This window comes from Brevibacillus sp. M2.1A (genome assembly GCF_013284355.2).
Taxonomy (GTDB): Bacteria; Bacillota; Bacilli; order Brevibacillales; family Brevibacillaceae; genus Brevibacillus.
In genome coordinates this window covers 3,765,245-3,822,915 of sequence record NZ_JABSUY020000001.1, presented here as the reverse complement: position 1 = coordinate 3,822,915, position 57,671 = coordinate 3,765,245, and the positions used below count along the sequence as shown (strand labels likewise).

Annotated in this window: 56 protein-coding genes and 1 pseudogene (2 of these 57 running past the window's edge); 23 read left to right on the top strand and 34 right to left on the bottom strand. The window is 46.0% G+C overall.

Features of this window, described 5'->3' with window-relative positions; all coding sequences use genetic code 11:
- On the top strand, positions 1 to 254 hold the 3' portion of the coding sequence (locus tag HP567_RS18340) for an L-lactate permease (protein WP_173607693.1). The gene continues 1,444 nt to the left of window position 1, outside the view; only the last 254 of its 1,698 coding nucleotides appear in the window; its start codon lies beyond the left edge, outside the window; its stop codon occupies positions 252 to 254.
- Positions 255 to 490: 236 nt separating this feature from the next.
- Here the strand turns inward: HP567_RS18340 and HP567_RS18335 are convergent, their stop codons facing one another.
- On the bottom strand, positions 491 to 1,408 hold the full coding sequence (locus HP567_RS18335; protein ID WP_173607692.1) for an acetamidase/formamidase family protein: 918 nt from the start codon (positions 1,406 to 1,408) through the stop codon (positions 491 to 493).
- 466 nt (positions 1,409 to 1,874) lie between these two features.
- Between HP567_RS18335 and HP567_RS18330 the strand changes: the two genes are divergently transcribed.
- The 4 genes from HP567_RS18330 to HP567_RS18315 all read left to right on the top strand — a co-directional run bounded on the left by HP567_RS18330 (position 1,875) and on the right by HP567_RS18315 (position 5,322).
- On the top strand, positions 1,875 to 2,336 hold the full coding sequence (locus tag HP567_RS18330; protein WP_173607691.1) for an EVE domain-containing protein: 462 nt from the start codon (positions 1,875 to 1,877) through the stop codon (positions 2,334 to 2,336).
- A gap of 450 nt (positions 2,337 to 2,786) precedes the next feature.
- The gene (locus HP567_RS18325) at positions 2,787 to 3,647 is read left to right on the top strand and encodes an MBL fold metallo-hydrolase (RefSeq protein WP_173607690.1); all 861 of its coding nucleotides are present in this window, start codon (positions 2,787 to 2,789) and stop codon (positions 3,645 to 3,647) included.
- A 52-nt stretch (positions 3,648 to 3,699) separates the two neighbouring features.
- Positions 3,700 to 4,341: a hypothetical protein gene (locus HP567_RS18320; RefSeq protein ID WP_173607689.1), complete on the top strand. Its 642-nt coding sequence runs from the start codon at positions 3,700 to 3,702 to the stop codon at positions 4,339 to 4,341.
- A gap of 45 nt (positions 4,342 to 4,386) precedes the next feature.
- Positions 4,387 to 5,322, top strand: coding sequence for a DUF4261 domain-containing protein (locus tag HP567_RS18315; RefSeq protein ID WP_173607688.1), 936 nt, complete (start codon positions 4,387 to 4,389; stop codon positions 5,320 to 5,322).
- 122 nt (positions 5,323 to 5,444) lie between these two features.
- On the opposite strand, the gene HP567_RS18310 is transcribed toward HP567_RS18315, so the two are convergent.
- The 3 genes from HP567_RS18310 to HP567_RS18300 form a co-directional block, all read right to left on the bottom strand.
- The gene (locus HP567_RS18310) at positions 5,445 to 6,284 is read right to left on the bottom strand and encodes a hypothetical protein (protein WP_229088069.1); all 840 of its coding nucleotides are present in this window, start codon (positions 6,282 to 6,284) and stop codon (positions 5,445 to 5,447) included.
- 759 nt (positions 6,285 to 7,043) lie between these two features.
- Complete coding sequence (locus tag HP567_RS18305) at positions 7,044 to 8,075, bottom strand: YkvI family membrane protein (protein WP_173607687.1); 1,032 nt, start codon at positions 8,073 to 8,075, stop codon at positions 7,044 to 7,046.
- A 156-nt stretch (positions 8,076 to 8,231) separates the two neighbouring features.
- Positions 8,232 to 9,626 (bottom strand): hypothetical protein, encoded by a 1,395-nt coding sequence (locus HP567_RS18300; RefSeq protein ID WP_173607686.1) that lies wholly within the window; start codon positions 9,624 to 9,626, stop codon positions 8,232 to 8,234.
- 234 nt (positions 9,627 to 9,860) lie between these two features.
- Here HP567_RS18300 and HP567_RS18295 point away from each other — a divergent pair, with 234 nt between their 5' ends.
- The 3 genes from HP567_RS18295 to HP567_RS18285 all read left to right on the top strand — a co-directional run bounded on the left by HP567_RS18295 (position 9,861) and on the right by HP567_RS18285 (position 13,362).
- Positions 9,861 to 11,162, top strand: coding sequence for an AAA family ATPase (locus tag HP567_RS18295; RefSeq protein ID WP_173607685.1), 1,302 nt, complete (start codon positions 9,861 to 9,863; stop codon positions 11,160 to 11,162).
- A 12-nt stretch (positions 11,163 to 11,174) separates the two neighbouring features.
- Positions 11,175 to 12,893, top strand: a complete 1,719-nt coding sequence (locus tag HP567_RS18290; RefSeq protein WP_173607684.1) for a hypothetical protein — start codon at positions 11,175 to 11,177, stop codon at positions 12,891 to 12,893.
- 169 nt (positions 12,894 to 13,062) lie between these two features.
- Positions 13,063 to 13,362, top strand: a complete 300-nt coding sequence (locus tag HP567_RS18285) for a MarR family winged helix-turn-helix transcriptional regulator (RefSeq protein ID WP_173607683.1) — start codon at positions 13,063 to 13,065, stop codon at positions 13,360 to 13,362.
- A 60-nt stretch (positions 13,363 to 13,422) separates the two neighbouring features.
- Here the strand turns inward: HP567_RS18285 and HP567_RS18280 are convergent, their stop codons facing one another.
- Positions 13,423 to 14,301 carry a 5'-3' exonuclease gene (locus HP567_RS18280; protein WP_173607682.1) on the bottom strand — a complete coding sequence of 293 codons (879 nt, stop codon included), beginning with the start codon at positions 14,299 to 14,301 and terminating at the stop codon, positions 13,423 to 13,425.
- Positions 14,302 to 14,553: 252 nt separating this feature from the next.
- Here HP567_RS18280 and HP567_RS18275 point away from each other — a divergent pair, with 252 nt between their 5' ends.
- From HP567_RS18275 to HP567_RS18225, 11 genes are all read left to right on the top strand, one after another.
- A complete protein-coding gene (locus tag HP567_RS18275) occupies positions 14,554 to 14,760 on the top strand; it encodes an alpha/beta-type small acid-soluble spore protein (protein WP_047067213.1) in 207 nt (68 codons plus the stop codon).
- A gap of 186 nt (positions 14,761 to 14,946) precedes the next feature.
- Positions 14,947 to 15,204 carry a hypothetical protein gene (locus tag HP567_RS18270; protein WP_173607681.1) on the top strand — a complete coding sequence of 86 codons (258 nt, stop codon included), beginning with the start codon at positions 14,947 to 14,949 and terminating at the stop codon, positions 15,202 to 15,204.
- Positions 15,205 to 15,308: 104 nt separating this feature from the next.
- A complete protein-coding gene (locus HP567_RS18265) occupies positions 15,309 to 16,184 on the top strand; it encodes a M23 family metallopeptidase (RefSeq protein WP_173607680.1) in 876 nt (291 codons plus the stop codon).
- Between the two features lie 15 nt (positions 16,185 to 16,199).
- Complete coding sequence (locus HP567_RS18260) at positions 16,200 to 17,015, top strand: GTP pyrophosphokinase (protein ID WP_173607679.1); 816 nt, start codon at positions 16,200 to 16,202, stop codon at positions 17,013 to 17,015.
- 71 nt (positions 17,016 to 17,086) lie between these two features.
- On the top strand, positions 17,087 to 18,307 hold the full coding sequence (locus tag HP567_RS18255; RefSeq protein ID WP_173607678.1) for a D-alanyl-D-alanine carboxypeptidase family protein: 1,221 nt from the start codon (positions 17,087 to 17,089) through the stop codon (positions 18,305 to 18,307).
- 162 nt (positions 18,308 to 18,469) lie between these two features.
- Complete coding sequence (locus HP567_RS18250; protein ID WP_173607677.1) at positions 18,470 to 19,345, top strand: glycosyltransferase; 876 nt, start codon at positions 18,470 to 18,472, stop codon at positions 19,343 to 19,345.
- On the top strand, positions 19,305 to 20,057 hold the full coding sequence (locus HP567_RS18245; RefSeq protein WP_173608355.1) for a glycosyltransferase: 753 nt from the start codon (positions 19,305 to 19,307) through the stop codon (positions 20,055 to 20,057). The genes HP567_RS18250 and HP567_RS18245 overlap by 41 nt, the downstream gene beginning before the upstream one ends.
- A gap of 193 nt (positions 20,058 to 20,250) precedes the next feature.
- Positions 20,251 to 20,958, top strand: a complete 708-nt coding sequence (gene deoD, locus HP567_RS18240; RefSeq protein WP_173607676.1) for a purine-nucleoside phosphorylase — start codon at positions 20,251 to 20,253, stop codon at positions 20,956 to 20,958.
- 80 nt (positions 20,959 to 21,038) lie between these two features.
- Positions 21,039 to 21,728, top strand: a complete 690-nt coding sequence (locus HP567_RS18235) for a DUF4241 domain-containing protein (RefSeq protein WP_173607675.1) — start codon at positions 21,039 to 21,041, stop codon at positions 21,726 to 21,728.
- A gap of 820 nt (positions 21,729 to 22,548) precedes the next feature.
- Positions 22,549 to 22,791 (top strand): site-specific integrase, encoded by a 243-nt coding sequence (locus HP567_RS18230; RefSeq protein WP_229088227.1) that lies wholly within the window; start codon positions 22,549 to 22,551, stop codon positions 22,789 to 22,791.
- Between the two features lie 125 nt (positions 22,792 to 22,916).
- Positions 22,917 to 23,111, top strand: coding sequence for a tyrosine-type recombinase/integrase (locus HP567_RS18225; protein ID WP_370648071.1), 195 nt, complete (start codon positions 22,917 to 22,919; stop codon positions 23,109 to 23,111).
- 543 nt (positions 23,112 to 23,654) lie between these two features.
- Here HP567_RS18225 and mmuM read toward each other — a convergent pair.
- From mmuM to HP567_RS18110, 24 genes and pseudogenes are all read right to left on the bottom strand, one after another.
- Positions 23,655 to 24,590 carry a homocysteine S-methyltransferase gene (mmuM, locus tag HP567_RS18220; RefSeq protein WP_173607674.1) on the bottom strand — a complete coding sequence of 312 codons (936 nt, stop codon included), beginning with the start codon at positions 24,588 to 24,590 and terminating at the stop codon, positions 23,655 to 23,657.
- A gap of 39 nt (positions 24,591 to 24,629) precedes the next feature.
- Complete coding sequence (locus tag HP567_RS18215) at positions 24,630 to 26,045, bottom strand: amino acid permease (RefSeq protein ID WP_229088064.1); 1,416 nt, start codon at positions 26,043 to 26,045, stop codon at positions 24,630 to 24,632.
- Positions 26,046 to 26,097: 52 nt separating this feature from the next.
- Positions 26,098 to 27,540 carry an aldehyde dehydrogenase family protein gene (locus tag HP567_RS18210; protein WP_173607673.1) on the bottom strand — a complete coding sequence of 481 codons (1,443 nt, stop codon included), beginning with the start codon at positions 27,538 to 27,540 and terminating at the stop codon, positions 26,098 to 26,100.
- Between the two features lie 33 nt (positions 27,541 to 27,573).
- A complete protein-coding gene (locus HP567_RS18205) occupies positions 27,574 to 28,614 on the bottom strand; it encodes a homoserine dehydrogenase (protein ID WP_015891314.1) in 1,041 nt (346 codons plus the stop codon).
- 15 nt (positions 28,615 to 28,629) lie between these two features.
- Entirely contained in the window at positions 28,630 to 29,847 is a 1,218-nt protein-coding gene (locus tag HP567_RS18200) for a cystathionine gamma-synthase family protein (protein WP_173607672.1), read from the bottom strand.
- Between the two features lie 247 nt (positions 29,848 to 30,094).
- Positions 30,095 to 30,742 (bottom strand): GntR family transcriptional regulator, encoded by a 648-nt coding sequence (locus HP567_RS18195; RefSeq protein ID WP_015891312.1) that lies wholly within the window; start codon positions 30,740 to 30,742, stop codon positions 30,095 to 30,097.
- A gap of 390 nt (positions 30,743 to 31,132) precedes the next feature.
- The gene (locus HP567_RS18190) at positions 31,133 to 31,282 is read right to left on the bottom strand and encodes a hypothetical protein (RefSeq protein ID WP_229088061.1); all 150 of its coding nucleotides are present in this window, start codon (positions 31,280 to 31,282) and stop codon (positions 31,133 to 31,135) included.
- Positions 31,283 to 31,318: 36 nt separating this feature from the next.
- Positions 31,319 to 31,444 (bottom strand): annotated as a pseudogene (locus HP567_RS30030) (hypothetical protein); the annotation flags it as partial.
- 320 nt (positions 31,445 to 31,764) lie between these two features.
- Positions 31,765 to 32,079, bottom strand: a complete 315-nt coding sequence (locus HP567_RS18185) for a terminase small subunit (protein ID WP_173608352.1) — start codon at positions 32,077 to 32,079, stop codon at positions 31,765 to 31,767.
- A 72-nt stretch (positions 32,080 to 32,151) separates the two neighbouring features.
- Positions 32,152 to 33,519, bottom strand: coding sequence for a M14 family zinc carboxypeptidase (locus HP567_RS18180; RefSeq protein WP_229088060.1), 1,368 nt, complete (start codon positions 33,517 to 33,519; stop codon positions 32,152 to 32,154).
- A gap of 118 nt (positions 33,520 to 33,637) precedes the next feature.
- A complete protein-coding gene (locus tag HP567_RS18175) occupies positions 33,638 to 35,275 on the bottom strand; it encodes an ABC transporter substrate-binding protein (RefSeq protein ID WP_173607670.1) in 1,638 nt (545 codons plus the stop codon).
- Positions 35,276 to 35,675: 400 nt separating this feature from the next.
- Positions 35,676 to 37,238, bottom strand: coding sequence for an FMN-binding glutamate synthase family protein (locus HP567_RS18170; protein ID WP_173607669.1), 1,563 nt, complete (start codon positions 37,236 to 37,238; stop codon positions 35,676 to 35,678).
- A gap of 478 nt (positions 37,239 to 37,716) precedes the next feature.
- Positions 37,717 to 38,283: a DUF1273 domain-containing protein gene (locus tag HP567_RS18165; protein WP_173607668.1), complete on the bottom strand. Its 567-nt coding sequence runs from the start codon at positions 38,281 to 38,283 to the stop codon at positions 37,717 to 37,719.
- A 221-nt stretch (positions 38,284 to 38,504) separates the two neighbouring features.
- Positions 38,505 to 39,173, bottom strand: coding sequence for a YqeB family protein (locus HP567_RS18160; protein ID WP_173607667.1), 669 nt, complete (start codon positions 39,171 to 39,173; stop codon positions 38,505 to 38,507).
- Positions 39,170 to 39,781 (bottom strand): TetR/AcrR family transcriptional regulator, encoded by a 612-nt coding sequence (locus tag HP567_RS18155; RefSeq protein ID WP_173607666.1) that lies wholly within the window; start codon positions 39,779 to 39,781, stop codon positions 39,170 to 39,172. Before HP567_RS18155 ends, HP567_RS18160 begins: the two co-directional genes overlap by 4 nt.
- A 155-nt stretch (positions 39,782 to 39,936) precedes the next feature.
- Positions 39,937 to 40,725 carry a 2-keto-4-pentenoate hydratase gene (locus HP567_RS18150; protein ID WP_173607665.1) on the bottom strand — a complete coding sequence of 263 codons (789 nt, stop codon included), beginning with the start codon at positions 40,723 to 40,725 and terminating at the stop codon, positions 39,937 to 39,939.
- An 11-nt stretch (positions 40,726 to 40,736) separates the two neighbouring features.
- Complete coding sequence (gene dmpG, locus HP567_RS18145; RefSeq protein WP_173607664.1) at positions 40,737 to 41,759, bottom strand: 4-hydroxy-2-oxovalerate aldolase; 1,023 nt, start codon at positions 41,757 to 41,759, stop codon at positions 40,737 to 40,739.
- Between the two features lie 25 nt (positions 41,760 to 41,784).
- The gene (locus HP567_RS18140; protein ID WP_173607663.1) at positions 41,785 to 42,672 is read right to left on the bottom strand and encodes an acetaldehyde dehydrogenase (acetylating); all 888 of its coding nucleotides are present in this window, start codon (positions 42,670 to 42,672) and stop codon (positions 41,785 to 41,787) included.
- Positions 42,673 to 42,694: 22 nt separating this feature from the next.
- Entirely contained in the window at positions 42,695 to 43,480 is a 786-nt protein-coding gene (locus HP567_RS18135) for a 2-keto-4-pentenoate hydratase (RefSeq protein ID WP_173607662.1), read from the bottom strand.
- A gap of 32 nt (positions 43,481 to 43,512) precedes the next feature.
- A complete protein-coding gene (locus tag HP567_RS18130; protein WP_173607661.1) occupies positions 43,513 to 44,979 on the bottom strand; it encodes an aldehyde dehydrogenase in 1,467 nt (488 codons plus the stop codon).
- A gap of 10 nt (positions 44,980 to 44,989) precedes the next feature.
- Positions 44,990 to 45,451: a RidA family protein gene (locus HP567_RS18125; RefSeq protein WP_173607660.1), complete on the bottom strand. Its 462-nt coding sequence runs from the start codon at positions 45,449 to 45,451 to the stop codon at positions 44,990 to 44,992.
- Entirely contained in the window at positions 45,448 to 46,452 is a 1,005-nt protein-coding gene (locus HP567_RS18120) for an amidohydrolase family protein (RefSeq protein WP_173608351.1), read from the bottom strand. Before HP567_RS18120 ends, HP567_RS18125 begins: the two co-directional genes overlap by 4 nt.
- Positions 46,443 to 46,979, bottom strand: a complete 537-nt coding sequence (locus HP567_RS18115) for a 3-hydroxyanthranilate 3,4-dioxygenase (RefSeq protein WP_173607659.1) — start codon at positions 46,977 to 46,979, stop codon at positions 46,443 to 46,445. Before HP567_RS18115 ends, HP567_RS18120 begins: the two co-directional genes overlap by 10 nt.
- Before the next feature lie 28 nt (positions 46,980 to 47,007).
- Positions 47,008 to 48,495: a 4-hydroxyphenylacetate 3-hydroxylase family protein gene (locus HP567_RS18110; protein WP_173607658.1), complete on the bottom strand. Its 1,488-nt coding sequence runs from the start codon at positions 48,493 to 48,495 to the stop codon at positions 47,008 to 47,010.
- A 353-nt stretch (positions 48,496 to 48,848) separates the two neighbouring features.
- Here HP567_RS18110 and HP567_RS18105 point away from each other — a divergent pair, with 353 nt between their 5' ends.
- Together HP567_RS18105 and HP567_RS18100 are read left to right on the top strand one after the other, a co-directional pair.
- Complete coding sequence (locus HP567_RS18105) at positions 48,849 to 49,496, top strand: Crp/Fnr family transcriptional regulator (protein WP_173608350.1); 648 nt, start codon at positions 48,849 to 48,851, stop codon at positions 49,494 to 49,496.
- Positions 49,497 to 49,521: 25 nt separating this feature from the next.
- Complete coding sequence (locus tag HP567_RS18100) at positions 49,522 to 50,154, top strand: Crp/Fnr family transcriptional regulator (protein ID WP_173607657.1); 633 nt, start codon at positions 49,522 to 49,524, stop codon at positions 50,152 to 50,154.
- A 65-nt stretch (positions 50,155 to 50,219) separates the two neighbouring features.
- Here the strand turns inward: HP567_RS18100 and HP567_RS18095 are convergent, their stop codons facing one another.
- On the bottom strand, positions 50,220 to 52,175 hold the full coding sequence (locus tag HP567_RS18095) for an elongation factor G (RefSeq protein ID WP_173607656.1): 1,956 nt from the start codon (positions 52,173 to 52,175) through the stop codon (positions 50,220 to 50,222).
- 509 nt (positions 52,176 to 52,684) lie between these two features.
- On the opposite strand from HP567_RS18095, the gene HP567_RS18090 reads away from it, so the two are divergent.
- Together HP567_RS18090 and HP567_RS18085 are read left to right on the top strand one after the other, a co-directional pair.
- Complete coding sequence (locus HP567_RS18090; protein ID WP_173607655.1) at positions 52,685 to 52,882, top strand: hypothetical protein; 198 nt, start codon at positions 52,685 to 52,687, stop codon at positions 52,880 to 52,882.
- Positions 52,879 to 54,072: a winged helix-turn-helix domain-containing protein gene (locus HP567_RS18085; protein WP_173607654.1), complete on the top strand. Its 1,194-nt coding sequence runs from the start codon at positions 52,879 to 52,881 to the stop codon at positions 54,070 to 54,072. The genes HP567_RS18090 and HP567_RS18085 overlap by 4 nt, the downstream gene beginning before the upstream one ends.
- A 206-nt stretch (positions 54,073 to 54,278) precedes the next feature.
- On the opposite strand, the gene HP567_RS18080 is transcribed toward HP567_RS18085, so the two are convergent.
- The 4 genes in view from HP567_RS18080 to HP567_RS18065 are tightly spaced (at most 21 nt apart) and all read right to left on the bottom strand, a layout consistent with a single transcriptional unit that may run on beyond the window.
- Positions 54,279 to 54,752, bottom strand: a complete 474-nt coding sequence (locus HP567_RS18080; RefSeq protein ID WP_173607653.1) for a DUF4358 domain-containing protein — start codon at positions 54,750 to 54,752, stop codon at positions 54,279 to 54,281.
- 5 nt (positions 54,753 to 54,757) lie between these two features.
- Entirely contained in the window at positions 54,758 to 55,897 is a 1,140-nt protein-coding gene (locus HP567_RS18075) for a DHHW family protein (RefSeq protein WP_173607652.1), read from the bottom strand.
- Positions 55,898 to 55,912: 15 nt separating this feature from the next.
- Entirely contained in the window at positions 55,913 to 57,319 is a 1,407-nt protein-coding gene (locus tag HP567_RS18070; RefSeq protein ID WP_173607651.1) for an MBOAT family O-acyltransferase, read from the bottom strand.
- A 21-nt stretch (positions 57,320 to 57,340) separates the two neighbouring features.
- Positions 57,341 to 57,671, bottom strand: the 3' end of a protein-coding gene (locus tag HP567_RS18065) for a GDSL-type esterase/lipase family protein (protein WP_173607650.1). Its footprint extends 356 nt past the window's final position; the window shows 331 of its 687 coding nt (coding positions 357-687); its start codon lies beyond the right edge, outside the window; it ends in the stop codon at positions 57,341 to 57,343.

The window sequence follows — 57,671 nt, the reverse complement described above, 5'->3', positions numbered from 1 at the left end:
GAAACCTGCAAAAAGTCACAGCAACATCAGTGGGAATGGAACCTGTGTTGGCCCTAGCAGCTAATACGAGCGGTGGGGTAGCGGGTAAAATGATTTCGCCGCAGTCGATTGCCGTTGCCTGTGCTGCGGTAGGACTCGCCGGAAAAGAATCTGATTTATTCCGCTTTACGGTGAAACACAGTTTATTCTTGGTTGTAATAATCGGTATCATCACGTATTTACAGTCCAATTTACTGTCATGGATGGTTCCATAAAAAATAGCGGGTGCTGAAACAGCGCTCGCTGTTTTTTGATCCGTTCCAATTTAAGTTTAACCAGCCACGCGTTATTGGAATAGATTCAATTACTTTCCATTCGAAAAAATGATAGAGGCTCTAATTAAGTCTTCCAATATCAATTCCTCTGTCAATGACTACCGCCGTATGTGGACTGCATATATGGTGGTATGGGAAGAAGGGGGCTATCCGTCCTCTCTTAATCCTTGAGCGGGCTAGGATTTGCGAACAGGTAAATAGGCTTTTGGAATTTTACAGACGACACTGTAAGCGGGATTGAACACGTTGGCCACCTCATATTCGACGACTTGGCCGAGCAGCAGGCTTGCTTCATTTACCGAGAGTCCATAGTCTTCGACTAGCAAGGAGAGCATTTCAGTAGTTGCGTGCTGGAGCGCTTGTTCGAGCGGTCTGGCGTTGCCGATGCAAGACAAGTGAGTGTCGGACTCCACCCTCGGCCATTTTATCGTCTTGCCCTTATGCACACGGACGGAAAAACGGACGTCTAACGATATTTCTATACCCGTGCCAACAATTTCGCCGCATCCCTGTGCCACATGTCCATCGCCAAGATGAAAAAGCGCGCCTTCCGCAAACACTGGAAAGTAGACAGAGACACCGGCAACTAACGCTTTGTAGTCCATATTCCCGCCGTAATTGCCGCTTGTCGCCGATGATATGGCCTGATCTCGGGAAGGGGCTACACCGAAACAGCCGAGAAACGGACGAATCGGCAGGTTCAGGTATTCTAAACCGGGTGTCGGCTCCTCTAACCTCGCTATACCCTGCGCAGCATCCACCTGCCAGCGGACGATTTCCAGAGTGGGCAATGTTGTAGCTGTCAGCGGATCGACTACGTTAGGCGCAAGCACATTGGCTGTCCATCCCCAGTCCCGGTTTGGCGTCATCGATTCCAGCTTAACCTCCAACACATCACCTGGTTGTGCGCCTTCCACGTAGAAGGGACCCGTCATCGGATTTCCTCTGGGGGCAACGCTTTCTCCCATGTGATCCCATCCTCTTGCATCGATGGTAGAGGTGATAACCGTGTCGCCGTCGTTTATAACCAGCGCCGGTTCATAAGAGCCGAAATTGATGTAATACCGTTGCGGTTGAAACGTATGTATGGCCATTTCATTCACTGCCTTTCCTGGAATGTTTGAAGTTAAATATCCGAATATTTGTTTATACTAATTCCTAGTATGGAGGATAAAATCCTTTTCGGTATCTTATCCAAGTTTTCTCGATGTAATATTGACTAGTGTCTGATACTTTATTTTCTTTTGACAGTAGCTATCTTGAAACACATTATCGGTTGCTCATTCCTCTCCCATTTACAAGGTGATCGTAATAATCTTTAATAAATTCGGTTTTGTATTTGGAGAGAGTAGAACTAAAACCATTGGAAAAATGATAAAACGTTACTGACATACTGTTGTCAGTAACGTTTTTATATAGTCACGTTGAGATGATATATGAAGGAACATTTATGCCAAATACTATACGTTCTTGAAATGCACAATCGTCATCTATTCTGAAGACGAAACGTTGTAATTAGCAAGAAACGTATAAATTTTAAAGAAGGAAGGGATAGGAACGATGCCGATCAAGGTAACAATCCAGAAAAGTCGCTACTGGATTGGAGTTGTATCTGCTTCACATGTAAAACGGGGGGTGCTGGGTGGATTCGCCCAGCTCTGTCATGGCAAGTCGGCACCGTTGCGTCGGATGTCTCCCGGTGATTGGTTGATATACTATTCTCCACGAACAGACTTGTCTAAGGGGGAAGTGCTTCAAGCATTTACCGCTATTGGACAAGTTGCAGATGACAAAATCTACGAATATCCGATGTCCGAATCCTTTGTGCCATATCGTCGGAATATCCGCTATATTCCGTGTCGCGAAGTGAAGATTGCCTCTCTATTGGATCAGCTTACCTTCACGCGCGGGAATCGAAATTGGGGATATCACTTCCGCTATGGTCACTTTGAAGTCGGTTTCGAAGATTTTCTGACGATTGCTGGCGCAATGCTTGGCGATGTGGAAGGTATCCACGAGTAGATAAGTGAATGGCAGCCGTTTTTTAGCGGCTGCCTCTTTCACCTCATTCCCAATCCCGAAACACTATATTTTAACAGGAACGTATAGATACGCCTTCGCGAGGATTTTATCTTCGATCCCTGTGACATTGGACTCCAAATGAAGTAAAACAGGACGGGGCTATCGTCAACAAAGCTGCCAATACAGACTCGTAAGCTTATTTATTATTTATGATTTTCTATCCTTGGAAAAGTTATGCAACAGATCCTTTGCCTACTATCGGTAAACACAAGGTGTTTTCTTCTCCAGCTTCTAGAGGGTGCTCGAATGCCGTGAATGGGCAAAATCGTATCTCAGGGGTATCTACAAAAACACATGGTAACACTGGCGTTTTTGTTTGTGCGAGAAGGTAGTGGTGTGTGATAACATGGAAAATATTTCTGTTGGCGTATTTGGAAGGGGGAGAAGGAAATGTCCACGATCGAACAGATTACCGAACATATCTTGATTATGCATGCAAGTCATGACACAGATCGCCCGATCCTAGCAGCCATTACGGGGGCAAGAAAAACCCTCTTGATCGATGCTGGAAATTCACCGGCGCATGCCGCGTTGTTTCGTCAGGAGTTGCAAAGGCTAGGTGTTCGTCTTCCAGATCTGCTCATATTGACTCATTGGCACTGGGATCATACATTTGGAATGTCAACATGGGATCTACCTACCATCGCGCAGGCAAAAACCGCACATTCATTGAGTAAGCTGATGGGGCTGGAATGGTCGGATGAAGTCATGGAACAGCTTTGTAAGGAGAAGATCATCAATGCCAGCACGATGGCGAACATCAGAAAAGAGTACGGAATGAACCGGGACTTGATCCGAATAGTCGAGCCGGATATCCTATTCGATGAATCGATCACGATCGACCTTGGTGGCGTGACATGTCAGGTGAACCATGTCGGAGGTGATCATTCGGAAGATTCGTGCTATGTGTACGTAAAAGAAGATCAAACGCTGTTCCTAGGAGATGCCTTGGGTCCCTCTGTCTATGGAGGACCGCGCAGTTATACAGCCTCCTGTTTTCTGCGCCTGTTGAAGCAAGCGTACCAGTCTGAAGCAATCCTTTTCGTGGAATCGCATGGTCGGCCATTGGACCGAGCTGCCTTTCAAAAGGAGCTCAGTGATTGGGAGCAGCTAGCTCGACTTACAGAGCAATACGGGCAAAACAGAGAACGGATCGTAAGCGAGATGTGTACCTTTCTCCAGGTATCAGAGCTTCCACATGAATTTTCAGAAGCTCTCGAATGGTTCATGGTAGGGGCTACCTACCAATGATGTATTTAGACGGGTTATTGACAGTATCTTGGGAATGAAAGGAGAATCTAACATGAGCATTTGGCCTAAGCCTTTCTTGGAGCCCGAAGTATTAAAACAGCGTCTGCTTATCCTGAGCGCACTGGATATTGTATTGTGTGAAGAGGAGTGGCTGCGCAGATATCAGTTCGATCCGCAATGGGATGAAAACACGACATTCGCGAGCGTTAGCAACGGTTCAGGCGACGATCTTTACATCCTGTTCACCCCTGAGGGTGTTATTGTAAAAGGATTCGATCATGAATCGGAAATGAGTCCACATACCAGGGAAGAATACGAAGTCTGGCCTGGTATCTATGAGCAAATCCCTCCTGCTTTGCTTCATCGACTCGATGACGAAGCGTTAACCAAGGAGGAAGTTACATTTTGCCTTTGGCGAGAATCTACCGATCACGTATGGAAAACGGGAGACGTACATAATCCGCAAGGGCTGGATGACGGATCAAATTTTTTGCTTGGGATGATATATGATCATCCAGAAGACTATGTAGAGTGGGCGGAGGCCTACTACGAGGTGAAGGTCCCACTTGATGTAGTTGGTCATGTATTTACGAATACTTCCATCACTAAAGAAATGATGATGGGGCTGAATCCAGAAGTTGATCTGGAAATGGCGATGAAGGAGCTTCAAGCAATCGGTTTTACCGTTACATAAAGGACGCCATGACTCATAAAACCACATTGGAAAGAAGATGACGATATGCCAAAAGGTATGTATTCTCAAGGAGTTGCCGTCTTGCTGTCAACGGCGGTTCCGATTCACAAAATAGCAGATATGCTCAAAAATCAATTCGAAATTGCGAACATCATGGAAACGTTCGACCAATGGGTGTTTAGCGGCCCTAGCTTGCTTATTCCGTATCGTCCAGAAGTAAACGGATATATTCAGGTCGATGTCGTCGATAAGCCTTGGCCGGATGCAATGGGAGACCCAGCAGAAGATACGATGCTGTTTGGCGCTTGGTCGATGGGCTTTTTCGGACCGTTTACGTTCTCGAATAGCCTGGAGCGGGCAGCTCAGCAGTCGTGGGGATATCCCGAAGGGCGGCAAGCCGCATCTGAGCACGGAGCGTTTATCCGTATTCGCTCTTCTTTCGTGCTAGGGGAGTCGGACGATCAGGCTCCTGTGCTGCCTGAAGATTATGAAGCGCTCCCGGAGTTGATGACGGTCACTGCCATCGCTGAGTCGCTGTTGAAAATGCCAGAAGCCCTTTGCTTTTTTAATCCGAATGGGGAGTGCGTCGCGTCTGCCGAGCTGATGCAAGAGCTGAATCAACGTTATGAGCAAATCCAGCTCCTTCCGCTGGAGCTATGGTCCAATGTCCGGTTGTTCAATCTTTCAGAGGGATGGCTCTTGATGGATACCGTCGGCATGCAGCAGTTGGATGTGATCGATCATGAGGCGGTATTTAATGGGGATGCCTACGATCCGAATGAGGTCGCGAGTTTCTTGCGCAATATATCGAACTATGTATACGAGAATGGTCCTGTTATCAATGACGGCGATACAACCGATGGGCCGGGGGATGAAATTTGGAAGTGTGTCTTGTTGGAGGAAGGGTTGGCAAGCCCTCCGCGTGATGTGCTTCGCTGGTATCCGTTAGATGGAAGGGAAAAGCCTGCTGGATTGGAATAATCACTTAGGAGTACTAGGAACTTAATAGGAAAAAGCACGACCATCCCCCTGTTTCAGGAGATTGTCGTGCTTTTATTTGTTAGTATGAGAATTTAAGAGAAGTCAGGCTCACTGGTACCTACTTATTTGATAATCTCCTCATAGATCAGCTTGCCGTCATGCGTATACACGCCAATCTTTTTGGTTCCCGAGATGGTGTACTCGATGGCGACTGTCTCATTCGTAGGAGTGATCAGCAATTGATGTGGAAAGTTGAAGCTTTGATTGTTAGCTGTGTTCGCAATGACCTGGGTATCCGTATGGAATAATTGTCCCGTCTGCTTGAGCTCTTTTATTTGTTCTGGCTTATTTAGCACATATTGTTGAGGGGAGACGACTTTATCTGCTGCATTTATTTTAGTAAAGGTATATTGCTTGTTGGTTTTCGTCACAGCCAGAAAATGGCCATCGGATGTCGGGTGGATAAACGCATACTTTTTGGAAACTATGAGTCCCTTTTTATTCATCAGCACATAAAATTCTTCGTTCCCCAGCTTGCCTGAGACAATAAATGCTCCACTGTGCATATTCGATTCAACTTTATAGTTACGAGAAGACTTCAGCATAATTTTGCCTTCATTGCTGATAAAATGCGTCTGTCCATTTATTTTTACTCGATGCCAGCCTTCACCATACCCGAAATATTCATCGAAAAATGGCTTGCTCAGTATTTTTCCGTGAATAGTTCGCATGCCCATCTTGTAGTATTCGTTCCCTTTTGCGTCTTTTACCATTTCACCATAGGGCAAGTAGTACGGATCAAACGTTTTCGTAGTCCGTTCGGCTAAGTAGAATGGATGATCCGCGTCGGGAAACTTCTTGGTAATTTTCCCTGTTTTGGCATTGTACAGATACGGCAGGTTTCCCGGATAGTCCGTGCCCGTAAACCATTCTCCATGTATCTGCTTGAGAAGAGCCAACATCGCAACAGGTAATCATTTTCTTAACATTGCCCTGCTTATCGTAGAAGTAATAGTCCATATGCTTAAAAAAACCAGTATCAAACAAATAACCGTACCCATTTTGGAGTGGGTACACCTCACTTTTATAGGGGGGCACAATGCTTTTTAATACTTTTCCAGACGTTGAAACCAAAGACATGGTGTACTGCGTTGGGGGTGAATCGCGCTTGTAAAGTGGTTGCTTCGTGAAAAGAAAGAATGGCTCTGTCAAATGAGACGGTATTTGCAGGTTTTGATACACCACTGGCAATTCCGGTAATCTTGATGAGTCTTGCTGCTCTTCGGCCTTGATTGGAGAAGTTGAGAAGAAGGTGAGTAACAGAACGAGCATGGTTTTTAATAAGGTAAAAAATTTCACGATAGGAATTCCTTTCTAGTAGGTTGATGAGTTGGTCCTTAATCTATGCCGGTTCCATGGTTACAAATGTTACCATACGTTTGTAAAAAAATGAAAGAGTTATTAATGTGGCTACGAATTTTATTCAACTCAGGGAACAAAGAATCCATCAGAAGTATATATTACGAGAAACAAATCAGCGAAAATGTAAATTCCGTATTTTATATCTAATTATTACATTATTGTTCGGTTTTAAAGCGACCTCTTTGTGCCTTGTTAAAAAAATTACGGGGGTAATACTTTTATGTGGGCCCTTCATTCACTTTAAATCCGAACATTATCGGCATGGAAGAAGGGGCGGAAATGTTTTAATGGTTCTGCAATCAAAAACGCTTTCTGATTACATTCCCTGGAACCGAAATCCGACAGAGCGTAGACAACCCCAAATACCCAAACAACGGATACAAAAACATGAGCAACTGACTATACCCAATCAGGCACAATACGAAAGCAGTAGAGAACAAATACAAATATAGCCGCGATTCCGGAACGTCCAGTAATTCACGCAACTGCTGACCAATTCCGAATACATTAGAAATCAATGTAGTAAAAATCTCGGAATAGAGCACGAAAACAAAGAACAATTGAAGCCACTCGTTCCATTGGTCTGTTACAAAAAGGATCGGGATATTCATGAGACGGACGTCGTCCCAGTTGGCCAACATGGCCGTATGGACGACGAGGAGCATGAATCCAAGCACGACTCCGCCAATGACGGCTGCCCGAAACAAAACAACCTTGTCGCGGATCGCATAGCCGATCGGGATGAGAACGGATTGGGCCATGGCCAGATTAAACGACACGTATAAGACTGTTTTCCATAAGAAGGAGTAATCGGATGGGGGTGAGAGAGGCATGGGAGATTCTGCGGTGCCATCCAGCAAAATGAGCAAAGCGAACAATACCATGGACGGAACGACAATCGCATTCACGACGAGTAGCTGCTCCAACCCTTTTCGCAGAATCAACAGGGCGAGCAAAACAGTGGCTGTGGTCCCGATCAAATACGGGATGTCAAACTGCTCCTCCAAGACTGAGCCCGCTCCTGCCAACATGACAGTCGTTACGCCAAAAAGGGTGAGAAAGACCAAAATATTCATCGTACGACCAATCATCGGTCCAAACAGTTTTTGATTAAAGGATTCATAGGAGGGTGTGCGCAATTGATGAGCGATTAGCATCATCTTGTAGCCCAGCCAGACAAAAAGAGATGTGGCGAGCAGGATGCCGATTGTTCCGGCATGGCCGTAGGCGGTGAAAAACGCGAGTATTTCTTGACCGCTCGCAAACCCGGCGCCCACGACGGTCCCAATGTACGTCGCTGCGACTTGGATACTTTTTCCCCACAACTTCATACTGGTTTTTTCCTTTCCTATCCAAATAGAGGCTAGTACAAGTGTATGAGTCTCGGAGAAAAACAGAATGAGAAAACTCGTCTATCTCATAACCTAACCAAGGAAAAAAAGCGAATGGCTCGTGACCATTCGCTTTTTCGTATAAATACCGACATTTTACAGAAGAAACATCGCCACGATTGTCGTCACCAAAAGCCCAATCGCCACGGGATACAAATTTCGTCTTGCCAGCTCAAAAGGATCTACTCCACAAATGGCTGCAGCAGGTATCAATGCCCAAGGAATGATCGTTCCACCGCCGACCCAGATGGCGGCAATTTGTCCGAGCGCTGTTAACGTTGCGGCACCGGCACCCAGAGCAGTTGCAAACAGTTGGGCCAAAGAGCCAGCCAGTGTAATCCCGGAGAAGCCTGAGCCATCCAGCCCTGTAATGACACCCACTGCGGATACTGTGAGGGCAGCTACTTCCTTGCTAATGGGAATCGTATGTGCAAGCGCCACACCGAGGTCATTTACGATTCCGTGTGATCCCTGTGGCAGCACCTCCCCAAACACCTTGATAAACCCACTGTCCCCCATATAAAAGAAAGCAGCAATCGGGATGACCGGACCAAATACTTTAAAGCCGAACTGAAAGCCTTGAATGAGATGTGTGGTTACCTGCTCGAGACCACTTTGCTTGTGCGCCAGCATCGTTGCGATGATGAGGATGAGCAAGGCGGTTCCGCCCACAAGCGCCGTTGCATCACCTCCGCGTAAATCAAAAGCAAACATGGCCACGACATCAAGGACAAATAATACTGGTACGAGCCCAGCCAACGTACGCCGCACGCCATCTGACAACGGGACTCGTGCGGAAGTAAAAACAGCATCGGGGACGACTGTCTCTTTGGGAGATGCAAGCACGCCGAGCTTCATGTCTTTTTTCAAATACCAGAATGCAATTGCAGTAGTCACCACGCCCATAATAATAACGAGAGGGACGCTAGCCGAAATCACGTCCGAAACAGGAATTCCTGCGGCTTTGGCCGTTAAAGTGGGAGCGCCTTGAATAATATAATCGCCGGACAGTGCAATCCCATGTCCAAACAAGTTCATCGAAACGGCGACACCCATCGCAGGCAAGCCAGCGCGCAATGCCACAGGTAACATGACAGCTCCGATCAGTGCGACAGCTGGAGAAGGCCAGAAAAACCAGGAAATGACCATCATGACGATCCCGATGACCCAATAAGCCCATGCAGGATTTCGAACCAAATGGGTCATCGGCCGAATCATCGTTTCATTTACGCCCGTATCGGTCAAAACGTGACTCATCGCAACAATGATGCAGATGACTAAAATCGTCGGCAATAGCTCGGTAATCGCGTAGATGAAGCTGCCGAATATTCCGCCGACGGCTGTTGTCACAGAGCCTGTCGCGACGAACCCGATGATCGCTATACCCACGATACTGATCAAACTCGTATCTTTTCGCAAAACCATCACAAGAATAATGCCGATTACGAACAAGACATACACACCATGTATCCACAAAAGCTCGATTCCCATGTCGCACCCTCCTTTTTCGTTACTCCGATGAAAGTACCTTGATGTCACAACATATGCGAAAAATAGGCCATGGGTGAACGCACATCCTAGAGCAGACGGGTGAAGCATCTGCAAAACTGGCATTTTTGTCCACGATATGCCACTATTAATGAATGACGTATATTTGGGTTCCAAGCAAGAGAGGGGGATCGGCATATCGACGTACGTAACCAGTCCGTCGTGAAGCCAACTACGATGAATTCGACTACACCCATCCAACGTAAAATGGACCAGGCAATTGAGCTATTGGAGCGCCGTTTCCTGGAAAGAAGTGAACTGATTCGCCTTTTAATGCTCGGCATCATGAGCGGAGAAAATGCTTTGTTAATCGGTCCGCCGGGTACAGCCAAGTCTCAGCTAGCACGATCAGTCTCTCAGCTTTTTGGATCAGAACATTGGTTCGAGTATTTGCTTACCCGTTTTACGACACCTGATGAGATATTCGGTCCAGTCTCCCTTCAGCAATTGAAACTGGATCAATACGTACGAAAAACAACGGGCTATTTGCCCAACGCCCAGTTTGCGTTTTTGGACGAAATTTTCAAAGCGAACAGCGCGATTCTGAATGCGCTGCTATCTATATTGAACGAACGAATTTATTTCAATGGCAGAGAAAAAGAGGAGGTTCCCTTGCAGTTTTTAATCGCTGCATCGAATGAACTTCCTGATGACGATGACCAATTGACTGCTCTTTATGACCGCTTCCTGTTCCGTTACGAGGTTCACTATTTGAAGCACGCATCCAGCTATGAGCGCATGTTTTCTTTGCCACCAACGCCTCTTCCCGTTGTGTTCTCGCTGTATGACGTGAAGGATATTCAAGCGGCAGCGAAGCAAGTGGTCATTCCAGAAACCATCATTTATTTCTTGTACCGCCTAAAACAAGACCTGGAAGAAAAAGAGTATGTGCTCTCCGACCGTCGCTGGAGCAAAATCGCGCATGTATGGCGTACTTCTGCCGCCTTGCATGGACGTGAGCAAGTGACGATCTGGGACACGGTTTTCACTCCGCATATGCTGTGGAATGTCCCTGAGGACTTAACCGTTATGCAGGAAGTGTTTGAACAACAATTTACGGAAATGTTGAAGAGTGATATGGAGAATGAATTGCCACTCCAGCGTTTCGGACAAATTGCGGATAAATGGAAGGAAAAAGAATCGGAGCTGCATGCCTTTCAGTTTAAAAAGGAAGTGGGCGCAAAGCTGGGCAAGGAAGCGACGGAGCGCAATGTCCGTTTGTTGGAGGAGAGTCGCGATGAGGTGGAAGACACGGCGCGAGACTTGCGTAATCGGCTCATTCAGTGGGAGAAGCGGGAGCACGATCTGCATGCCTATGTCCTGGAAAAAAACCGCTTGATTCCCCATGTAGAAAAATACGCGGTCAAATATTCGTATCTGCGCATTGAAGGCGAACGGATTTTGCAGCAGCTCCAGCGCACGTATCGGACGATTTTTGACAAGGAAATCCCCGGGGCGGATTATGATTTTACGTTGTAGGGGGTAGATCGTATGATCATTCGCGCTAGCGGTGTTGATCGCTATGTATTTGAAACATACCTCGCCTCTTCGCGCACCGCTCAGGAATGGGTTCATGAGGCGCGAGCACGAGCAGCATGGTTTGACTTGGAGCTCTTGGCTGACTTTTTCCTCGTTTTTTATTTGGAAAAGCCGGAGATCGATCTGACGCAAGAATCCACTCCTTTTCATCATTGGATGATTCGTACGCTCATGAAGCAGTATTTTACTCGCATGATTCATCCTCGTACGGTCGGGCAGGAAAGTGCGTCGTTCAAAACCGCAATCAAGGCTTTGCTGTGGCTGACCGAGACGTTTTCCGAGGAAGTGAAGCAGCGGGAGAAGGATCAACGGCCCTCTCCACTCTTAACTGGTTTGAAAGAACAGCAAGGTCAGGAAGGAAGCCAACAAGCACATCTTTCCGAGCTACTAACCGAAAAACAAAAGGCCAAGCTCGAGTTGGTCGGTTATACTCTCCAGCAGGGGAAGCGGGTCGTGGAGGACAAGCAGGAGGCCATGGACACCAAGCCGTTAGTGCGGGCAGAGGTATTGTCTTTGCAAAATCGCATTACCGAGCTGCAAGAAGAAATGAAAGTGCAGTTCACGAAACGGACCAAGCTTCTACAAAAGGTGAAAAAATTGGAGGGGGAGCTCGTCCAACGTGAAAAGCAGCTAGATCGACTGCAAAAGCAAGAGAAGGAAGCGATCGCCGCTTTTGAAAAAGAGCTGGGACAATGGCTGGAGCAATCGTTAAAGGCGACGCTATCTACTGAAGAACTCGATACGCTTTTTGTCGAAGAGGTATTTACGGCCAGTCAGCGTTTTGCGAACCGAAGCTGGGGGCATGAGCTAGGAAAGCTGCGGAGGCAAAGCTTTGAGCAGTATTTGAAGTGGATTGAGAAATTAAAGCGCCATCCTGATCTGGTCGCTTTTCTAAACGAGGTAGGCAGGCAAGTCCATCGCTTCCGAGTAAAGCGCAAAGAAATTCGCTCCAGACATTTTCCAGAGGAATACTATGATTTGCGACAATCGGGCGATATTGCACACATGCTGCCTGGTGAAGCAGTGCTTCTCGCTGATCCGGACTTCGAGGACTACTTCATGCTCAAATGGCTGGAGCAAAAGCTCATGACCTACGATACCTCGGGATGGGCAGAAGAACCGCCAAAAGGTCCGGTGATCTGCATGTTGGACACATCCCATTCGATGCGCGGAAGTAAGCTGCGGCTTGCGCAAATTTTTATCATGACGTTTGCTGCCCTTTCGATGCTGGAAAAGCGTGATTTTATCCTCCTCTTGTTCGGGGCTAAAGGTGAGATTAGAGAGCAACCGCTCTATCACAAAAAGCCGGATTGGCCTGCTTTTTACGGCCTGGCGCAAATGGCGTTTGGCGGCGGGACGCACTTCGACGCCCCGATGAAGCGAGCCATCGAGCTGGTAGAAAAGGAACAAGCGTGGCAAGGTGCGGATTTTGTCATGGTAACGGATGGAATTGGGGGCATTTCTCCTTATGTCCAAGAAAAACTCATCTCTTTGGGTCAGCAGAAACAAGTTCGCTTGCACAGCTTGATTGTGGGTTCTGCGAGGCAGCATCTTGTACAAACGTATGATCTGCTGGGTGTTTCTCACCGTGTCAAATTTGCGACGAGCTGGGAAGCGGATGGGGAGGAGAATACAGGATTGCTCCTGGATGTATTTCAAATAGCCAAATAAGTCGTTCGACGCTACTTCCAAATCTCGTCTCCTCTCGTGGGACGGGATTTTTTAGTGAAGCTTAAGAAAAAATTTATCTCTTACCCACTTTTTTCTTTATTTGTTTCGCCTATGCTGAGCGTAGCCAGGCAACCTGTTCAAATGATGGATGCTGCAAAAGGAGGACACTATGGAGGAACTGATTAAGCTGGCCAAGCTTATAAGGGGAGTCAATGTCTTGTTTTCAAATATTGCGCAAAAAGAGTTAGAGACAAATGAAATCAATTGGCAACAAGTATTGATTCTCGAAATTCTTGAAAACGGGCCAAGAACGATGGGAGACATTAGCAAGGCTGTTAATTTGTCAAACAGTACAACTTCGGGCTTAATTAGCAGGTTGGAAGAGGAAAACTTGGTACGGAGATACCGAGACCAAACGGATCGCCGAATCGTCTGGGTTTCACTGACGGAGCGACTATACAGTGCATAAAGAAATCGGCTGAAAAAAGCGGATAGACCGCTTCTTCTCAGCCGTTGATTAGGACCCTTATTAGCCAACTCTCGCTGCCATCGTACGTCCGAATTCAAGCTCGTCGAATTTGTTCTGAACGACTTGACGATCGTATTCCCATTGGGCATCCTCCAGCGCATACTCTACTGGAACATCCCGAATAATCGTAGCCAGCTTTTTGCTCAAGTACACCTGATCGCGATTTTCTTCCAGCTTGCTGCGCATTTTAGGCGTACAGCTTGCCAGATTTACATATAGGTTATCCAGATCACCATGCTCGGTAATCAGTTTTGTCGCTGTTTTTTCACCAATTCCTGGGCAGCCTGGAATACAGTCAGAGGCATCTCCCATTAAAGCTTTGACATCAACGACCTGTTCAGGTGTAATTCCCCGCAATGCCAAGAGGCTCGCTGGATTATAATGCTCGTGTTTGCCACCATTTTTCAGGATTTTAACGCTTACTCGCTCAGATACGAGTTGCAAGCTATCGTAATCACCTGTCGCAATGATCACCTCGTGTCCTTCTTCGGAAAGGCGTGTGGAGAGCGTACCTAATACATCATCGCCTTCATAGCCTGGGCAACCCAAGTTCGGAACCGAGAATGCATCCGTTACTTCTTTTACCAAATCGAATTGTGGAATGAGCTCATCCGGTGCCGCTTGACGATTTGATTTATATCCGTCATACCATTGACTGCGCACCAAAGACTCGCGCGAAGCGACATCCCAGCCCACCACGAGATGAGTAGGACGTGTCAACTCTGCGTAATCGAGCATCATTTTTGTAAATCCATAAACCGCATTTGTGTACACACCTGTTGAAGTCTGGCGATAGGCTCCACCCCAAGCAGAACCATAAAAGGCGCGAAATAAAAAGCTCATGCCATCGATGAGCAGTACTTTTCCTGAATCACTCACAAAACCTTGCCCCTCTCACTACCAAACTATACGCACCATTATAGCATAAAGGAGCGGGACAACCTTGTCAGATTTTACAACAGAAATATCAAGTGAAAACGTGCATGTACTTTTTTTACGGTGGGATGATAGTACCACAAGAGGTCAACAACCACTCTTGAATATCAACTTCCGGTCTCAAGGTGAGAAGCAAAAAACGCTAGGCGGTTCAACTCCGTCCCGGGAGAAAAAAAGCGTTGGGAGGAATCAATCATGGCAAACAACGGTGGAAGCTCCAACAACCTGCTAGTTCCTCAAGCGAACCAAGCTTTGGATCAACTCAAGTATGAGATTGCATCTGAATTCGGTGTAAATCTCGGACCAGACACTACTTCTCGTCAAAACGGTTCTGTTGGTGGCGAAATTACCAAGCGTCTGGTGAGCTTTGCTGAGCAACAAATGGCTGGCCGTCAAGTCTAACGTACTGACAAGTAAATAGCTGGATGATGAGAGGTCCCTTCAATAAGGGGCCTTTCTATTTTTCCAAACGCCGCCCTTTTCTGCCACTTGTGTGCAAACACACAAGCACAATCGCGGACTAGTCATATGGTGTAACGAACAGTTAACTATCCTCGTTTGTCCAGTGGAAAGGAGCGACGTCCGGCTATGAAGAAAAAAGAATTCAAGCAGCTTTTAAAAAAGCATCCCGAATTTGAAGCGTGGGTCCTCGAAGATTCCATGCGGATTAGAGCGGTCCGTAGCAACCCCGGTATGGCCGAAGAATTGTTTAAAAGATGGAACGACCGAAAAAAAGGGGTACTTGATTTTGAGGGCATCTCACAAAAAACCAAACGTGCAAGCGAAATGCTGACAGGCGTGCAATCCATCATGGAAATGATGTCGGATTATTCGAAGAAACAGTAAGATTACATTTGGAATGATTGGAGAAGGCTAGCTCATTAGCCTTCTTTTTCTTTTTCCTTTCAGGGTGTGTTTTGTTATACTAGAAAATGGGAGGGAGCATGTCTATGTTCAAATCAATGGTTAGTCTCATGTTGGTCACAGCATTGACGCTCGTCTCTGGGACAAGCATATTTAGCCAGACAGTAGAAGGGGTTTACGCCCAAACAACGAAGCAACAGCCAGCGATTAGCGTAACTCCAGCCAAAACATATCCTGGGGACGTTATTTTTGTACGCAGTAAGGAGCCACAAACCGTAACGTTATTCTCTCAGAACTATCGTTTGCAAAAGACACAGGATGAGTACGCCCGGTTTATCCCGATTCCTTTTAACACGAAAGCAGGGACCTATAAAGTTACCTCTGCGGACAAAAAACTTTCCGTAACAGTGACAATCGCACCGAAAAAATTCGAAGTAGACAAGCTCACGGTAAGTAAACAGCTTAACAAAATGCGACAGGATACAAATCGAATCAATGCAGATCAAAAAAAGATCAATGCAGCCAGATCAAATTCGCGAGCGATTCCATATTTCACGGAGCCGTTTCAACAGCCAGCAGTCGGAAAATTAACGACTCCATTCGGCTACCAACGTGTAGTAAATGGTGTACCAGCCAACCGGCACGCGGCGATTGACATCGCAAACAAAACAGGAACACCAATCTGGGCGAGCAACCATGGGAAAGTGGTTCTGGCCGACTCTTTGTACTTAACAGGCAATACCATCATCATCGATCACGGGTTAAATATTTTTTCCATTTATGCTCACTTGTCCAAGCTAGAAGTAAAGACAGGGCAAGAAGTGAAACAGGGACAGGTGATTGGACAAATGGGTAGCACCGGTTTTTCTACAGGTCCTCACCTTCATTACGGCATGTTAGTGGGTAATACGTATGTGAATCCGCAGCCGTTTTTTGACGCATCACCTTTCCTCTGGAAGTAATTTGGAGGTGTCTTCATGAGAGTCACAAATGTGCCAAGCAAAGTGCTCAACAACATGGTTCATTTCTTGGCGCCGTATGAACAGGCAGTTGAAGAGCTGAAGTTAAAACTAAAAGGAATTAAATACGGCTTTCAAAAAAGCGGCCGTTATTCTCCTATTGAATTTGTTGTCGGACGAGTGAAAAAAGTCGACAGTTTAATAAAGAAGGCGAACGAAAAAGGAATCGACTTTTTGGGAGATCATTGGCAAAGTGACGTCGCCAAGGAAGTCCAGGATATCGCGGGCCTTCGAGTCGTATGCCGCTATGTAGACGATGTGCGTGAGGTGCAGCAGTTGTTGCAGGAGCGGGAGGATATTGTCATTCACGATGTCAAAGACTATATAGCAGCCCCGAAGGAATCCGGCTATAGAAGTATCCACATGATCGTCTCGTATACGGTCTACCACGGTAGCGAAAAGAAAACACTTTTTTGTGAGATCCAAATTCGTACATTGGGAATGAACTTTTGGGCGACAAATGAACACGAACTGCGCTACAAATATGCGGGCAACATTCCGTCAAACGTTTTGCAGCAGCTTCATGAAGCGTCCGTGATCACCCATCAGCTGGACGTGTTGATGAACAATTTGCGTCAAGAAATTCTCACACCGGCAGAAGTTGATACGACACTGGAAGAAAAATTGGAAGAAATATTTTCTTTGTACGTCAAGCAAGATCTTGATTCCGCTGCTGCCTTGTACAGGGAACATGTCAGTGGTTTCGAAGAGGCTTTTGCGGACAATCCTAAGTTTAAAATGATCCACGATTTGTTGGGAATCCGGTTGAAATAACGTCTTTTGTTGTCTACAGACCAAATGTAACCTGAAAATACGCGACAAAGTAGGAAAGGATATAGACTCACATGCGCTTTTTACTAACGAACCTACTCGTTGTGGTGATGGTTTTGTTCAACCTGGGCATGCCTTCCGCTTATGCCGAGGAGTCATCAAGCCTGGAGCCTAACACTCTCACTGGACAATCAGCCATTCTGATTGATGCTACAACGGGACAAGTCTTGTTTGAAAAGAACCCTCATGAGAAGTTGTACCCTGCTAGTATTACAAAAATCGCAACAGGTATTTACGCGATAGAAAAAGGGAATCTGGATGACACTGTCACCGTCTCCAAAAAAGCACGCCGTGAAGAAGGAACACGTGTTTATTTGGAGGAGGGAGAACAGATTTCCCTGCGCAATTTGTTATACGGACTGCTCATGAATTCAGGTAACGACGCTGGTACAGCGATTGCTGAGCATATGGGCCAGACGACGGAGCGTTTTGCAGTGGATTTGAACGCCTTTTTGAAAGAAAAAGTAGGTGTCAGCGAAACGAATTTTACCAATCCACACGGACTGCATGATCCGAATCATTACACGACTGTTGCCGACATGGCCAAAATTTCGCAGTACGCGATGAAAAACCCCGTATTCAGGGAAATTGTTGGCACGAAGCGGCTGCCTTGGCATGGACAAACGTGGGAAACAGTTCTAGTGAATCACAACAAGCTCCTGCGCGATTACGAAGGGGCAACTGGCATCAAAAACGGTTTCACAGATCAGGCGATGCATACGCTGGTAGGCTCCGCCAAGCGTGGAGAAACGGAGCTCATCGCGGTCACGATGAAGGCCTCTACCAGTGCAAATGCTTACAAAGATGTAAAAAAGCTACTGGACTTTGGCTTTCAAGGATTTGAGACGAAACCAATCGCCAAAAAAGGAGATTCTTTTTCAGAAGCTGCTGTCCCTGGCAACAACTCGGTTGTGACTTTTACAGCCAAGGAGGATTTGTATGCGACGGTTCCCAAAGGTTTAGAGCCTTTAGTAGAGCTAAAAGCAGATGGGAAACTGTCTGTACAAGCTGGTAAACTAGCCGTCTCTTATCCGTTGCTTCGTCATGATCCGCCTGCTCCAGCTTCTACTACTGTGTTTGGGGATTCAGAAGGTGGCAACCCACATCCACTGGCCCGCTATAGCGTATTAATCGTCTGGTTAGGAATGAACCTTTTCTTAATCGTGTATACGTTTTCCCGTGCACAGAGGAATAAACGAATTCGCGAGCGCAGTCTTCAACGGCGGTTCTACTAATACAAAAATGAGAATCCAAACAGGACGTGTCACTGTGCGCGTCCTGTTTTTTTGTTAGGTCATCTCATCTCTTGTTGAGTCGTGAGGGATAGATGCCGTGTCCAATTGTGGAAAACGAGCGTACATTAGAGTAAGAACTTTTCTCTGGTGAGGGGGAGTGAGATGGACAACCGAATCTATCATCGCCCTGCCGTGTCCGTCATCATCCCATTGAGTGACAGCGCCAGGAATATGAAGAAACTGCTTTCTGTTGTCAAAAGAATAGATCCACACACGGAGGTAATCGTCGTGTGCAACGGTGTGGGCTCCCAAGAAACTAGCCTGTCCAATGAATGGGGAGCACAAGTTATTTCAACCGGTTTGGAAGTAGACAGCTATGAGGCAAGAGCGATCGGTTCTGCTCATGCGAGGGGAGACGTTGTACTTTTTATCGACGAGTGCCTCGCCATGCCTCTCTTATACTTGAAGAAATATGTCACGCTGGTCAAAAAGGGATCGGATGCCATTATCACGACATGCTCTGACCATTGGGGATCCAAAAGAGGAAACCGTTCAGCAGGGAGTGCCTATTGCCTGTTGAATCATCTTCTTGGTCAAAAAAGTATGGGCTCCGCTTCCTTTGAGAATATTCCCTTTGCCTTAAGCAGAAAAGCGCTGGAGGCAATTGGTTCCGAGACTTTATGCAATCCGGCAGTTGCTTTGGTTCAAGCGACTGTCTTGGGGCTCAAAATGACGACAATCGCCCCGTTTGCTGTGGAAAAACAACCAACCGGCACTTGTGATATTGTGCGAAAAGACATCCGTACGATTTACCGTGAGCATGCGAAGGCAATCCAGTTACTTACGGGTGGAACGAAGCTGCGACGCGCAGAGCAGGATGGACAAAGACACCGCGACTTGGTGCAGTCATCGGACGTTTTACATTTGCGCTCGGTCATTCAACTAGAATCACGCGTTAAGGAGGGCGGTGTATGGGGTGGCAAACGCAAAGCGAAATATGCGAGATCCCACAAAAAAACGCGAAGAAGAGCACATTAATGGCAAAGAGAAATGCCAGAATGTAAATCGATTAAGTGTCATCCTCTCTGTTCACCACGAGCGGACGATCAAAAAAGTGCTCAAACAAATTGAGAAACTCCGACCCATGGAGATTGTACTCGTTGTGGATGGCTGTCCGGATCAATCGGTAAAAAAAATGCTCGCTTACTCCTCCTGTCCACTCACAGCGTTTGTGTACCCGTTTCCTTTAGGAAATGATGTATGGCGAGCAATTGGTGCCAAGGAGGCCACAGGAGATGTGTGGCTGTTTCTCGATTCAGATCACGTCGTAGCTGCAAATGATATGCAGGCCTTTGTCAGATCGTGTTACCAAGGAGCAGACATTGCGTTGAGAAAATGCATGACACCCCTCCGCCAAACATCCATGGAAGCGGACACCATTTTGCTAGCGAAGACATTTCTCAATGCCCTGGTTTCACGTCATGAACTAGGAACTTCCTCGATGTATGAATTACCTTTTGCTATGACGCGACAAGCTGCCGCTATCATCGGCGTTCAACATTTGGTCGTACCTGCAGTTGCGCACGCTATTGCTCTACAGAATCAATTGCGTGTCGTGTCATCTCCTTACATTGCATCAGCAAAACTTACGAGAAAAAGAACGACACCAAGAAAGAATAAACCGAGCGATAACCGGACGATCCTGGGAGATCACCTGGAAGCAATGGATTACGTGATGTCCCATAAATGAATGAAACCGATGTCGAGGCGATGCCATTTGTGGGCATCGCTTATTGGCTATGTGCTGAAGTCACGCGTAAATGCGCCATAATAAGCCATCATAAGCCGCTGGAATCATTTGATCTCTTGACTTTGCATTGTTCGGTTTTTGTAGTACGATAGGCAAGTAGGTCATTTTTTCTTGATAAAGGAGCAAACAGATTATGAGTATCCATATTGGAGCACAGCAAGGTCAAATTGCTGAAACCATCCTGCTGCCGGGCGATCCGCTACGGGCCAAATACATTGCTGAAACTTTCCTCGAAGGAGCAGAGTGCTACAACAACGTGCGTGGCATGCTTGGCTTCACAGGTACATACAAAGGTAAGCGCGTTTCTGTACAAGGAACGGGCATGGGTGTTCCTTCTATCTCGATCTACGTCAATGAGCTCATGGAATCTTATGGTGTTCAAAACCTGATCCGTGTAGGCACTTGCGGGGCGATCCAGGAAGACATCAAAGTACGTGACGTGATTATCGCCATGAGCGCATCCTCTGAATCCCAAACAAATCGTCTCCTGTTCAACCAGATTGATTTTGCTCCTACTGCTAACTTTGAATTGCTGCACAAAGCGTATCAAGTAGCGACTGAGCGCAATCTACCTGTCAAAGTAGGGAATATCTTTACGAGCGACAGCTTCTATCGTGAGAGCTTGGATTTGTACAAAAAATTGGCATCCTATCAAGTGCTTGCAATTGAAATGGAATCTTCCGCGCTGTACACATTGGCTGCAAAATACAAACGCAACGCATTATCTATTCTCACCGTGAGTGATCATATTCTAACTGGTGAAGAAACTTCCGCTGACGAGCGCCAAACGACTTTCAATGAAATGATTGAAGTGGCGCTGGACGCAGCTCTGATCAAGTAAATTAGCATGCAGACGACATCCCACTGGCAAACTATCGTCAGTGGGATTTTATGTAGAGGATGGAAAAGGGGGAAGGAATCATGAATGATAAATGCCCAGCATTTTTTGAAACGGCATTTAACGAAGGGTATACGAAAGAGCAGAATGGCTATTTATACAGGTTGTTCCGTCAAGATGTAGGCAAACTTCAGATAAAAACTGGAAAAATCGTGGCGAACGATCCGTTTGTCATGTTTGAGACGGAACCATTTGTGGAGGTTTTTCCAAAGGGGAGCTTCTCCGTACAGCTCGCTATCGCGCAAGTTCAATCCCTGTCAAAGGATGGGCAAACGGATGACGCTCTGGAGCCTGATGAACGGGTAGCATTGGCACGGATTGTCTTCTCTAATAAACCTGTCGTGTCTTGGAAAATGGCTGTTTGGCCGGAGTCAGATGTATCGCAGCTTGGCGAAGGTGAATTTTTTGGCTATGGTGTGGATGCGGGGACAGGCTCGTTCATGGATGCAGAATCTTGCACGCTTTTGGAACGAGAAATGGAGAAGGACGAGATGTTCTATGAGACGTTGACAAAGAAAATGGATCAAACGTATAAACACACGCGGAGTTGGGGGCTAATTGATTTAGCGGAAGGCTGTAATGTTGCCATATTTTCAACAGGTTGGGGAGACGGCAGCTACGCGAGCTATATCGGTTATGATGCTGAAGGACAGATTGTACGTTTGGTAACAGATTTTTACTTGTTGGAATGGATGGGAACCGCAGAAGAATAGAAGGTGGGTAAATAGGGGAAAGAGAGAAGAAAAGCGAATAGACGCCAAAGTAGAGTGCCTCCAGTGGCACTCTTTTTATTGGTTATTTTTTCTTATTTCGTTCGAGATATTGCGCCAGGTTATTTAAGGTATTTTCGTACGATCTTTTTTTCGTCGTAGTGGTGATCGTTTTGGATTTTGGGATGACTTTGGTCATTTGGGGACCTCCGGGCGTTTTTAGTTATAGTGATCTTAATTATAATATATATGAATTTACAATAAATGTAAATACTGTTTTTTATTTAAAATGAATTTTTTTATTTTGATGAAATTTAAGCGATTTAAGCAGATCGTTGATAAATGTCTGAGTAAGCCTTATTCGATGATGGATGGTTCACAACAGTTCTGTTGCTGCCTGTTAATGTCTTGCACTGAAACTGACAAATTAGGTTTTTAAGAGCAAGTTTGGGTGCATCTATGTATGTCATATGGCAGTAATAGATGAGAAAAAGAAAAGCTATATATTTTACAGCATCATTCAGTTAGATCCATGTTCGACCAAGTTTGTGACACAAAACTAATAAACAGGTGAGTGCCCCTCTCAGAAATTATGCATTTCATTTTGAGTCCGATAATATATATTATGTAAACTGATAAAAAGAGCAAGTGGGACAATAACTAAAGGTTCTTGGTTCCAGGAATCTGGTTGGCAAAGGTTCCGGATAATCATCAGTTGCGTCCAGCTAAGTTTCGGAACCGTTCCAATAAGATTCGTGGACGGTCCATAATAATCGGTTGCGTCCTTATAATCGATTTACTAGGAGGACGATTAAGTTTGCAAATGAAACAAGCAATGGATGAATTTTTGTTTTATACGGAGGTTGAACGAAATGTATCTGTGAATACGATACGTAGTTATGCGTACGATTTACATGTATTTGAGGCTTTTCTAACGAGGGTCCAAGGAAAACTGGATATCGAACGATTTTATGGTGGGCATTCATGCGCCGAAAACAGACAAAAAAGTACCGGTTTATATGAAGTTAATCGAATTACAGATGCTATTTCGGTTTTTAGAGAATGATCAGCATAAGTTATCGTTACGGAATCATTTGAAGTTTAAGCTATTGGCGACAACTGATCAAGCAATACCAGGAACACTTGGAAACGTTTCAATTACATACTTCCGAGCCGGTTTTTACGAATTACATGGGTCAACGGATAGATCCTCGGGGCTTACATTGGATATTTAAGGAAGTCCTTCAAAATGCGGGCTTACCCCCTCACCGGTTTACACTGCATCATTTGCGGCATACCTTCGCGACTCTGCTCTTGCGTTCCAATGACGGTCCTTCAAAGGTAGATATTCGTACGTTGCAGGAGCGCTTGGCCATGAAAGTTTAGCGACAACGTCTATTTATACTCATGTAGATCTAGAGCAAAAGAAACAAGCTATTGAGACCTTAAGATTCGAAAGTTAGTTAATCGTATAAAACCTCCTCTCTGCTATGATAATTACTAGAGAGGAGGTTTTATAAAATGCTGTTTCAGTTCATGAAAACGCTATTTCATGAACTGTTAAATATACGCACTGAAAATCGATTAATTACGTGCTTCGCTTCTAAACGAAATCAAACATTTAAATGATTCCTCTTACTCTGATCATTTCTCCATTTTTCCCAATCCTTCTTTCACTCTCAGTTCATTTGTTATCTTCTTCACTATCAAGTTTTGATTTAACTTAACACACTTCTATCCTCTTTCCACTTGTGTTCATTCTAATGGCTTTTTGATTCGTACTGATAATTTTTTCGAATGCCCCTACTCTATGCGTTTGGAGCAATTGTATCAAAGTTTCTTTCTGAATGATCGATTCGAATACGAGGATGATTTACACGATCTACAAAAGAAAAAGCCTCATCGTCGTCCGATGAGGTCCTATCATCATTACTTCCTCGCCCAATCAGCGATGGCCTTTATGTCTTCCGGTTTTGTTCTGCAGCAGCCGCCGATTAATCGGGCGCCAGATTCATACCATTCAAGGGCATTGTTGCCATAGCCATCTCTAGAAGATGCTCCGTACCACGTCTTGGTTGTCGGGTCATACCGCTCCCCTGCATTCGGATATACGACGATCGGCTTCATTGTGCAACTGCGTATTTCCTGAACAAGCCTAGGAATATTCCTGGGCGACGTGCAGTTAATGCCTAAAGCGGCTATTTGCTCTTTTTTATCTAGCCATATTGCACATTCCGTGATCGGTGTGCCGTCTGATATATGCAGTTCGTCTTTTGCACTGAAGCTGATCCACGCATAAACTCCAGGAAATTCTTCCAGAAGTCTGACAAGTGCTCTGGCTTCGCTCAAGCATGGTATCGTTTCGCAGGCAAGTATATCGGCGCCTGCATCAATCAGTGCTTTCATCCTAGGCCTGTGGAAATCGATCAGTTCCTCTTCGCTCAGTTCATAAGCTCCTCGGTATTCGGAGCCATCAGCCAAATAAGCACCATACGGACCGACTGAAGCAGCTACAATAGGCTTTGGCCGATCCAGGCGGCCATCTGAGTTTTTCCAAAATTCATCCCGTGCTTGTACGGCTATTTGAACGGACGCCTGAATGAGAAGAAGCGCATCCCTCTGGCTCATTCCCCGCCGGACAAATCCTTCCACCGAAGCCTGATAGCTGGCCGTGATTGCGCAGTCAGCCCCCGCCAAAAAATACTCCGTATGCACACGTTTAATTAACTCGGGATTTTCCATCAGCACTTTTGCTGACCATAGGCTATCGTTCAGATTGCATCCGTGACGCTCAAGCTCAGTGGCCATGGCGCCATCGAGGATCATCATCGGAAATTTCTCTAAAATCGTTGCAATCGGATTCATCGTTCGCCGAACCTACTCTCGTTCTATTTTTTATTTCCATTACATCACAATAGAGTCGCTGGTTTTGGTGATTTGCTTTTTGCGATTTTTGATATAGTAAAATAAATAGCAACCAGCCATAAATGCTATACCGCAATAGATCGCAATCCGTTGACTTGGGTCAAAAGCAAGTCCGACACAAGATGCGAGGCATAAACCAAAAGCGGCAATCGGTACAAGCGGGTACAGAGGCGTGCGGTATTTCAAATCGTTGATATCATTGTTTTCCTCAAGAAAACGCTTACGAAACATAAATTGGGACGCTGCAATTGCCATCCAGACAACAACTACGGCAAAACCAGAAATCGAAACAAGAACGAGATATACGGTGTCAGCAGCAAACACACTGGACAGAAGCGATAAACACGCAATCAACATGCTAATGATCAAAGCATTCATCGGTACACCTTTGGAATTTACTCTCCCCAGTCGATGGCTGATCATATTTTCTTTCGAAAGAGCCCACAGCATGCGGGTTGAGGCATACAAGCCCGAGTTAGCTACGGAAAGCAATGCCGTAATAATGACAAAATTCATAATATCGGCCGCGTAAGGCACCCCGATGTTGTCAAAGACCAAGACAAACGGGCTTTCAATAACGCCAGCTTCTCTCCACGGAATTAAACCAGCTAGTACAAAAATGGCACCGATAAAGAATATCATCGTTCGCCAAATAATGTTCGTCATCGTACGGGGGATACTCTTCTCCGGGTTTTCGCTTTCCCCAGCAGTGATCCCGATTAGCTCCGTTCCCGAGAAGGCAAAGTTGACGGAGATCATCGTCATCACTACAGGGAGAAATCCGTTCGGGATAAGACCGCCCTCTCCAAAAAAATTAGACAACATGGGAGCGGGTGATCCTGTTTTCAATGGAAGAAATCCGAACATCGCAGCGCCGCCCAAAATGATGAACAAAATAATCGCAATGACCTTCACACCTGCGAACCAAAATTCAGTTTCTGCAAAAAACTTGACGGAAAGCGCGTTTGCTATAAAGATCACTCCACCAAAAATAGCGCTCCACATCCACACAGAGGTGTCCGGAAACCATCGCTGCATCAAAAGACCAGACGCTGTAAATTCAGAGCCTACTGTAACCACCCACGTCAGCCAATACATCCATCCTACTGTAAATCCGGTTGCTGGCCCGATATATTTAGTGGCGTAGGTTTGAAAAGAGCCGGTTACAGGCATGGCAACTGATAACTCCCCTAGGCACAACATGACAAGATACATGATTAAGCCACCCACCAGATAAGCAAGAAGCGCTCCCCCAGGACCTGCCTGATTCAGGGTATAGCCAGAGCTTAAAAACAGCCCTGTGCCAATTACCCCTCCCAGGGAGATCATAAACAAATGTCTGCTTTTCATCGTACGACGTAGTTCGGTCTGACCTTTTTCATTCATGTGCCCCATGTTGTTCCACCCCTTAGTGAAATGAATGTTTTTCAGGCATGGTGGTTCCCTGTTACTTTAAAAGTCTGAAGCATACTACTTTCGGTTCGGTCATTTCTTGCAGGGCAAAGGCAATTCCCTCACGACCGATTCCCGATCCTTTCACGCCCCCGAACGGCATCGCATCGATACGGTAATCAGAACTATCGTTAATCATAACACCTCCCACTTCTAGCTTGTAAATAGCAGAAAATGCCTTGTCCACTTCACGTGTGAAAATGCCAGCTTGAAGTCCGAAAGGTACTTGGTTCGCTTCACGTATAGCAGTATCCAAATCCGCGACCTTGAAAATAGAAACGACCGGACCAAATACTTCATCCTTCGCAATCTTGCAATTTGCCGGCACATTGATTAATACGGTCGGTTCGTAATAGGCACCGTTACGTATCCCCCCGCAAAGCAGCGTCGCACCTTTCTGCACCGCTTCAGTCACCCAATTCTCAACTCGTTTCGCTTCGTTTTCCGAGATCATGGGACCCATATCGGTTTCTTCCGATAATTTGTCTCCGACTCGGTATTGTTTCGTAAGCGTGACGAACCGATCAACGAATTCATCATAAATTTCTTCCTGTGCATAAATGCGCTGTACTCCTAGACAATTTTGACCAGCTGCCCAAAACGCACCCGACACAGACGACTCTACCGCTAGTTCCAAATCAGCATCTTTCAAGACGATGACGGGTGAGTTTGAGCCTAGCTCCATGCTCATCTTTTTTAGCCCGGCTTTTTTCATGATCGCTTCTCCAGTAGCTAGCCCACCTGTAAACGAAATCATTCGAATTGCCGGATGAGTGATTAATGCCTCCCCCATGTCATTCGTAAAGCCAGTAATAATGGAGAGCACCTTCGGAGGAAGTCCCGCTCTATCAAATGCTTCTGCAAGCAGCAAGGCACTCAAAGGTGTCGTTGGCGCAGGTTTGACAATAATGGCATTTCCAGCAGCAATCGCGGGTCCGATTTTGTGTGCGACGAGGTTTAACGGATCGTTAAACGGTGTGATGGCAGTAATGATGCCAATCGGAAAACGGTAGTAATAGCCGACGCGATTTTCGCTGCCTGGCATTTGGTCAAATTGTATCGTTTCTCCGTAAATTCGTCTCGCTTCTTCCGCACTGATCCGCAATGTCTCTACACAACGCCTTACTTCCTTTCTTGCTTCCCGGATCGTTTTACTTCCCTCAAGAGCAATGACCTTCGCATATAGTTCTTTGTTCTCGGAAATCCAATCAGCGGCACGATGGATGATAGCCATCCGCTCATGCACTGGAATGGCCGCCGCTATCGTTTGTCCATCTTTTGCCTCTTCAATGGCGAACAGTACGTCGTCCTCATTAGCAGCCGGCACCGTTGCAATGATGCTATTATCATGCGGATTATGAACGTTCATTTCTTTATCGCGGGATACCCACTTCCCAGCTAGAAACATCTTTTTTTTAATGAAAGTTTCCGTCATCATCAAGTATAGACCTCCAGTCGAATTTCTTTTGCCCTACAATTGGCCACGGCTAATGTTGATCAAATCAATGAGAATAGAGAAGCCAGTCTCTGTGCGTCCAGCTCCTGCACCGATAAGCGTAATCGGACCTGCCAAATCGCAGTAATAGGTGATCGCGTTTTGCGCCCCTAATACGCCTGCCAACGGGTCGGTTAACGGGATTGCTTCGGGACCAACCTTTGCCATTACATGCTCCCCTTCTTTAACAACTCGTGCGATCAGCTTCCATCTTTTCTTATTTTCTTTTGCCCATTGAATGTCTTGTGGGGTAAGTTTCGAAATTCCTTCACGCGCGATCTCGTCTCTTTGAATATGAGCGTTCATGATCGTGTTTGCCAAAATCGTTACTTTATATTGAGCATCAAAGCCTTCGACATCGTTTCGCGGATCTGCCTCTGCATACCCGAGAGATTGCGCTTCTGCCAAGGCGTCCTCATAGGTCAATCCTTCCTCCATCCTAGTGAGGATATAGTTTGTTGTTCCATTGAGAATTCCGCGAATTTCGGAGATGTCGTTACCTACCAATGAAACGAGTGGCATACGGATGGATGGCGTTCCACTCATAACTGTTCCTTCATAGCACCAGCGAACCCCGTTTTGTTTTGCTACTGTCTCCAACTCTCGGAATGCCAGAGAAACGGGTCCTTTGTTGCTCATCACGATATTTTTCTTACTTTCAAAGGCAGCCTTACAATGATCGATCGCTGGCTGACCTGTTTTAATATCCGTGAACGTCATTTCTACGATCGTATCCGCATTGCTTTCCCTAATCGTTTGAAAGCTGTCCCAGCCTTTGATTAAGCCAGGGGTATCAGGGTAGCCCTGCAAACTGCCCGTTTCGCCCACAATACGTAAAGCCAAAGAGAGATCCAGACCGTCTGGATGATAGAGGGAGCCTTTCATCAGATCAGAAATCGCTACTACTTTCGCCTCGAAACCTACATTTGCGTATAAAGCGTCCGCTTTCGTTTCCAAAATTTCCGCCAATCCTTGTCCTACCACTCCAAAACCGAGTAATGCTACTTTGTGTGTCATTCTGATTCGATCCTCCTACAATGCTGTTTTGTTCATCTGTGAAGCCAAATAGTTCAATGCCTGTTCGAGATCCGAAATCAAATCTTCCGTATCTTCAATCCCAACCGACATACGAACCAATCCTTCAGAAATCCCCAAGGCCATCCTCTCCTCAAGCGTGCATTCCACATGGCTGGTCGTCCTAGCTGGGCCATAAATCGTCTCGACAGCACCCAAATTTCCCGCCCGGTTTCCTAACCGCAAATGAGGCAAAAAAACTTTAATCGCCTCCATTTCACCTTTCAGAACAAAACTAAGAATACCCCCGAATCCACTCATCTGCCGTTTGGCGACCTCATGATTTTTGTGGCTTTCTAATCCCGGATAATAGACAGCTTCCACGCACTCTTGTTTTTGCAGGAATCGGGCAACTTCCATCGCGCTTTTCGCTTGCTGCTCTACCCTGAGCTTTAATGTTTTCATCCCCCGCAAAATGAGGTAGGCGGACCAAGGATCCATCGTTGCTCCATTTATTTCTCTGTAGTGATACACTTTTTCCATCAACTGCTGAGAACCGCAAACGACTCCGCCCAATGCGTCCGCATGCCCGCTTAAAAATTTGGTGGCGCTGTGAATAACGAGATCAACACCGAGTAGAAGCGGATTTTGATTTATAGGGGTCGCAATCGTATTGTCGATAACAACCAATGCCCCGACTGATTTTGCTAGCTTGGCCAAATGCTCGATGTCCACAATTTTCAATGTCGGATTCGTTGGTGATTCCAAATAAAGTAACTGGCAGCCCTTTTGAATTTCTGTTTCAATTTCTTCTTGATTGCCGGTGTTGCACAAAACAACATCAACATTAATATTGGGCAAAAATTCAGTGAAAATTTTGTTCGTACCTCCGTACGTATCTTTTATGGAGACCACCCTGTCACCTGGTCGTAAAAATGTATACAAAGTACTGCTGATCGCAGCCATGCCGGATGAAAACGCTATAGCTCGCTCGGCCCCTTCCAGCGTTCTCAGTTTTTCTTCAAAGGCCTGAACAGTTGGGTTGGTCATGCGATTGTATATATGGCCTGGTTTATTCCCGATCGCTACGTCATACCATTCATCCACATCATCATATCCATAAGCTACACTTAACACGACAGGGACTTGTGTAGAACCAAAAACACTAAACTCCTTTTCGCCAGCCCAAACCGTTTTTGTACCCATTAGACTGTTGGAATTATCGATTTTTTTCATTTTTGCCTCCACTTTTGTAGAAATAACTTAACTCATGTAAAGAATATACAATATACAATATATAATATAATCATTGGTAAACACCTCCTATTCAATGATGAACATTCGTGATGTTTTTTGTGTTTAGTATATTGTATATTTTGTATTGTATTATTCGTTTCTAGAAAACACAATAGTCTTAATTTTTTTATTTATAAAAACGACAAGAGTTGTTACTACTCTTGTCGACCAGTCAAACTTATTTCTATTAAATCATCTCAGGATGCTCAATCTTCCAGTGATGGAATTGGATCAAGTTCGCCAAAGCATCTGAATCTCGTTCTTTAAAATAACGCAAGATCTGTTTATGTTGGTCGTTCATTTGTTTTAAGATGACATACAGTTTTTCCGAGTCGTTGCTCAAATAGGACTGCCGAATAAAACTGTTTTGCAATGATTCCATCATCGTAATCAGTGTATGGTTGTTGCACTTGTCGATGTACACCTTATGGAAAGCGGTTTGATATTTTTGATAATCATCGTAATTGTTCTCTTGGATCGACACATCAATTTTCCGTATATACTCCTCCATCATGGACATATCACTGTCCGTGATAAACTCCATTGACAACCGTGCAGCCAAGGCATCCAATGAACCAATGACGGCGAATACATCCAACTTTTCTTTCGTATTTAGTTCCTTTACGAGAAAGCCGCGTCTCGGAATATACTCCAGGAGATTATCCGAGGACAACTGGATGAGTGCTTCCCGAACGGGAGTCCTGCTGACCTCCAGCTTTTCACAGATCTCTGCTTCATTAATCTTGTGATTTGGCAGCAATGTTCCATTCTGGATTCGCGAAGCAATATATTTGTATACGTGGTCTTTTAATGAGTCGTATTTGCGAGTAATCATCGTTCACCTCAATCAAAATAATATTTTGTATTTAATATTATGGTAGCATTGCACAATCTTTTGTTCAAGGTGTACCCCCCCTGCTACAAGAACCTCGAAATGTAAATGTATCCCGGTTGTTTGTCCAGTTGTACGAATGTTTCCAATTGGTTGGTCTGGCTGGTCCGCCACCAATTCTTCCGATCATTTTTAATTCCTTTCTTGAACACTTTTCTCAGGAGTGGCATTTTGATTTGGATTTTGAAGTGCAGTTTTGTTTAATTTAATAACACCTTGCGACCAAATGGTTACACGTGCTTTTCGATACAGATTATTTCTTATGCCTTGGGTAAGTTGTATATATTTTCTATGCCTTATACTCTCATGATGATTTCTATTCATCAATCCGATTCAAACCGCTGCTTCTTCTTTGGTCAAAAGTCGAATGGGATCAATCGTCACTCCCTTAAGAATTCCTACCTTGTTTGCCTTTTCATAAATGTCTTTCTCCCAGTGACCTGGAGGTAATTGGGCCAGAGGTGCCTTTTCTTTCAATTGCATGACGGTAACCAGAGTAGTTAGGAGCTGACTTTGTGTCATTTGAGTTGTAGGTCTAAATGTTCCATCAGGGTACTTCCACATCACTCTCTTTTCAATAACGTATTCAATGTCAGATTTATACTGATCAGTATCAAAATCGGATCGAACTGAGCCTTTTTGGATCTGAGTAGTTCCAATAGCATGGAGAGCTGAAGGGAAAGATATTGTAACCCTAACATTAATGATGTAACAAAGAATGAGTTAAGTAATCTCTTCATAACGTTAACCCTCACATATTCTCAGTGATTCAATTGCCTCTAGCAGTATCTCAACATAAATAACTGGAGCCTTCCTTATGAAGCACATTGATATGGAATAAAATCCTAATTCATTTTGGTGCAGTCGTGGTGTTTAGAAACAATTTAATCCTCCTAGATCATCCATCTGGCATTACTTACTTTTTGGATAAAATTTACTTGCTAGAATGAATGTTCTACGCCCCATTATCTGCTTATTAACAGCTTGTCATGCAGTTTGATTCTTATGCCGTCCTTCCCCAGTTTTACCTCTCCTACAACTGTGCCGTCTATCAATAGACAACACATATGATTGCTGGTTACAGGATCGATGTCTGGTCTACCTTCTCCATCAAACAACGGTTCATCCATTTGAGCAAATTCTATCAGGTCTGTAATGTCCGCGAATACAATCTTCATGTATTCTGCGATAACCCCAAGTCCCTGGTTATCAGCCGTTGCTTCCTTTTGACGCTTGATCTCGGCTTTAATTTGAGGTTTTCGCGGGTTTTCCCAGCCAATTGCTTAAGCTTTCAACGATTAATAGCAAATAGGAGGGGTATGCCCCCTCCTATTTGCTATTAATCAGCAAGACTACCGATTCTTGCTGATGTGATTGGAGACTAGTAAACCGGATTCCAACTGAATACGTACCAATTTCTGAATGGGAATAACTGTATAGTTTAGTTCTCGTTCCAGCTTATCCGTATACTGTCGCAATTGGCGAAGCCCTTCTTGCAGCACTGCTTTCAATTTTGTAATTGCCTCTTGGTCGGTTGAACCTTCCTTTGCTAGCCGCTCTAGCTCATATTCGCAAGTGCGTACCGCTAGTCCCAAGCTCAATCCTCGATAAAACTTCGATACCACGAAACTGCTGAAAACTTGGGAACCCTTTGCCGGCTTTTCAAATTCAGGATCGCTCATTGCCCATTTTCTCTGTGCTTCGTTCCTTTCTTTGCGTGCCGGGGAAGATGGGTCCATCAACTTGAAAAACGGGTTATCCTTTGAAATATAGGACCGTATGCCACCCAAAAGTCCCTCCAGCATTTCAAAAAAAGCCTCACTTTGATCTGCTTCGGTCAGAAGTGCCTCTCTGCGGGAGATATCTGAGTCACTCTGATCCTCTATTCGTGGATCGAAAAAATATGGCAGCTCGGTGATTAATGTTACACAATCCGCTTTCGAAGAGGCGTATGTGTGGCTGTCTGCCCCCACATCAAGTGTCGGGGCTTTTCCTGTATGTTTCTCCATATAATCATAGTATTCGTCTTGCCCGTTTAAACTGAAGATGGCCGGAGCAAACTCTGTCGCAAATGGCGTCTCTGGTTCTCCTAGATCTAAAGGCACGTCTTCTTTCCTTGCTGAATTGTGAAATCCTTCGTATAATTCTGGCAAATCGTGTGAAATATACCAATAGGCACCGCATAACCCCCCATTGTGTAATGAATACATAAACACAGGTCTAGTCTCGTCTATGATTTTCATAAGCACTTGCGTTTCAGGCAATGGTTTGTCAAAGCGATATTCTTTATATTCAAAAGGAAAAGTCCATTCCACCTGCTCGTAGCCGACAGGTCTATAGTAATTTCTAATGTAGTTAAAAATATTGTATGGTCCTTTAAACCAATTTTCATTTAGTCGCGTACCATCAGGGTCAACACATTTGATGATGTACCACGTGAAGCCCAGCTCGTCGCGCAAGGCCTTGTCCTCTGCCAATGCCCGGGAGAGATATTCCATCGTCATCGCGCCAATTGGCTCGTTAGGATGCGGGCAGGCAAAGCATAACGCATTTTTGGGCCCGTCTCCGATTTTGATACATGGAATGGGGTGTCCATCGCGGGACTTTCCCGCCTCAAATACGGTTACAGCATCAGGAAACTCTTCGGCCAGCCTTCTGGTGCTTTCATCCATTTCATCTACTGTTAGAAAAACCTTGTAGTCTGGCACCTTATCAATCACATGTTGAAAATTCATCGATTATTCCCCCTCGTCTGATGCAATCTTCCAAGTCATTCTAAAAAGATGCTATTCCTGTAACGTATCGATTAGGTTCTTGACGTAGACGGAAAGACTCCGTTTATTTTTCTACCCAGCTATCTTGGAAATTGGGAGTATAGGACGACCATTTCACGCCTTTTACTCGCGAGCTTACTACCACAAAGATCTTGTCACTATAGATGGGAACAGCATATGCTTGCCCAAGGAGATGTTGTTGGGCATCTACATATACCTGTTTTCTGGCTTTCGTTTCAGCGGTTGCACGTCCTTTTGTTAATAAGGCATCCAGCTTGCCGTCTTTTAGACCACTTATGTTAAAGCCAGCACCAATTTGGCTAGAGTGGAAACTTTGATATAAAGCATCAGGGTCATCGTAACTATAAGTAACCAGCGTTACATCAAAATTTCCTTTCATTAGTCCATCACTATACGCTGACTCCTCTAAATTTTGAATGGTAGCTTTGATACCCACCTCGCCCAGCATAGCTTGCAGCAACTGAGCTTGCATCTCAAACCTAGCCGAAATCATAAAGGAAAGGGTAAATACTTTTCCATCCTTTTCTCTCAGGCCTTCTCCGTTTACCTTCCATCCAGCAGCGTCAAGGAGCTTCTTTGCTTCTTCCACATTGTATTGGTACCCGTATTTTTCCAATGACTTATCATACCCCAATGTTGAAGGGGATAACAACGATTGGGCAACCTCTCCTTCACCCATCAAAACCGCCTGGACCATCGCTTGTTTATTAACCAGCATATTGAATGCTTTTCGAACTTGGATATCCTGGAACTCCGGTTTTGTCAAGTTCATATATAAACTAAGAGGTATCCCAGCCCGTAAAAGTTCCAGAACCTGATATTTTGGGTTATTTCGATACTTCTTGATATCTTTTGCGGGTACATCGAATGCAATATCGATGGTACCATTTTCCAAAGCGGCCAACATAACACTTTTATCTGGAATTGTTTTGATCACCAGTTTATCAGCTCTTGGCGGTCCTTGATTTTCATAGAGCGGCATGGCCCACTTAAAGGCTTCATTGCGAACCAATGTAACCCCCTCGCCAGCCTTCCAGCTCTCAAACTTCCATGGACCCATTCCCACAGGATTTCGTCCATATTCCTCACCATATTTTTCAATGGCCTTCATGGATAGCGGTTGAGTTATACCGGTGCCTAAATCTTCAAGAATCGACACATTGGGTTCATGTAATTCAAGGATGAGGGTTTTATCATCAGGGGCACTGACGCTCTTCACCGGCATCATAACTATTCCCGCCAGTTTTGCTTTTGTTTTCGGATCCTTAATGCGTTCAAAGGTATCCTTAAAACTTTTGGCAGTTAGAGGTGTTCCATCGTGAAACGTAACATCAGAACGAATGGTAAAGGTGTACGTTTTTCCATCCTCTGAAATCTTAAATTCACTTGCGAGATTAGGTTTGAATTCTTTTGTAACAGGATCCTTGTAGACCAGCGATCCACCCATATTCCAAGTAACACCCATATCGTTACCAACTGACTTGTGAACATCTAGGGTATCTGCTTCACTTGCGTAAGCCACAGTGATGGATCCGCCTGTCTTTGGTTTGTCAGCCTCTGGCTGTTGATTTGGTTCAGATGTGGTTGATTGTGTGCTGCATGCAATCACCAACGACGTACATATCATAATTAGTAATCCTAAAATAATGCCATGAAATCTCTGTTTCTTCTTCTTTACCATGTTACAGCTCCCTTGTTCTGTATTTTTTAAAAAATCTACATGACGACATAATTTTGAAAATATATCTGACCTCCTTTACGTTTAAAGCGCCGGCATTAGCCCCCTGGTCCCGATTATAAAACCTCCAGCAAGAGGAGATTCAATCGTTAGTTTTCGACAATATGTTTCTTCAAAAGAATAGGGAGCTTGTTTAAGAAGCTCCCTGCGCGTGCTGAAATTTCAGCTCAGTCTTATTTTATTATCGTATTGTTAGAGTGATCGGAGCGTTGGAGAGAAGGGAATGGAATCAAGAGAATGCGGCCATTTGGCAAAATAACAGGTGCTCCTATTCACCTACTTGTTTTGTCATAAAGCCTCTTCCGTACACATTATTTTTCGGATGAAAAATCCCCGAACTACGTTAATCCGATCTGGACTGAGTTGTTTTCAAGCGGTTTCTATGTTTTAAGAAAAACTGCTTCTTCTTGTTTTCGTTACTCTGTTCGGAGGGATCAGGCATCGATTGATCACTGTCATTCTCGCTCGGAACCAAAAGCGATTCCATAAACTCTTTTGTCGGGATATACGGTTCATAGGCAAGAGGAACTTTTGTTATCTTGCTCGTCAATTCATCAAGAGCTGCAAGATCATCAACGCCAACTTGATGAACAGATGTTTTTCCCAATGCAAGAATTGCGACCTTCATTTCTTCCACAAACGACGTAAGAAAGTTCTCTAAATACTTTGCTGCTTCTTGCACATCAAATTGAGCAGTTAAACTTCCCGGATAAAAAACAAGTTGAGTAGGAGGTTCCCAAGGAACTGCTTTTGTTACCTGATCATGCGTCATTGCCCACAAGAGAGCCGTCCCCATATAGACACCATCAACACCTAACGCAAATGCTTTTAGGCAATCAGATGGCGTGAAGTATCCTCCTCCGCTTAACAAGGTAATTCTTTCCTTCACCCCGCGTTTTTGTAAGTATTGTACGGCACGTGAAACAGCATAAATGGTGGGGATTCCAAAATCGTCTTCCAGGATGGGAGGTCCGCCCTTAGATCCTGCCTGTCCGCCGTCAATGCTTACAAAATCAACCCCAGCAAAAATGGCGACTTCCAAATCGGCTTCAATCTTTGCGCTTGCACATATTTTAACTCCAATGGGGATTCCACCAGTAAGGGCGCGCAGATGATCAACTACTTTGCGAAGATCTTGTGGTTTATTGATATCCTTATGCCTGGAAGGAATGACGACATAATCATCATTCTCCACCTTCAAGATTTTTCTGGCTCTTCCTTGAACGTACTCCGAAGGGATAAAAGTTGCCGCACCCGCAATGGCTCCTTGGCCGATATGGATTTCAATCGCATCGGCCTGTTTGAGAATTTCTGGCTCTTTTGACCACTTGCCGCTGTGGTATTGAATAATTAAATGTTTGGCGTTTTGTCTTTCTTCGGGTAAAAATCCCCCTTCACCCGTATTTGTTAAAGTGCCGACCGCAGCGGTTCCTTTTGCAATCGCTATCTTTGCTTTCTCTGACACACCAATCCCATATCCCATTCCTCCCGCCATAATGGGCATTTCCAGAGACAAAGGTTTTTTTGCCTGAGGCCCGATGGTAATCCGCATATCTACATCTACATTTTCAGGGGTAACTAACGTGGCCAGTTGTGCCGGTGAAAAGATAAGTCCGTCGTAAGTAAGAAATTTACGCGGACTCCCAAATGGTCTTTCTATAACTGCCCCTTCTGAAGCGCGCAAGCTATTTTCAATCACAATTCTTGGTGACAGGCGAGTCAGTGCTGTTACCATTTCCCAAATGTTTTCGGGATACCGTTCATTCATGAGCCGCTTCGTGAACCGGCCAATGATCCATTGCAGCAACGACCTTGAAAAAATAAGAGCTAGAATTCCTGAAAATAGAATGGCTGTCATTGTACCCGTAAATGATCCGATGTCAAAAGACATCCATTTACTTCCCATTACACTTCTCCCCTTCGATACCGTTAGCAAAAGCGTACAGGCAGATAAGAATGATCCATGCGCAGGTTAGTGATAGTGGCAAGATTTTCAGAAATTTTGTGTTTTACCATCTTTTGGTTTACCGCAGTATCGTATTCTTTTCCTCCTGTAGTATTATCCAGTTAGACAAGTTTATTCCCACAAAAACGCCAGTGAGCACCCGCCGAACCTCCCGGGGCGAATACGATTTATGTTTGTTCAGCACCAGATCGAACTGACATGGACAGGAGGGTAGCAGGAATTTCATGCATAGAGTCAAAAAAAGCCTTTCCATCCGGTTGTCCCGGCAGAAAGGCTTTTTTGACTTTAGCTTTGCGGTTCCTTTTTGTGGAGTTCCTATATGATGCCCCCAAACTCTATGGCCTTAAACTAGAAAAAGGCAGCCGTTATAAGCTTGAGGAAGTTTGTGACTAAAAATCCTAGGTTTGTCGCTGTTTGATTAGAAGTTGTCATTGTATAATTCTTGTTGCTGTTCCTCTGCTATGGTCTGTAAGTCATATGCGTTAATTCGAAACAACTGATAATCGCCCGTATCCGCTTTTTTTGCGGCGAGCTTACTTAGAAATTTCGGGGAGCCTTCGTTTTCTTCATCGTAAACTAACAAGATACCGTCAGAATTGGCTAGCAAGAATTTGTCTTTCTCTCCAAGCTGCCAAGCTCCCTGATAAGGAGTTTGATAGACACTATTGATATAATCAGCTTGCATCACAATATTTCGGTAGTAATCCTGGGTCTCTTCCTTCCACTTTTCCTCTTGATTCAAAAACGGAGTAATTACCGCCAGTTTTAGATGCGGATACTCCTTTTTCAATTCCAGAACAGTTTCGGCTGCCCACATTTCTACCCCTAGTTGACCTGATATGATGACCCATTCCAATTCTTCTTCAAGGAATCTTGCGAGTTCCCGCTTCAGTGCTTTCTTAATTATCGCTAAGCCCGGATTTTTTTCATTGAAAATGCCAAGCTCGTGAGCCTTGTATCCTGATACAAATAACCGTTTTAACATGTTGCCACCTCAAATTTAAAAGAACTCTAGCGCTTCGTCTCATTTTTTCTTATATTATCACAAAGGTAGTTGGTCTCCTAAATTCCGATGATCGAGATAATAAATCCTCTATCAAAAAGCGAAGGTGTAATTTTTCACCCTCCAAGCTGAAATGTGCCCAAAAAAGCTGTAAAACAGCTGCTTAACCTCACAAGACGAGAATATTGAAATACCTGCTGATCTTATCGATAATATTGCCTTTTGTCCTTTTCTTTTACAGATACTCTTAGTTTCCAAAGTTCTTGAGCCAATTGAAAAGCTTCCTTATCATCTCCTTTTTCAATTGCTATTCCCCTTGCTTTTAATAGAGCATTCACAGCAGGAGATAGGTCGGGAGAATCCACAACCCATATTTTAAAGTCATGTTGAAATGGATCCGTATCGCTCCAAACATAATGATGTTTTCGAAATGCAGCACCAACTGTGCTTTTCGGAAGCTCTTGCTTACAACGAAATAGTTCTTTCTCATCTTTACCTAAAAACACCAATTGCTTGTTATCCACAAATACAAGGGAGATATCTTGCTTTTTGAAGAGAATTTCATCATCTCTAATTTTACATGTGACTTTATCATCATATACAGACGTTTCTAAGCTTTCATGAAAAGAGAGTAGAGTCAAGACAATCCCTGCAATCAAGCCAAGGATCATAGTAACAATGCCTACCCATGCTCCGTTATAGGAGGCAATTAGTTGTAAGGGCCCCTGGAAAGGTATCCACGGCAAAGAACTGCCCCATTTAGCAATACTCGGAAGAAACCAGCCGAACACTAAACCGATAAGAGGGAAACCAAGCCACAAGATAATCTTGTCCGTTTTTGAAAAATTTAATAATGTATGATTCTCACTCATGTAAAGTCTCCTTTGTTAGATAATACGCTTGTAATGGTTTCTCTCCATACAGCTGAAACATCCAGTTGAATGCCAATCAACGGATAATTTGATAAGTTATCGAGTGTTAACGCTAGTACACATGCTTTTTCACGCAAGCCTTTTGAATCCGTATGACCAAATTCTTCCCCTTTTTGTAGTAATCGAAAAAAACCGTCAATAAAGCCTTCCTGTACGGCCTTAATTTTTAATCGGTACTCTTTATTATGGGAAGATTCTCGGCTCCCATATATAAGAAACTCATTTAATACCTGTACAACAAGCATTTGTGTATCTGTAGTCTCTTCAACCAATAATTGCAAGCCGTCACGAACCATCTTCTCTACAAAATTCTTTTTCGTATACTCATGAATTTGAAAGTATTGTTCAAAACTATACCCTTCTAAAATCCAAGCGAAAACAGCGTCTATTAGTTCCTCTTTCGAAGAGTAATAATAATAGATGGATGGCTTCTGTATGCCTACAGAATGAGCAATCATGGAAAGGGAGGCTTTTTCAATTCCATACTGTCCGATCAACCATGTGGTCGTTTCAAGAATTTTTTGTCGTGTTGCTTCGCTTTTATTCATTTTATCACCATTTTCTACCTAACGTTAGTTAGATAATAGCCGCTAATTTCGCTGATTGTCAAGATGGAGGTAAAATATTCGGCTCCCAACATAAAAAGAAGCCGTGAGAATACGGGATAACTCCCTGCATTCTTCTCGGCTTTTCGCCTTACTGCCTAACCCATTTTCACTACGAACTCCATACTTCCGAGGCCACCCCATTTGGCACTTACGACATCTCCTTCCCGTAGCTGATGGGAACCGGTAATGCCCCCGGACAAAATCAAATCTCCCTTTTGCAGCTTGCGACCTTCGCGAGCAAGCATATTCGCCAGCATTGCGACTGAGCGGGCTGGATGACCGAGAACTGCCGCACCAGCCCCCAAGTCTTTGAGCTCGCCATTGATCGAAAGGGTAACGCCAACCAAATCGAGTTCAAGTTCATCAGGCTGTCTCCATGTCGACCCGATAAATACACGGGAAGACGAAGTATTGTCCGCAATGACATCCGGCAAGGTAAACTGGAACTGCGCATACCTGCTGTCGATAATCTCCAGAGCGGGAACCACATAGTCAGTGGCTGCCAGAACATGAGCCTCCGTGATGCCCGGTCCTTCCAAATCCTCACGCAAAACAAAGGCAATTTCCGCTTCCACCTTGGGATGAATCAATTCATTGATCGGCAGAATCCCGTCCTCGATATTCATATAGTCAAAAATATAGCCCCGAATCGGTTCGTGCACATTCATCTGCTTCATTTTTGCCTGACTGGTCAAACCCATTTTAGAGGCAAAGATTCGATGACCCTGCTGAAGCTTGAGGGAGACAAGCTCATTTTGGATACGATATCCATCTTCCACGGTCAGATCGGGGTATTCAGCTGTCAGCTTCACAACCTCCTCCCTATTCAACTCCGCATCCACCAGCTTCTGAGCTAGCCTTTTGTATAATAGTTCCGATTGCACGCTGATCCCCCCTAAATCATTTTGGTAGAGCTGTACCGTTGGGCGATTTCCGCTGCGACATCCAAGATCATGTCTTCTTGTCCGCCCACGACCTTTCGTTTTCCCAGCTCGATCAAAATATCCCGGGAATCGATACCGAATTTCCTGGCTGCACGCTCGGCATGAAGCCGGAAACTGGAATAAACACCCGCGTATCCGAGAACGAGAGCGTCTCTGGTAATTTCCTGAGGTACTTGAAGAATCGGCGACACGATATCCTCCGCCAGATCCATCATTTTGTACAAATCGACGCCCGTCTGAATGCCCATTCGATCCAGCACAGCTAGGAGAACCTCGGTCTGTGTATTGCCCGCACCTGCACCCAAGCACCGAACACTGCCGTCAATCCAGGTGGCACCCTCTTGAATGGCGACGAGCGTATTGGCCATGGCTAAAGACAAATTATTGTGTGCATGGAAGCCAATGGGAATATTCAGACATTGCTTCAATGATCGGACTCGTTCCCCTGCTTGATCAGGTAGCAGAGCGCCAGCAGAATCGACGATGTACACGACATCGGCTCCATAGCTTTGCATGAGTCCAGCTTGCTCCGCCAGTTTTTCCGGAGCAGCCATATGCGCCATCATCAAAAAGCCAACTGTCGTCAAGCCAAGCTCTTTCGCTTGATAAATATGCTGAGCGGAAACGTCCGCTTCGGTCGCATGTGTGGCGATTCGTGCCATGCCTACCCCTAGGCCTGAGGCTGTCTTCAAATCTTTGATCGTGCCGATTCCCGGCAGCAGGAGCACGCCCACTTTCGCTTGTTTACAAACGGAAACAGCAGCCTCGATCAGCTCCAGCTCGGGGGTTCTGGACAGACCATATTGCAGGGACGATCCGGCCAATCCATCTCCATGGGAGACTTCAATATACGGTACGTTTGCTTCATCTAATGCGCGCGCCACTTCGACTACTTGCTCCACGGTAAACTGGTGATTGATCGCATGGCTTCCATCTCGAAGCGCTACTTCAGTGATCACAATATCACGAGTCATTTGCGGTTCCTCCTTTCATTCGTGGCTATATACTCGTGCCGATGCCGATAGCTTGCTTGGCATATTCCTCTGCTACCTTCACCGCTGTCGCCGTCATGATATCCAGATTGCCTGAATAAGTAGGGAGGTAGTCGCCCGCGCCTTCCACTTCCAAAAACACGGTGATTTTGTTTTCATCAAAGATCGGTTCTGAGCGTAGGCGGTAACCAGGAACGTATGATTGAATATAGGAGACGGTCTGATGAATAGCCTTCACGATCGCCTGTCGGTCCGCTCCTTCCTCCACTACTGCATAGACAGTATCCCTCATCAGGATCGGCGGTTCTGCCGGATTCAGGATGATGATCGCCTTGCCTTTCTTCGCTCCGCCAATCGCTTCGATACCATGTGCGGTCGTCTCCGTAAATTCGTCGATTTTGGAACGTGTGCCAGGACCAGCGCTTTTACTGGAAATAGTGGCCACGATCTCTGCGTAGCTGACCGGACTCACACTCCCTATCGCATGAACAATCGGAATAGTAGCCTGGCCGCCACATGTGATCAAATTGATGTTTTTTTCATTCAAATGTGCACCGAGATTCACAGATGGTACGACAAAGGGCCCTACAGCGGCAGGCGTAAGATCGATGGCGAGCTTTCCAGCCTCCTGGAGCGCCTTCGCATGCCGAATATGCGCATGGGCAGAAGTAGCGTCAAAGACGATATCCGCAAGATCCGCACTGCTTTCCAAAAACGGTTGTAATCCGCCGTCAAATACGTAGTAACCAGCTGCCTTTGCTCTACGCAGACCATCCGAATCAGGATCGATTCCAATCATGGACGTCAGTTCAAGAACTGGCGACCTTCCCAGCTTGATCATCAGGTCTGTCCCAATGTTACCCGAGCCCAGTATGGCTACCTTTACTTTCTTCATACACGCACTCCTTTCGTGTTTTTTACTTACTAAACCTGACTCCTACAGAACCAAGTCCAGCAATCCGTGTATGAAATACATCGCCAGGCTTCGCTTCGACCGCTGCCGATAACGCACCGGACAAGATGATTTCTCCCGCTTGGAGTGTTATCCCTAATTCGTACAGCTTGTTCGCTAACCATGCTACACAAGATGCAGGATTGCCTAACGCGGCGGCACCTACACCGGTATTGACCAGCTCTTGATTTTTATAAAATGCCATTCCTGCCAGAGGAAGATCCAGATCTTGCGGTTTCATAGGATGTCCACCCAGCACGTAGAAGCCGGAGGATGCATTGTCCGCAATGGTGTCTTCCAGTTTGATTTGCCAGTTGGCGATACGGCTGTCCACGATTTCCAAAGCAGGCACTACATATTCCGTTGCCATTAAGACGTCATAAGTGGTTACATGTGGCCCTTCCAAATCTCGCTTCAGCAGGAAAGCAATTTCTGCTTCAACCTTTGGCGAAAGGACATGCTCGAAAGGCAGTTCTCCGTTGTTTTCCACGACCATGTCGTCCAAAAGATGTCCATAGTCTGGCTGTTCCACGCCAAGCAGTGTCTGCATGGCACGAGAGGTCAGGCCGATTTTCTTCCCTGTAATCCTCGCGCCTGCTGTGACTTTTCGCTCAATCGTCTTCAATTGAACGTGGTATGCCTCTATTTCGCTGATTTGCGGATCCAGTAAAGTGAGTGGCGATACTCCCACCCCTTCACGACTCGCCGCCGCTAAATGATCGGCGAATCGCGTGATTTTTTCTATGTCCACACGGCTCCCTCCCTGATTTGCTGTTCTTCTCGCTATAATTTTAGGGTGACTGTCTTGACCTCGGAGTAGAATTCGAAGCTGTGACGCCCGCCTTCGCGGCCAATCCCGCTGTCCTTGGCACCGCCAAACGGAGTTCGCAAATCACGCACATACCAGCAATTGATCCATAAAAGACCTGACTTCACCCGATCAGCCACGCGATGCGCGCGCCGCAGATCGTTGGTCCAAACGACTCCTGCCAAGCCGTAAGCCGAATCATTGGCGATCCGAATAGCGTCCTCTTCTGAACGAAATGGAATGATCACGATGACCGGACCGAAAATCTCTTCCTGCGCCACCCTCATTTTGTTGTCTACATCATAGAGAACGGTTGGCTCCAGGAAATTGCCGTCACCCAGCCCGCTGATCCGTTTTCCGCCGTAACCGAGTTTGGCTCCTTCTTCCAGTCCGATCTGGATGTAGTGCTCCACCGTTTCCAAGTGACTGCGGGACACCAACGCCCCCATATCTGTATCTGGTTCCAGAGGATTTCCCACCTTGATTCTTTGAACAGCCGCCAAAAATTTGTCCAGAAACTGATCATATACGCTTTCTTGTACCAACAAACGCGATCCCGCCAGACAAATCTCGCCCTGGTTGCGGAATATCGCTTCAACCGACCCTTTTACCGCTTCATCAAGATCGGCATCCTCAAACACGATATTGGCTGATTTGCCTCCCAATTCGAGCGATACCGGAATCAGGTGCGAAGCGGCATTCTGCATGACAATCTTTCCAGTGTTCGATTCTCCCACAAAAGAGATCCGGCGCACATGGGGATGCGTCGTCATTGCCGTACCGACAGTCCCGCCAGGACCAGTGATGATGTTGAGCACGCCAGCAGGCAAACCCGCTTCATTGGCAATCTCACCGAGCATCACCGCCGAGAGAGGCGTGTACGAAGCTGGCTTTACCACGACGGTATTTCCTGCCGCTAAAGCAGCCGATGCTTTCCAGGTCATCTGCATAAAGGGCAAATTCCATGGAATGATCAGACTTGTCACACCTGCCGGAGCATATTTGGCGTAGGACATAAAATGGCGCATTTCATAATGCTCATGGACCGTGTATTTAGCCATTTCGGCAAAGAAGCGCAAATTGGCTGCCGCTCTCGGAATATCGAAGCCCCGGCTTTCTTTGATCGGCTTGCCGACATCAAGCGTCTCCACCAAAGCGAGTTCGTCCACACGCTCCATCACCAGATCAGCCATTTTGCAGAGAATCTTGGCTCGCTCATCTACGGACCTCTCACTCCAAACGCCTGACTCAAACGTACGCTGCGCCACGTCAATCGCCCTTTTTACATCCTGTTCACTTGCATTGGCCACAGAAGCCAGCTTGAGATTTGTCGCCGGATTGATCGTATCAAAGGTTTCACCGGAAACAGCGTCCACGTAAGCTCCGTCTATGAATAGCTTGGCGCCTTTTATTACCGGGTTTTCCTTGGCAGTATGACTCATGGGAATCCTCCTAATTCTCGATTTCCAAGATCATCTCTACTTCTACGGCGTTATTTAGCGGGAGCTGGGCCATCCCTACAGCGGATCGCCCATGCCTGCCTTTCTCGCCGAATAGCTCCACCAACAAATCGGATGCCCCATTCATGACTGTAGGCTGATCGATGAAAGCTGGGTCGCTGTTAACGAATCCGAGTATTTTGACCACTCGTTTGATTCTCCTCAGCTCCCCTAGCTCATGTTTGGCAACAGCCAGCAGATTGAGCATACACTGCCTGGCAGCCATGTAACCTTCCTCTGTCGTGACATCCTGTCCCAGCTTCCCTCGATATTCATTTGTCCCTTGTCCTGCCAGAAAGAGGAGATTGCCCACTTGGACACAACCGACATAATTACCGGCAGGCTGTCTCGGTTCAGGCAGGTCTAAGCCCATAGCCTGTAGCCGTTGTTCCGGTGTTTCAGTCTGATGCTTCACAGTGCTTTCATCTCCTTTATGTTCAGGAAGCGAAGCGCGTTTTCACCCAGCAACGCCCGCTTCTGTCCGTCAGTCAGCTCCAACGTATGATCGATGACTTCCCCGGGAGGTGTTTCACGAAGCAGGAAGGGATAATCCGAGCCCATCAAGATCTTATCTTCGCCAAAGCGCTTCATCATGTATGGAATGTTCAGTGGGTCGTATGTCAAGGAATCAAAGTAGAATTGTTTCGCGTACACACTAGGCGGTTGTTCGGTCAGACGCAGATGCGGCCATACCTTCCAGCCTTGGTCCAGCCTGGGGAGAATATAAGGAAAAGAGCCGCCGCCATGGGCAAAGCAGATTTTCAGGCGCGGAAACTTCTCGATCACACCTCCCAAGATAAGACTTGCTGCGGCAAGCGCTGTCTCACTTGGCATCCCGACGGTGTACATTAAGTTGTGCCGCGGCATTCGTTCTCTGCCCAGTGTCTCCCATGGATGGACGAAGAGTGGCACATCCCATGTCTGACACATTTCAAAAAAAGGAATCATTCCCGGGTCGTCCAGATTGTTGCCATTTACGTTGGTACCGATTTCGATCCCTCTCAGGCCTAGCTCGTGCATGCAGCGATCCATTTCCCGAATGGCTGCCTCGGTGTCCTGCAAGGGAACTGTCCCCAATCCGATGAAATGATTCGGATGTTGGTTGACTGTCTTTGCAATAAAATCGTTTTGAATCCGCGCCATCACTTCTGCTTCGGATGCCTTGGCCCAGTAGGAAAACGTGACCGGAATAGGTGACAACACCTGCATATCCACGCCTTCTTGCTGCATATCATGAATCCGTTTTTGGGGATCCCATACCTGATCCGTCACTTCGCGAAATACTTTTCCCCCGACCATGATAGTTGCCCCGCATGTGCAAGTGCGGTGCAGAACTGGCCAGCGCTCTCCATGAAATCGTTCAGCCAGATTAGGAATATCCTCTGGAATGATGTGGGTATGGAAGTCTACTCGCATTTCCACTCACTCGCTTCCGGAGACATGACGTGCCCGCATTTTTGGCATGTACGCAGCTCCAGATTACTGTTGAAGCCTTCGATCGCCTCTTTTACCTGCACCTCTATGTTGGTCAGTTGAATCCGTACGCGATGCATTTCGTGGTCGCAGTTATCACAGTACCAAGCAAAGTCCTCCAGTTCTCCCTCACTTCTGTTGCGCTCAATCACAAGGCCAATGGTATCCGCGATCCGGTGTGGGGAATGCGGGACATTCGCCGGAAGAAGGAACATTTCCCCTTCTCTGACCGTAATGATCTCGCGCTTTCCATCCTGATTTATGATCTCTACGAAGCAATCACCCTTCAGCTGGTAAAAGACTTCCTCGGATGGATCAATGTGAAAATCCCGCCGCTTGTTCGGCCCTCCCACTACCATGACCATAAGCTCTGCATCTTTCCAAATCACCTTGTTATTCACAGGTGGCTTGAGCTGATCGATGTGATCCTCAATAAACTTCCACAAATGGATAGGTGCCAATGTACCCATGCTCTATTCCCTCCCTGTTTTACCTTGTTTAAAGAACCTGCTCCGTCTGCGATGCCGATTTGGCAGCAAAAACGCTAAGTGCGTCATCCACCATCGTGCAAGCATGAGACTTCTTGTAGTTGTTGTAAAAAATGGCCAATTTGCGCACCGGATCACCGGTATAGTACCGCTCGTATTGCAGCAAACGCTGTCCAAAGGCTTCGCCGCACAGGTCCCAAGCGAGCTTAAACAGGCGAACCCGATCTGTACCGGAGATACCCTTTCGTCCCGCATAAAACTTTTCCATATCCTCCGCCAACTCGGGATGCACCATATCACTGTCTGTCGGGGACATGAGCAATCCGCCTGCTCCAATAATTTGGATGACTTCGATCGCCCGCGGGTACAGCTTCGGAAGCAGTCCGCGAATGGTTTCGAGCTGTACATAACCAGGCATGAGCTCGCCCGACGGCAAGGTCTCGTACTCCAGCTCTGCTGTCTTTAGCAGCGCTCTGACCGATTCCAGCGATTGCGCTAGCTCCCCGAGATGGTTTTGGACATTCGGATAGACGTCTACCCCGATGGAGTCTGCCAGCCGCATGGCAACTTCCGTGGCAAATTGGAGCTTCAACAGTCCTCTCACCCCTGTCTGGTGCGCCGGCTGTTGTCCGATACCTGTCTTTGGATAAAGCAGGTTGGCTGCTTCTACATTGTTGTACAGGAATAAGCGCTCCCAAGGCACGAGTACGTCATGAAAGACAAGAACAGCATCCATTTCTTCGAAGCGAGATGCCAATGGATGGTCATAAACGGAACGAATCCCATCCTGCATGGGCTCTCTACAAATGATCCGCAAGCCTGGCGTGTTAATCGGTATGGCAAATGCCAAGGCATAACGCTCATCTCCTGGCTGGAACCCGGGGAACGAGTAAATGATGACTTCATCCGTGATCGGCGCCAGTGTCGCGAGCATTTTCGCTCCTTTGACAATCAGTCCTTCCGGCGTCTCCTCTACTGCCCCCAAATGGGTGTAGACATCGTTTTGTTCGTGCGAGGACTTGCTGCGGTCATTTTGCGGATTGATAATCGCATGCGTTAAAAACAGGTCTTGATCGCGAACATACTTGTAATAATTTTTCACATTTTCTGCCCACTGTGGATTGTACCTTTCCAAGAAAGACGCATTGCTGTATAGCGACGTCAAGACGATATTGAGAAAATCCGGCGTTCTTCCCATCAAGCCAAAAGTGGCTTCCGCATAAGCTTCGTACACGGCTCGTTTCGCCTGCAATTCCTCAGGGGTCTTTGCAACGAGAAAGGCGTTGTTCACACGCTCACCCGTCTCCTGACAAATATGGGTAATCGTTTCCTGGTATTTCTCGTCATGCTGCATGTCATACAGTTTGGCTATTTCCTGAATCGGCTGTCGAAAAACGGCTTCCTCACATACATTTGTCACCTTTCTGCCTTGCAGCCAAATCTCCGGTTGCCGTGATTTCAAGCCCCGAATGTATTGGTCACCTGTACGGATTCCCACTACCATTCCTCCCTGTAGATTTTTGTTGGTTGAGCCGTTTTTGATCTTAAATCGCATTATAATGTCTGTCTCTTCTGAAAAATGTAACCCACTTAACATCACGGCTGAAAAATAGAAACGGAGTGGGAAAGTCGAATGGCTCACCTGGTTCATCGGCAAGTGAGTATGTAAACGAATTAACATCATTTCTGTTTTTCTTTCGAATGCACATCCTTTTCACGTTGAAATATTGGTAAGGAGCTTTTTATTTTCATATAATCAAGAGTAGTAAATTCAGAAAATTAAGACTCAATGTGGGTTGGGGTGGATGCTTAGAGGAGGCAAGATCATGGTTAAGGAAAGGAGCGGCGATGATGGTATCCCCTTTTGAAACTGATTTGAAATGGGAAACCCTTTTAGAATACGGTACCCGCCAATTTGTGAAAAGAAAAACGGCTATCTATCAGCAAGAGACGATGGGAGAAGGTTTTTATTATCTTCATAAGGGTTTGGTGAAGATAGTGACCTCTACCTTCAAGGGGAAAGATCGCCTGGTGAACATCGTAGTACCTGGTCAAATTATGGGACTTCAAACGATGGATCAACAACCTCATTTCACTACGGCTATTGCTGTAAAGAATGCAGTCGTCTACCATTTCTCCTGTTTGCAATTCCTCGAAATGTTGAAGGCACGCCCTGAACTCTTGTCTCTTTTCACCCAAACAATCAATCAAAAAATGCGGATTCTTTTAACCGCCATCAACTTGAAAGCGCTAACTTCGGAAGAGCAAATTGCTCGTCTCCTGCTCAACATTTGTGAAGACTTTAAAAACCACGAGGTTCCCCTCACTCAACAAGAGCTGGCTGAATGTGCTGGCCTCACCCGTATTACTGTCTACAAGATCCTGAAGGCATGGAAGGAAAATGGCATCATTGAAATCAAAAACCGATCCTTTGTCGTCAAACGCCCAGATATGTTGAAGCCTCCACAACTCACGGCAAATACTGCTCGCACAGTGTAAGCAAATCATGTGAAAGGTGGTCACAATGGCCTGTCTCCGCTATCAGTGGACCCCGTACCTCATGTATGGCAAGAAGATCGAAATGGAAAAACACACAACGATCTACCATCAAGGCAATGTGGGAACTGGATTTTATTATCTTGACAAAGGGAGCGTAAAGATTACGCTGTTATCTGAAAACGGACATGAGCGGACTATCGATTACATTCCCACAGGTGGGTTGTTTGGGGAGCACGGCGCCTACAACGGCTCATACCTGACATCAGCCATAACGACTTCTCCTTGCGTCATTCACTTTTTCTCCGACGAGGTCTTATCGCGCATATGCCAAGATCACCCCCAGTCGGCAGTGATCTTCACCAATTCACAAATCTATAAGCTCCGTCTCCTCGCTGAAATCATCGCGTTTACTGACAGTCCCATTGAGCTTGCGATGGCTAATTATCTGCTCAAACTAATAACAGTGTACGGAAATAATGTTATTCCTATCGATCAGTTGTCTTTTGCCCGCTATATTGATACGTCTCGCATGACGGTGAACAAGACTTTGCAGAAATGGCGACAGCAAGGCTTGATTGAACTTTCTGAGCGCAGTGCCATTCGAGTTGTAGATATAGAGGGATTGCGTGGGATTTACTCTCGCATCCAATGTAAATAGGGCGAAGCCTCATCAGGCTCGCCCTCTGCATTACAAATATATTAATACAGCCTGTTCATTTCTGCTCAGAGCAGATGCATCTTGGCTTCTGCCTCGTCCCACGGCACCGAATAGCCAGCCCCTTTGGCGCAAAAGATCGAGGAGGAGGTATAAACCGGATCGGCATCCTTTTTATAGCTTATCCTTTCCATCACTTCCTCCGCGTTATGGCAGCGATCGTATCCGCCAAATACACAGCGGATGCTGCCTCGTCCATGCGTGAAAGAAGCGAATTCGGTGCTGTAATTCATGAATGTTGCTACGGGTACCCTGCCCGTAATGACCGCATGCGTATCCGACATCTGTGGTGGCTCGAACGAACCTGAGGCGCGCTGAACATCCGAAAGTACCCTCCCCATCTCGTTCACTCCCACCTTTATTTTGAAGTCGTAGTAGGGTTCTAACAGCATATTCTCCGCTTTTTCCAGCCCCTGCCGCAGTGCGCGGAAGGTGGCCTCACGAAAGTCGCCCCCATGCGTATGTTCGTTATGCGCTCGGCCTCTTAGGAGCGTAATTTTCATGTCGATGACCGGCATGCCTGTCAATAGCCCATGATGCTCCCGTTCATAGAGATGAGACCGAACTAAATTCTGGTAGTTAAAACTCAGTTCATCAGGATGACATACGCTAGTGAAGCGGATGCCGCTACCTCGCTCTCCCGGTTCAAGCATGAGATGTACTTCCGCGTAATGCCGGAGTGGCTCGAAGTGCCCATATCCCGTCACGGCAGAATGTATCGTTTCTTTGTACAAGATTTCCGGTTGACCGAATGAGACAACAAAACCGAAGCGCTCCTTCACAACCTGCTCCAGCACTTCTAATTGGATCAGACCCATGACGCGAATGTGAATCTCTTGCAAACTCTCTTCCCAAACCACATTCAAAGACGGGTCCTCCGCATTCAGAATGCGAAACGCACCGAGGACTTGCTGCACATGAAGCGAATTGTCAAATAGTACTTTCGACTGTAGTGTCGGTTCAGTCTCACAAGTAAACTTGTCTGAGTAGACCCCCACCCCTTGTCCAGCTTCGGCTTCGGACAAGCCGACAACCGCGAACAAATCGCCAGCAGCTACTTGTTCAACCGAGTGTGATTTCCTACCAGTAAACAATAAGATTTGTGTAATCTTCTCTTCGTACCGAAGTCCACCGTTCTCATAGCTGAGCAACTCCCGAACCTTCAGCTTGCCACTCAGCGCTTTGACGAAAGTTAGTCTCAATCCGTTTGCTGCGTGTCGAATTTTATAAACGCGCCCCCCGAATGGAGCCGTTTCGTCATAAGACGCAGTTGTCAATGAGGACAGTTGATCCAGGAATTCTACAACGCCATCATCCTGTAGTGCCGAGCCGTAGGTACAAGGGAAAAGCTGACCTTCTCGTATCATCTCTTGTAAGGCGCCCAGCCAGAATTCTTGATCGTCCCTTTCTTCTAAAAATGCTTCCAGCAGTGATTCGTTCCGCTCTGACATCATTTCCCGTAGTCCTTCGCTGACAATACCGTTGGCGAAATTGTCTCTGATGCAACAGACATCCCCAGTCAACTGACTGCGTATCTCCTCTTCTGTCCTGCTGGCATCCGCGCCGATCCGATCTGTTTTATTGATGAAGAAAAAGGTCGGTATCCGATGTTTGCGCAACAACTCCCAGACTGTCTCAGTATGACCCTGAACACCTTCTACCGCACTGACAATGACGATAGCGTAATCCATGACCCCGACCGCCCGCTCCATCTCGGAGGAAAAATCGACGTGTCCAGGTGTGTCGATCAAATAATAAACGTCGCCCTTATGGTGCATAACCGCCTGATCGGCGAACACGGTAATGCCTCTTTTCCTCTCAATATCATGGCTATCCAAAAAGGCATCTTGATGATCCACCCGGCCCCGCGACCGGATACTGTTTGTATGGTATAGCAACTGTTCGGCGAAAGTAGTCTTGCCCGCATCCACATGGGCAAACAAGCCGATCGTTAGACGCTTCATGTTATCCCTCTTCCATAGCTACTCGACTGCTAATTCTTTTCTTATTAAAACATAAGAATGGAGAAGAAGAATAGTTGATTAAGGAATGATGCGAGGGTCTAGCGGTATGTACACCAAGGATGGCGAATTATTCCCAGGCAGCCAAATGTAGACCAGCTCTAGTGGGTGACTGGCGTGGAATCTGTTCGTACATTTCATAGAAAAAGACCCGCGTTACCTGCTCGTGGTTGTCCACCTTGGCTAACTGGAGCTCGGTGGCTCGATTCGAATATAACGATGATAGAGAAGGCCCCCCCTGTGGGTCACTCTGCAACTACACTCATTCGCATTCCATGCCAATGGATTTGTACTGTTCCGTAAAAATAAAGGGTTAGATTGGCTGCCAGTTATTTAACTTGCGGGCAGTTATTTTTCAATAGCTCTTGTTTTTATGCTACTGACAATGGTAAAATATCACAGGAACATCAGTTCGTATTTTGTGTATTTTCCTACAGATAGGGGGAATAGGCGTGGTTGACATCGTTGAAAAAGAGCAATTTTCGATTATTGGAAAATTAGGAAAGGGGTTTGCTCCTGAAGCTCCCCAATGGGTACCGCCATTATGGCAAGAAGCAAATCGTAACTTTATTGTGATAAGCAACTTCGCCATCCATCAGCATGTGCAAGCTGCTCCCGTTTGTTTGGTTAAGGAGTCGACGCATACATGATCCAATTGACGAACCGCCAAGCACGGCAATTTCTGTTAATGAAGCACGGGCTGTTGGGCGAATATCAATTTACCGGAAAGCAAGGCGTAATGGATTTTGTGCGGCAGGTCGGTTGTATTCAATATGATCCCATCGATGTTTGCGGAAAAAACGCCGAACTGGTTCTGCAGTCGCGAATCAAAGGATTTACCAAGAATATGCTCGACGAGTTGCTGTATCAAGATAGACTCCTGATCGATTATCCTGACAAGAATCTGGCTATTATCCCGATCGAGGACTGGCCGTATTTTGAGCGATACAGGCAAGCCGCCCGACAACATGCCAAGCGCTATCCCCAAATGGAGGTTTTGACAGCGCAAGTACGGACTCATATTCAAAATCACGGTACGATAAGTTCGGATGAACTGAAATTGGATGGAGATTTCACTTGGCAATCGGCGATCCACTGGAGCAGCGGAAACAATACATCGCGATCGGTGCTAGAGCAGATGTACTCGACAGGTGAGTTGATTATCCATCATAAAAAAGGAACGCGTAAATATTACGATATGGCTGGGAAGTACATACCGCCAAACCTGCTGAATTCGCCGGAGCCACTGGAGGACGAGCTTGAGCATCACAAGTGGCGGGTACTGCGTCGAATCGGTGCTGTTGGCCTTTTATGGAACCGCGCATCCGATGCCTGGCTGAATATATGGGGATTGAAAGCGGAGCAGCGCAACGAGGTTTTCCGCCAACTGTTACACGAAGATCGCATTGTTGCTGTTGCCGTAGAACAAATGAAGGATATGCTATACTGTCGCACGGAGGATTTGCCGCTTATTGAAGCCGTCCTGCAAAATCCGGCACCGAAATTACGCTGCGAGCTGATTGCTCCGCTGGACAATTTGATATGGGACAGAAAGCTGATCAACAAATTGTTTGGCTTCGATTATACTTGGGAGATTTACACGCCTGCAAACAAACGGAAATTCGGCTATTATGTGCTGCCTCTATTGTATGGAGAGAGCTTCATCGGACGAGCCGAGGTAATCGTGGAACGAAGAGCCAAGACGCTTGTTGTTAAAAACATCTGGTACGAGAACGACAAAAAGCCAACAAAGCAATTGCGAACAGCTTTGAACATTTGTTTTCAAAATTTTGCATTATTCAACGGATGCGAGACGATTTCGACAGAAAACAGAGCCTGAGGTAACAGTAAAAATGTCGAAAGGCGGCAATCATATAAATATCAGCCGCCATCTGTAAATCGCTGTGATTGATGAATTATTTTCTTTTATAATTTGAAAGCTAACGGAGAACGTTAATTTGAATAACAAGCATAACACTAGCGGTAGTCTAAGACTTTATTTCCAAGGTCTTAAACCACCGCTTTTTCTTTTTATAGATCAAACATTTACTTCATCGCTTCGTCAAACACAGATTCTATTTGATCCACCTCTTTTGACACCGCGAATAAAACAAACGGCCCTTTCGTCTTCAAAACATGCTTTTCGATGAGAAAATACTCCTCTGGGCGATAGTCTTTTAATTTGATTGTTTGGGCCTCGATCCGTTGCTGGATTTTCTCTGTTACATTTTCGGTGTCGCTCGCATCTTTGACTTTAATGATAGCCAGTTCCTCTGCTTTCACATTGGATGAGGCCGTAAAGAGGATAAAATCCTCCACTTTTTCTGCGTCGATGTGATACAGCTTTTGAAGTTTCTCCAGATCCCCTTGCTTCATATCCTGAAAACTTACAGTTTGTTGCATTCTTTCTCCCACTTTTGCAGCCGATAGTTCTTCAGAAGTCCCGCCGTCACTGGAGCATCCGGCCAACATTCCCATTCCGATAGCAACCATAAGCAGTACAGACAAAAATCGCTTCATTTTATTCACTCCATGATGTTCAGAATAGAGGTGTCTTCAAAAAACGTTTGGACGTTGTAAAGGAATAGCATGTCATGAAACTGCCGATCTTGTATGAGCTTTCCTACGGATTCCTCATAATATCGAAGGTCAACGACATCAATCTCTGCGAAGTGTTCGGCCAAAAAAGGTATCAGGCTATTGGCGTACGAATCTTTCACGATCAGCAGCTTTTTCCCGTCAGGATGGTCGGTTGTAATTCGGACCAATGCATGGTTGCCGTTCAGGAATACGGCATACTTATCCTTTTTGGACAGGTTGTCCATCTGGTACAAGGAATCCTCAGTACGGCCTTCGTCCACGTACTCCACCTTCTTTTTGCTTGCCTCTTTCGGCAGATAAAGATCGATGCGATCAGGCTGAAGATGACGAAAGCCGCTTTTCGAATAGAGCGATCCGTAGAATGCATCCGTCACCTGCCGAATGATGAACGCAGCTTCGTCTTTCGGAACAATCCCCATCTGTTTGCACAACACCCGGTAAGCATCATAAGCGCCTTTGCTCGTCCAATGATGATCCGTTTTATAAAAAATGTTATCTTCACGTCCGGCATACAGCGCGGGAAAGACATCAACGAAGCGAATATCAGGTGGAAGCAATTGCCGTACTCGATTCAGCGCAGCATGTTCGTCACCCATTGGTGCGTAGGCGGGGAGTTTATCCCGAAGCAAAGCCGCGGCGGTCGGTACCAGCATGATGTACTTACGAAGGTCGGGCGTTGTCTGGTGAATCGACTGGATGGCCTGAACTCTGTCATTCACCTCGGTGTCTAGTGGCGATGAGAAATGTTGAATCAGGTACCCATCCTTGCTCAGATAAACATCATTGCTGTCCTTTTTGCCCATAACACGATCTGCATCCGTTTTTAGCCCGATCCAAACGTCCCGGAAAGCAAATTGATCGGTGATATAGGTCTCGTAATCAGAAGTGAACTTCCCCGCCAGCAGTGATCGCAGCGAAAATGGCGGCCTCTTTTCGAGCACCCTGTTTTCCGATTCCGAGAATGCCTGATCAGGGGTCAGTATGTTCAAAACAGCCACTATGAGGATAAACAGCAAGAACATCAAGCCCGTCAAGGCTCGTGTTTGTTTGTCAGAGCTGTTCAAGACAACTCCCTCCCCTCAAAACCGAAAATATAGAAATGGATTGTAATCCTCAAAGACCAAATAAGCAGACGACAAAACCAAACTGATGATAGAAAATGTCAAAGCAGCGATCATGCCAACTGAATTCCATCGGGCTTTCATTTGCTCCAATCCTTTCCGGGGCAGCGGTGTCGCGCATAAGGCCAACAGAACGAGCAATCCCCCATACGTCGTCAAGTCGTAGAGCGCCTGACGATCCACCCATTCGTGCGACCCGAAACCAAACATCGCACAGATAAACAGCCACGCGGAAGGTAACTGTTCGAATTCAAAAAGGACCCACCCGACAACGATAATCAGCAACGTATAGAGATGTCCCGCCCAGTTTGGCCAACGCTTCAGCCATGTCAGTAAAAACAGCTTCTCAAGCGCAACGAAACAGCCGAAATACAAGCCCCAGACGATAAAGTTCCAGCTAGCCCCATGCCACAGACCAGTTAAGAACCATACGATCAAGAGGTTACGGAACTGCTTGCCCAAGCCCATCCGATTACCGCCGAGCGGAATATAGACATACTCCCGGAACCAGGAACCGAGGGAAATATGCCATCTGCGCCAAAATTCTGTAACGCTTCGTGAAATATAGGGATACTTGAAGTTTTCTGGAAATTCGAAACCGAACATTTTGCCCAGTCCGCGCGCCATATCCGAATACCCGCTGAAATCGAAGTAAATTTGAAACGTAAACGCCAGGATGCCGAGCCACGCGGACAGGACAGTCAAGTCTTCCATCGGCGTCGACTTCACATTGGTCCATAAGAGTCCGATATTGTTGGCGAGTAGCACTTTTTTGGCCAATCCCCGGATGAACCATTCCGCTCCTTCTCCGAACCGCTCCAACGTCACTTTACGAGAGACCAGTTGCTCCGCGATATCTCCATATGTAACGATAGGACCTGCGACCAGTTGGGGAAACATCGTGACGTACGTGCCGAAAGCGACAAAATTTCGTTGTGCTGGCACTTTTCCCATGTATACATCCACTACATAGGACATTGTTTGGAACGTATAAAAAGAAATACCGACGGGTAGTGGCAGATCAGCCACCTGTATATGCAAACCGAATAGATCATTCACATTCGAAACGACAAACCCGGCATATTTAAAGAAACCGAGAATCGCCAAACTGCCGCAGATGGAGCCGAACAACACTGCTCTGGCGATCGGCTTGCGGTGACTGTACTTGTCGATCACAAGCCCGTTGATATAATCAAATACGGTTGTAAAAATCATGATGATGATATATATCGGTTCACCCCATGCATAAAAGATGAGGCTCGCTGCGAACAGAACAGCATTTCTTAAATTTTTAGGCGACCCATAATAAACGAGCAGTACGGCGGGCAAAAATTGAAACAGGAAAATCAGACTGCTGAATACCAACGTTCGTTTCCTCCCGAGCCGTTATTTTGCGCTCTTCTTACGACCCAGTTCATCTTTTATGTAATCGAGCAGGATCGGATAGAACTCGGCTTTGAAATGAATGCCGTCCGCATCGTACATCTCAGGATGATCGTCCACAATTGATGACACATCGATGTATCCGACTTGTACCTTGCTTGCCAGCTCCTTCAGTCCCTTATTGTAGTCGTCGATATTTTGATAGCGGGGCTCCGCTTTTTCTGCCTTTTCGGTAACAGGGGTAACGGATAATATCGTGATGGACGCCTCAGGAAGCCTTTCTTTGATGCGACCGATCAATTGGGCGTAGTACGACAACGAATATTCCTTGGGA

Bases quoted from the DNA above. Each gene is read 5' to 3' on its own strand.
- HP567_RS18335 (WP_173607692.1), bottom strand. From the start codon at position 1,408: ATGGCCATACATACGTTTCAACCGCAACGGTATTACATCAATTTCGGC.
- HP567_RS18330 (WP_173607691.1), top strand. From the start codon at position 1,875: ATGCCGATCAAGGTAACAATCCAGAAAAGTCGCTACTGGATTGGAGTT.
- HP567_RS18325 (WP_173607690.1), top strand. From the start codon at position 2,787: ATGTCCACGATCGAACAGATTACCGAACATATCTTGATTATGCATGCA.
- HP567_RS18320 (WP_173607689.1), top strand. From the start codon at position 3,700: ATGAGCATTTGGCCTAAGCCTTTCTTGGAGCCCGAAGTATTAAAACAG.
- HP567_RS18315 (WP_173607688.1), top strand. From the start codon at position 4,387: ATGCCAAAAGGTATGTATTCTCAAGGAGTTGCCGTCTTGCTGTCAACG.
- HP567_RS18310 (WP_229088069.1), bottom strand. From the start codon at position 6,284: ATGTTGGCTCTTCTCAAGCAGATACATGGAGAATGGTTTACGGGCACG.
- HP567_RS18305 (WP_173607687.1), bottom strand. From the start codon at position 8,075: ATGAAGTTGTGGGGAAAAAGTATCCAAGTCGCAGCGACGTACATTGGG.
- HP567_RS18300 (WP_173607686.1), bottom strand. From the start codon at position 9,626: ATGGGAATCGAGCTTTTGTGGATACATGGTGTGTATGTCTTGTTCGTA.
- HP567_RS18295 (WP_173607685.1), top strand. From the start codon at position 9,861: ATGAATTCGACTACACCCATCCAACGTAAAATGGACCAGGCAATTGAG.
- HP567_RS18290 (WP_173607684.1), top strand. From the start codon at position 11,175: ATGATCATTCGCGCTAGCGGTGTTGATCGCTATGTATTTGAAACATAC.
- HP567_RS18285 (WP_173607683.1), top strand. From the start codon at position 13,063: ATGGAGGAACTGATTAAGCTGGCCAAGCTTATAAGGGGAGTCAATGTC.
- HP567_RS18275 (WP_047067213.1), top strand. From the start codon at position 14,554: ATGGCAAACAACGGTGGAAGCTCCAACAACCTGCTAGTTCCTCAAGCG.
- HP567_RS18270 (WP_173607681.1), top strand. From the start codon at position 14,947: ATGAAGAAAAAAGAATTCAAGCAGCTTTTAAAAAAGCATCCCGAATTT.
- HP567_RS18265 (WP_173607680.1), top strand. From the start codon at position 15,309: ATGTTCAAATCAATGGTTAGTCTCATGTTGGTCACAGCATTGACGCTC.
- HP567_RS18260 (WP_173607679.1), top strand. From the start codon at position 16,200: ATGAGAGTCACAAATGTGCCAAGCAAAGTGCTCAACAACATGGTTCAT.
- HP567_RS18255 (WP_173607678.1), top strand. From the start codon at position 17,087: ATGCGCTTTTTACTAACGAACCTACTCGTTGTGGTGATGGTTTTGTTC.
- HP567_RS18250 (WP_173607677.1), top strand. From the start codon at position 18,470: ATGGACAACCGAATCTATCATCGCCCTGCCGTGTCCGTCATCATCCCA.
- HP567_RS18245 (WP_173608355.1), top strand. From the start codon at position 19,305: ATGCGAGATCCCACAAAAAAACGCGAAGAAGAGCACATTAATGGCAAA.
- deoD (WP_173607676.1), top strand. From the start codon at position 20,251: ATGAGTATCCATATTGGAGCACAGCAAGGTCAAATTGCTGAAACCATC.
- HP567_RS18235 (WP_173607675.1), top strand. From the start codon at position 21,039: ATGAATGATAAATGCCCAGCATTTTTTGAAACGGCATTTAACGAAGGG.
- HP567_RS18230 (WP_229088227.1), top strand. From the start codon at position 22,549: ATGAAACAAGCAATGGATGAATTTTTGTTTTATACGGAGGTTGAACGA.
- HP567_RS18225 (WP_370648071.1), top strand. From the start codon at position 22,917: ATGGGTCAACGGATAGATCCTCGGGGCTTACATTGGATATTTAAGGAA.
- mmuM (WP_173607674.1), bottom strand. From the start codon at position 24,590: ATGAATCCGATTGCAACGATTTTAGAGAAATTTCCGATGATGATCCTC.
- HP567_RS18215 (WP_229088064.1), bottom strand. From the start codon at position 26,045: ATGGGGCACATGAATGAAAAAGGTCAGACCGAACTACGTCGTACGATG.
- HP567_RS18210 (WP_173607673.1), bottom strand. From the start codon at position 27,540: ATGATGACGGAAACTTTCATTAAAAAAAAGATGTTTCTAGCTGGGAAG.
- HP567_RS18205 (WP_015891314.1), bottom strand. From the start codon at position 28,614: ATGACACACAAAGTAGCATTACTCGGTTTTGGAGTGGTAGGACAAGGA.
- HP567_RS18200 (WP_173607672.1), bottom strand. From the start codon at position 29,847: ATGAAAAAAATCGATAATTCCAACAGTCTAATGGGTACAAAAACGGTT.
- HP567_RS18195 (WP_015891312.1), bottom strand. From the start codon at position 30,742: ATGATTACTCGCAAATACGACTCATTAAAAGACCACGTATACAAATAT.
- HP567_RS18190 (WP_229088061.1), bottom strand. From the start codon at position 31,282: ATGCAATTGAAAGAAAAGGCACCTCTGGCCCAATTACCTCCAGGTCAC.
- HP567_RS18175 (WP_173607670.1), bottom strand. From the start codon at position 35,275: ATGGTAAAGAAGAAGAAACAGAGATTTCATGGCATTATTTTAGGATTA.
- HP567_RS18170 (WP_173607669.1), bottom strand. From the start codon at position 37,238: ATGGGAAGTAAATGGATGTCTTTTGACATCGGATCATTTACGGGTACA.
- HP567_RS18165 (WP_173607668.1), bottom strand. From the start codon at position 38,283: ATGTTAAAACGGTTATTTGTATCAGGATACAAGGCTCACGAGCTTGGC.
- HP567_RS18160 (WP_173607667.1), bottom strand. From the start codon at position 39,173: ATGAGTGAGAATCATACATTATTAAATTTTTCAAAAACGGACAAGATT.
- HP567_RS18155 (WP_173607666.1), bottom strand. From the start codon at position 39,781: ATGAATAAAAGCGAAGCAACACGACAAAAAATTCTTGAAACGACCACA.
- dmpG (WP_173607664.1), bottom strand. From the start codon at position 41,759: ATGACTCGTGATATTGTGATCACTGAAGTAGCGCTTCGAGATGGAAGC.
- HP567_RS18140 (WP_173607663.1), bottom strand. From the start codon at position 42,672: ATGAAGAAAGTAAAGGTAGCCATACTGGGCTCGGGTAACATTGGGACA.
- HP567_RS18130 (WP_173607661.1), bottom strand. From the start codon at position 44,979: ATGAGTCATACTGCCAAGGAAAACCCGGTAATAAAAGGCGCCAAGCTA.
- HP567_RS18120 (WP_173608351.1), bottom strand. From the start codon at position 46,452: ATGCGAGTAGACTTCCATACCCACATCATTCCAGAGGATATTCCTAAT.
- HP567_RS18115 (WP_173607659.1), bottom strand. From the start codon at position 46,979: ATGGGTACATTGGCACCTATCCATTTGTGGAAGTTTATTGAGGATCAC.
- HP567_RS18105 (WP_173608350.1), top strand. From the start codon at position 48,849: ATGGTATCCCCTTTTGAAACTGATTTGAAATGGGAAACCCTTTTAGAA.
- HP567_RS18100 (WP_173607657.1), top strand. From the start codon at position 49,522: ATGGCCTGTCTCCGCTATCAGTGGACCCCGTACCTCATGTATGGCAAG.
- HP567_RS18095 (WP_173607656.1), bottom strand. From the start codon at position 52,175: ATGAAGCGTCTAACGATCGGCTTGTTTGCCCATGTGGATGCGGGCAAG.
- HP567_RS18085 (WP_173607654.1), top strand. From the start codon at position 52,879: ATGATCCAATTGACGAACCGCCAAGCACGGCAATTTCTGTTAATGAAG.
- HP567_RS18080 (WP_173607653.1), bottom strand. From the start codon at position 54,752: ATGAAGCGATTTTTGTCTGTACTGCTTATGGTTGCTATCGGAATGGGA.